The organism is Methylosinus sp. PW1 (assembly GCF_000745215.1).
Lineage (GTDB): Bacteria > Pseudomonadota > Alphaproteobacteria > Rhizobiales > Beijerinckiaceae > Methylosinus.
Genome location: NZ_JQNK01000002.1, coordinates 169,413 through 225,373, shown reverse-complemented (window position 1 = coordinate 225,373; position 55,961 = coordinate 169,413). Strand labels below are relative to the sequence as shown.

The window sequence follows — 55,961 nt, the reverse complement described above, 5'->3', positions numbered from 1 at the left end:
CGACGTCACGCGCAATCACACGCCCGGGACCAATCCGGACCGAGTCGACCTCGAAAGCTTCCGCATCTTCTCCTCGGCCTCCTTCAATCAATATCTGAAGGCCACCTTCAACACGGAAGTCTCCAGCAACAGCACGATCCAAGTGCTCGACGGCTATGGCCAGTTCGAGCCGCTGGACGAGATCAACGTCTGGGGCGGCCGCATGCTGCCGCCGAGCGACCGCGCCAATCTCGACGGTCCCTATTATCTGCTCGGCTGGTCTTATCCAGGCGTCGTCTCCCGCTATCCGGGCAAGGTCTCGGGACGCATGGACGGCGGCACAATCTGGGGCAAGCTGTTCGAGAAGCGCCTCACCTATTCTTTCGGCGTCTATGACGGCCACAATCAAATCATCGGCGCGTCGAACCAATCCGGCAATCCGCTGTTCGCCGGCCGCCTCAATCTCAATCTGCTCGATCCCGATCCCGATCCCGCCTATTACACCAGCAGCACCTATTTCGGCGGCGCAGATGTGCTGGCGATCGGCGTCGCGGCGCAATATCAGCAGGACGGCGTCGGCAATCAGCTGCAGCGCGCCGACTTCACCGCCTGGAACGTCGACGTTCTCTTCGAGAAAAAGCTCGGCGAATTCGGCGCCGTGACCTTCGAGGGCGCCTATTACCGCTACTACACTCATGGCGTGAACGACGTCGCCACCAATTTCAACAACGCCCGCTCGACCGATCTCGTCGGCGGCATACGGCCCGGCGAAGCCTATATGCTCGGCGCCGGCTATCTCATTCCTCACGTGATCGGATGGGGCCGCTTCCAGCCTTACTTCCGCTATCAATCCTTCCGCGACACGCTCGCCGCGACATGGGAGCGCCAATACGACATGGGCGTCTCCTATGTGATCGACGGACATAATCTGCGCATCACGGCAAATTACGCGATCAACCAATTCACCGCGCGCAAGGACATCGACAAGTTCATCCTCGGCGTTCAGATCCAGTTCTGAGCGCGGCGCGACCTATCCGACCTGGGAGAGAGACGAATGAAACGTAGAGTTATGGTGAAGAGCCTCGGCATGCTCGCCGCAGGCGCGTTGCTCGCGTCGACCGCGCTCGTTCCGTCGCGCGCGGAGGACAAGCGCGTGGACGACAAGGGGCCGATCAAGGTCGGCATTCTGCATTCTCTCTCCGGCACCATGGCCATCAGCGAAACCGTGCTGAAGGACACGGCGCTGATGGCGATCGAGGAGATCAACGCCAAGGGCGGCGTGCTCGGCCGCAAGCTCGAGCCCGTCGTCGTCGATCCGGCCTCCAACTGGCCGCTCTTCGCCGAAAAGGCGCGCCAGCTGCTCGCTGCCGACAAGGTCGCCGTCGTCTTCGGCTGCTGGACGTCGGTGTCGCGCAAATCCGTGCTGCCGGTGTTCAAGGAGCTGAACGGTCTCCTCTTTTATCCGGTGCAATATGAGGGTGAGGAGCTCGAGAAGAACGTCTTCTACACGGGCGCCGCGCCGAACCAGCAGGCCATTCCCGCGGTCGAATATCTGATGAGCAAGGCGGGCGGCGGCGCCAAGCGCTTCGTGCTGCTCGGCACCGATTACGTCTATCCGCGCACGACCAATAAGATCCTGCGCGCCTTCCTCCATTCCAAGGGCGTCGCCGACGCGGACATAATGGAGGAATACACGCCCTTCGGGCACAGCGATTATCAGACGATCGTCGCCAACATCAAGAAATTCGCCTCCGGCGGCAAGACGGCGGTGGTCTCCACGATCAATGGCGACTCCAACGTGCCCTTCTACAAGGAGCTGGGCAACGCCGGGCTCAAGGCGACGGAAGTTCCGGTCGTCGCCTTCTCGGTCGGCGAGGAGGAGCTGCGCGGCGTCGACGCCAAGCCGCTCGTCGGCCATCTGGCGGCGTGGAATTATTTCATGTCGCTGAAGAACCCCGCCAATACGGAGTTCAAGAAGAAATGGGCCGCCTACGCCAAAGCGCATGGCGTCGCAAACGCCGACAAGCCGCTGACCAATGATCCGATGGAGGCCACCTACATCGGCGTCAATCTCTGGAAGCAGGCGGTCGAGAAGGCCAAGACCACCGACGTCGACAAAGTGATCGCCGCCGTCGGCGGTCAGAAGCTCGAGGCTCCGTCGGGCTTCACCGCCGAGATGGATGCGAAGAACCACCATCTCCACAAGCCGGTGTTCATCGGCGAAGTGAAGGCGGACGGCCAGTTCAATGTCGTGTGGAAGACGCAAGGCCCGGTGCGCGCGCAGCCCTGGAGCCCATTCATTCCCGGCAATGACAAGAAGAAGGACGAGCCGGACACGCATTGACGAACAAAGGGCGGCCCGGCGATCGGGCCGCCCGATGCGGCTTTGAAAGGGAGCGTTGAACTTGCGTATGCTCAGACTGATCGTCGGCCTGCTGCTGGCGATGTCCGTGGCGCCGGCCATGGCGCTCGACCACGAGACCATCGCCCAGCTGACCGGCGGCGATCCCGACGAGCAGCATAAAGCGCTCGACGCCGCCGCCGCGCGCGGCGATCTCTCCGCCATCCCTTTTCTGCGCGATCTCCTCGCCGACCGCGTGAAGCTCGCCGGCGACAAGGCGTTCATCGTCGATGGCGACAAGGCCGTGGACGCGCTGGAGCGCACGCCCGCCGAGCTTCCCACCGACGCGGAGGACGCCTCGACCAGCAATAGCCTGCGTCTCGCAATAGAGGAGACGATCGCGCTGATCGAGCTCGCCTCGCCCGATCGCGCCGCCCGCCTCGAGGCGGTGAAGCGGCTGCAGAGCGCCGAGCTCGACGAGAGCCGCGTCGCCTTGCTGGCGATAGCCGAGCAGAAGGAGCGCGACGCCAGCGTGCGCGACGCGCTGCGCCAGATGCGCGCGCTCGGCGAGCTGCAGAGCGCCGATCGCACGCAGCGCCTCTCCGCCGCGCAGGCGCTGCGCACCACAATATCCGGCCGCACGCGCGAGGCGCTGAAGACGCGCCTCGCCACCGAGGAAGATGGCGAGGTGCGCGTCGCGCTGACGCGCTCGCTGCGCAATGTCGAATCGAGCCTCGCCATCGGCGAGAATCTCGGCGTCGTCTTTTCCGGCCTCAGCCTCGGCAGCATATTGCTGCTCGCCGCGCTCGGCCTCGCCATCACTTACGGGTTGATGGGCGTCATCAACATGGCGCATGGCGAGATGATGATGATCGGCGCCTATGCGACCTATGTCGTGCAAAATCTCTTCCGCGCGCATCTGCCCGATTATTTCCAATGGTATCTCGCCGCCGCTGCGCCGGTCGCCTTCCTCGTCGCCGCTCTCGTCGGCGTCGCCATAGAGCGCACGGTGGTCCGCTTTCTCTATGGCCGCGCGCTGGAGACATTGCTCGCCACCTGGGGCGTCAGCCTCATATTGATGCAGGCGGTGCGCAGCCTGTTCGGCGCGCAGAATGTGCAGGTCGAAAACCCCGCCTGGATGTCCGGCCGCGTCTTCGTCACCGACAATCTCGAGCTTCCCTATAATCGCATCGTCATACTGATCTTCTCGGTCGGCGTGCTGCTGCTGGTCTCCTTCCTGCTGGCGCGCACGCGCCTCGGCCTCTTCGTGCGCGCCGTCACGCAGAATCGCGGCATGGCGCGCTGCGTCGGCGTCGATTCCGCGCGCATCGACACAATGGCCTTCGCGCTCGGCTCCGGCCTCGCGGGCCTCGCGGGCGTCGCGCTATCGCAGGTCGGCAATGTCGGGCCCGATCTCGGACAGCATTATATCGTCGACAGCTTCATGGTGGTGGTGCTCGGCGGCGTCGGCCAGCTCGCGGGCGCCGTCTACGCCGCGCTCGGATTGGGCGTCGCCGGCAAGATTCTCGAGAATATGGCGGGCGCCGTGCTCGCGGAGATCGCTCTGCTGATCTTCATCGTCGTCTTCATACAAAAACGTCCGCAGGGCCTGTTCGCGCTCGGCGGCCGGCAGGCCGATTGAGTTAAAAGCATGCTCTACATCCCCCCTGCCCCATCGCTCGCCACGCGGCTCTTCGGCCTCAGCGGATGGCTCGGCTTCGCAGCCGCCGCGCTCGCGATCTTCGTCGCCGCGCCGCTCGCCAATCTCGTCGCGCCGGAGGGCTCCTTCCTCCATCTCTCCGACGCCTCGGTCGCGCTCATCGGCAAGCTCTTCTGCTACGCCATGCTGGCGCTGGCCATGGATCTCGTCTGGGGCTACGCCGGAATCCTCAGCCTCGGCCATGGCATATTCTTCGCGCTCGGCGGCTACGCCTTCGGCATGTATCTGATGCGCCAGATCGGCCAGGACGGCAGCTATCATTCCGATCTGCCCGACTTCATGGTCTTTCTCGATTGGAAGGCCTATCCCTGGTTCTGGAGCTTCACCGATCATTTCGCCTATTCCGCCGCGCTCGCCATTCTCGCGCCGGCGACGCTCGCCTTCGTCTTCGGCTATTTCGCCTTTCGCTCGCGCATCAAGGGCGTCTATTTCTCCATCATCACCCAGGCGCTCACCTATGCGATGATGCTGCTGTTCTTCCGCAACGAGACCGGCTTCGGCGGCAATAACGGCTTCACCGATTTCAAGCGCATATTGGATTATCCGCTGGCGACGCCGACGACGCGCATGATCCTCTTCACGCTGACCGGGGCCTTTCTTCTCGCGCTCATCCTCGTCTCGCGATTTCTCGTCTCCAGCAAATTCGGCCGCGTGCTCACGGCCATCCGCGACGCCGAGAGCCGCGTGATGTTCTGCGGCTATGACACGCTCTCCTACAAGCTCGCGATCTGGACCTTCTCGGCCGCGATCTGCGGACTGGCTGGCGCGCTCTATGTGCCGCAGGTCGGCATCATTAATCCGAGCGAAATGTCGCCGGCCGCCTCGATCGAGATCGCCATATGGGCGGCGGTCGGCGGGCGCGGCACACTGATCGGCCCGCTCATCGGCGCCTTTATCGTCAATGGCGCGAAGAGCTTCTTCACCGCCGCCATTCCCGAATATTGGCTGTTCTTCTTAGGGCTCCTCTTTGTGCTCGTCACTCTGCTGCTGCCCAAGGGCGTCATCGGCCTCCTCGACACGCTGGCCTCCTTCCGCAAGGAGCGCGCGCGATGATCGGCGAGCCCGATATCTCCAGCGGCGTCGCGCTCTATCTCGACGATGTGCAGGTCACTTTCGACGGCTATCGCGCGCTGCGCGGACTCTCTCTGTCGATCGACACGGGCGAGCTGCGCTGCATCATCGGCCCCAATGGCGCCGGCAAGACGACGATGATGGACGTCATCACCGGCAAGACGCGGCCGGATGTGGGAACCGTCTATTTCGGCCGCACGCTCGATCTGACCAAAATGAACGAGCCGCAGATCGCCGCCGCCGGCATCGGCCGCAAGTTCCAGAAGCCGACGGTGTTCGAGCATTTGACCGTGTTCGAAAATCTCGAGCTCGCGATAAAAGCGGACAAGAGCGTGCGCGCCTCGCTGTTCCGGCGTCTCACCAGCGAGCAGATCGACCGCATCGGCGAATTGCTGGAGACGGTCGAGCTCGCCGACAAGGCCAAGGAGCGCGCCGGCCTGCTCTCGCATGGGCAGAAGCAATGGCTGGAGATCGGCATGCTGCTCGCGCAGCGCCCGCTGCTGCTGCTGCTCGACGAGCCGGTCGCCGGCATGACCGATCACGAGACGAAGCGCACGGCCGAGCTGCTGCTGACGCTCGCGGGAAAGCATTCGATCATGGTGGTGGAGCACGATATGGAGTTCGTCGGCGCCATAGCGCGCAAGGTGACGGTGCTGCACGAAGGCGCCGTGCTCGCCGAAGGCCCGCTCAGCGAGGTGCAGAGCGATGAGCGCGTCATCGAAGTCTATCTGGGGCGCTAGGAACATGCTCGAAGTCAGCGGCCTGCATCAATATTACGGCAGCAGCCATATTCTGCGCGATGTCTCCTTCACCGCGCCCAAAGGCGCCTGCACCGTGCTGCTCGGACGCAATGGCGTCGGCAAGACGACGCTGCTGCGCAGCATAATGGGCGTCACGCCGATCCGCGGCGGCGCCGTGAGATTCAATGGCGAGGATATCTCCAAGCTCTCGCCCGATCGGCGCGCCGCGCGCGGCGTCGCCTATGTTCCGCAAGGCCGCGAGATTTTCTCCCGTCTCACAGTGGAGGAAAATCTGCTGATGGGCATGGCGGTGAAGCCCGCGCGCAAAGCCGCCAGAGTGCCGAGCGAAATCTATGAGATGTTTCCGGTGCTGAAGGAGATGCTGCGGCGGCGCGGCGGCGATCTCTCGGGCGGGCAGCAGCAGCAGCTCGCCATCGCCCGCGCGCTCGTCTCCGATCCCAAGCTCATCATTCTCGACGAGCCGACCGAGGGAATTCAGCCCTCCATCATCAAGCTCATCGGCGAGGTGATAAAGGGCTTGAGCAAGCGCGGCGATCTCGCCATTCTGCTCGTCGAGCAATATTATGACTTCGGCCGCGAGCTAGCGGACCATTACATGGTCATGTCGCGCGGGCAGATCGTCAAGCAAGGTCTCGGAGCCGATATGGACAAGGACAACATCAGGGATTTCGTGGCGTTGTGAACGGTCCTCAACGCGCGAGGGGCCGAATAGAATTGCGCTATGCGCAAATTCAGGGAGCGAGCCGGTTGCGACATCTGGCGCAGGAGGCGCCGCTGAGGGCGCTGTTTCCCGCCGTCGAGCCTCATGAGGCGCCCGAGGCGACGATCGTCAACACCGGCGGCGGAGTCGTCGGCGGCGATCGCTATGCGCTAGACATAGAAGTCGAGGCCGGCGCCGCCTTGACGGTCACGACACCCGCCGCCGAGAAAATCTATCGCTCCGCCGGCGAGGACGCCGAGATCGTCACGCATCTGCGCTGCGGCGCGGATGCGCGGCTGGAATGGCTGCCGCAGGAGACGATCCTCTTCGACGGCGCGCGGCTTCGCCGACGCATCGACATAGAGCTCGCGCCGAGCGCGCGCTTTCTCGGCGTCGAGACCATTTTTTTCGGCCGCCGCGCGAGCGGCGAATGGCTGAGCCATGGCGCGCTGCGCGACGCCTGGATGCTGCGGATCGACGGCAAGCCGGTGTGGGCCGACGCCATCGGCCTCGAGGGCGATATCGCCGCGCATCGCACCGCGCCTTTCGGAATCGGAGACGCCGCCGGCTATGCGACGATCGTCGTCGCCGGGCCGACCGTCGCAGAATTGCTGCCGCTGGCGCGCGATTGCGCGGCCGGCGCCGCGAGCCTCGTCAATGGAATCCTGCTGCTGCGCTTCCTCGAAGATGATGCGTCGCGGCTGCGTCTCATGCTCGTCGAGGCGCTGACGGCGCTGCGGCCTCTCGCGACGGGCGGGCGCGGCGGCGCGCCGCGCCTGTGGATGAATTGAAAAGCCGCGCCGGGGATGCGAGCCTGAAGGCTCGCGGTCCAAGGACCCGCGGCCAGGACCGCGAGCCTTCAGGCTCGCTCTTTAGATAGGCTGATGGGAGAAGGCGGAATGCATCTGACGCCGCGCGAAAAAGACAAGCTGCTCGTCGCCGTGGCGGCGATGGTGGCGCGCCGGCGCCTCGAGCGCGGCGCCAAGCTCAACTATCCAGAGGCGGTCGCGCTCATCACCGATTTCGTCGTCGAAGGCGCGCGCGACGGACGTTCGGTGGCGGAGCTGCGCACGCAGGGCGCCAGCGTGCTGACGCGCGAGCAGGTGATGGAGGGAGTGGCCGAGATGATCGAGGCGGTGCAGGTGGAGGCGACCTTCCCGGATGGCGTCAAGCTCGTCACCGTTCACGAGCCGATCCGATGATACCGGGCGAGATCATTCCCGCCGAGGGCGAGATCACCCTCAACGAAGGCCGCGCGACCCTCTCGCTCGCCGTCGCCAACACGGGCGATCGGCCGATTCAGGTCGGCTCGCATTATCATTTCGGCGAGACCAATAGCGCGCTGCAATTCGATCGCGCCAAGGCGCGCGGCATGCGGCTCGACATTCCCGCCGGCTCGGCGGTGCGCTTCGAGCCGGGACAGACGCGCATCGTCACGCTCGTTCCTTATGCCGGAGAGCGCGCGGTCTATGGATTCAATGGCGCGGTGATGGGACCACTGGAGGGGCGCGATGGCGAATAAGATTTCCCGGCGCGCCTATGCCGGAATGTTCGGACCGACGGTGGGCGACCGCATTCGCCTCGCCGATACGGAGCTGCTGATCGAGATCGAGCGCGACTGCACGATTTACGGCGAGGAGGTGAAGTTCGGCGGCGGCAAGGTCATCCGCGACGGCATGGGCCAGAGCCAGCGCTCCAATGCGGAAGGCGCGGTCGACACCGTCATCACCAACGCCGTGATCCTCGATCATTGGGGAATCGTCAAAGCCGATATCGGAATCGTCAATGGCCGCATCGCGCGCATCGGCAAGGCCGGCAATCCCGATGTGCAGCCGGGCGTCGACATCATCATCGGACCGGGCACGGAGATCATCGCCGGCGAAGGCCGCATCGTCACCGCCGGCGGCATTGACACGCACATCCATTTCATCTGCCCGCAGCAGGCGGAAGAAGCGCTGGCGAGCGGCGTCACCACAATGCTCGGCGGCGGCACAGGCCCGGCCGAAGGGACGAAGGCGACAACCTGCACGCCCGGCCCCTGGCATATGAAGCGCATGATGCAAGCGGCGGAGGGCTTGCCGGTCAATCTCGGCTTTTTCGGCAAGGGCAACGCCAGCCGGCCGCGCGCGCTCGTCGAAATGATCGAGGCCGGCGCCATCGGCCTCAAGCTGCATGAGGATTGGGGCTCCAGCCCGGCGGCGATCGATTGCGCGCTCTCGGTGGCGGATGAATATGACGTGCAGGTCACGCTGCATAGCGACACGCTGAATGAGAGCGGCTTCGTCGAGGCGACGATCGCCGCCTTCAAGGGCCGCACCATTCACGCTTTTCATACGGAAGGCGCCGGCGGCGGCCATGCGCCGGACATCATCAAAGTGGCGGGCGAGCCCAATGTGCTGCCCTCCTCCACCAATCCGACGCGGCCTTACACGATCAACACGCTCGACGAGCATCTCGACATGCTGCTCGTCTGCCATCATCTCGATCCGAAGATTCCCGAGGACATCGCCTTCGCCGAGAGCCGCATTCGCAAGGAGACGATCGCAGCGGAGGATATTCTCCACGATCTCGGCGCGCTCTCCATGTATTCCTCCGACAGCCAGGCGATGGGCCGCGTCGGCGAGGTCATCATCCGCTGCTGGCAGACGGCCGACAAGATGCGCCGCCAGCGCGGCAAGCTCGCCGGCGACGGCGCCGGCAATGATAATTTCCGCGCGCGCCGCTATGTGGCGAAATATACGATCAACCCCGCCATAGCGCACGGAATCGCCGATCTCGTCGGCTCGATCGAGCCGGGCAAGCTCGCCGATCTCGTGCTGTGGTCGCCGGCCTTCTTCGGCGTGAAGCCCGATCTCATATTGAAGGGCGGCAGCATTGCGATGGCGGCGATGGGCGATCCCAACGCCTCCATTCCGACGCCGCAGCCCGTGCATTATCGGCCTATGTTCGCCGGCTTCGGCCGCAGCCTCACGCAGAGCTGCGTCACTTTCGTCAGCCGCGCCGCGCGGGAGGCGTCCATCGCGCAGAAATACGGACTCGAGCGGCCGCTGCATGTCGTGACCAACACGCGCGGCGGCATTTCCAAGCGCAGCATGATCCTCAATGACGCGACGCCCAAGATAGAAGTCGACGCGCAGACTTACGAGGTGCGCGCCGACGGCGAGCTGCTGACCTGCGAGCCCGCGACCGTGCTGCCGATGGCGCAGCGCTATTTCCTGTTTTGAGGAGGCGAAGATGCGTGCAGCGAGCAGGCTCCCTGCCGGAAGCTGGGACAAGGGGCGAGAACGCGGGACCGCGACGCTGGATTGGGACGAGCGTCATCGCCGGCGCCGCAGCCTGACCAGCGATCAGGGCGAGGCGTTCCTGCTCGATCTCGCCGAGGCTGCGCGGCTCGGCGAGGGCGACGGGCTCGCGCTCGAGGACGGCTCGGTGATCCGCGTCGTCGCCAAGCCGGAGCCGGTTCTGGTGATAGAAGCGGGAACGGCGGGCCTCGCGCGGCTCGCCTATCATCTCGGCAATCGCCATCTCGCCATTCAGATTTTCGCGGATCGGCTCATCATTCGAGAGGATTCCGTCATCGCCGACATGGTCGAAGGCTTGGGCGGAGTCGTCACGCGGATCGACCTGCCCTTCGATGCGGAGAATGGCGCCTATGGCGGGCATTCCGCGCATGGCCACAATCATCATAATCACGATCATCATCGCCATGACCATCACGCGCACGACCATGGACATGGCTGAGCCGCGCGACTGGCTGCTGTCGCTGCTGACGTTCCTGTCGCCGGCCTATCCTGTCGGCGGCTTCGCCTTTAGCCATGGATTGGAATGGGCCGTGGAAACAGGCGACGTCGGCGACCGCGGTAGCCTCGAAGCCTATATTGGCGCAACTCTGGAAATAGGTGGCGGCTGGTGCGATCTCGTCTTTCTCGCCGCCGCTTGGCGCGCGGCCCGCGCCGATAACGCGGACGCGCTGGACGAGATCGCGGATCTTGCCGCCGCCTGGCGCTCGAGCGCGGAGACGGCTCTGGAGTCGCGCCATCAAGGCGCGGCCTTCGCGCGCGCGACATGCGCCGCTTTTCCCGGCTCGCCGCTCGATGCGCTCGCCGCGCGGCGCGACGGCGAGATCGCCTTTCCCGTCGCCGTCGGCGCGGCGGTCGTGGATGCGCCGCTGGACGCCGCTCTGCGCGCCTATGCTCACGCTTTCGCCGCCAATCTCGTCTCGGCCGGCGTGCGGCTCATTCCGCTCGGCCAGACCGATGGGCTGCTGGCGCTCGCCACGCTCGCGCCTGTCGTCATGCGCGCCGCGCGCGCCGCCGAGACGACGCCGCTCGATAGGCTCGCCACCACCGCCCTGCGCATAGACATCGCGTCCATGCGCCATGAAACGCAATATACGAGGCTGTTCCGCTCATGACCGCCCCCCATTCTCCCCACGGCCCATTGCGCGTCGGCGTCGGCGGTCCGGTCGGCTCCGGCAAGACGGCGCTGATGGATCGGCTCTGCAAGCTCCTGCGCGATAAATATCGCCTCGCCGCCATCACCAATGACATCTATACGAAGGAGGACGCCGAATTCCTCACCCGCTCCGGCGCGCTCGCGCCAGAGCGCATCGTCGGCGTCGAGACCGGCGGCTGCCCGCATACGGCGATCCGCGAGGACGCTTCCGCCAATTTGGCCGCCGTCGCCGAGATGAACCGCAAATTCCCCGATCTCGATCTCATTCTCATCGAGAGCGGCGGCGATAATCTCGCCGCGACCTTCAGCCCCGAGCTCGCCGATATCACCATCTACGTGATCGACGTCTCCGCCGGCGACAAGATTCCGCGCAAGGGCGGCCCCGGCATCACGCGCTCGGACCTTCTCGTCATCAATAAAATCGATCTCGCGCCTCTGGTCGGCGCCTCGCTCGAGGTGATGGATCGCGACGCGCGCCGAATGCGCGGCGAGCGGCCCTTCGTCTTCGCCAATCTGAAGGAGAATATCGGGCTCGACACGATCGCCGGCTTTATCGAGCGCATGGGCGGCCTGATCCGCGCCGAGGCGCGGTGAGCCGCGGCCTCACGCCTGCGCCACGAAGACCTGATTGCGGCCGCCGGATTTCGCGGCGTAGAGCGCCTTGTCTGCGGCCTCTTTCAGCTCGGAGAGATCGCTCGTCTCCTGGCCGGACAGCGCGATGCCGACGCTGACGGATGACAATCCGTCGCCGAGCGCCGCCGCCGCGGAGCCATAGGCGGAACGAATGCGCTCGGCCACGGCGACGGCGCGCACGCTATCGACCCGCGTCAGCAGCAGCGCGAACTCATCGCCGCCGATGCGCGCGAGAAAATCCTCGTTGCGAATGCTCTTGGCCGCCACCTCGCCGAAAGTGGTCAGCGCGCGATCGCCCATCGAATGGCCGAAGCTGTCATTGATCGCCTTCAGCCGATCGAGATCGAAAATCAGCAGCGCCGAATCGCCCTGGCCGCGCGAGCTGCGAATCACCGCATCGGCGTTATGATCGAAGCTGCGCCGATTGGAGAGGCCGGTCAGCGGATCGGTCGCCGCCATGAATTTTTGCCGCGCGACCGCCCGCTCCTTGGTCACTGCCAGCAGAGCGAAGCCCATCAGCAGCCCATAGCTCACGGATTCCAGCGCGACGGAGATGAAGAAGGGCTTTGGATCGAAAGGAGCGCCGCGCGCCATCAGCATGACGACGATGACCGCCACCACGGCCCCGAAGCACGCATGCGCAGCGGCGAGCGCGATCGTCGCCTGCTGCGTGCGCGTCCTGTGCCGACGCACTGACGAGAATTCGTCGGCGAGCAGAAACGCATAGACGGCCGAAATTGCGCAGCGGTCGACGATGCGAACCGAATCGACGCTCAGCGAGAAGAAGAGCAGCCAGATCGCGCCGCCGGCCAGCACGAGCCGCATGTCCACGGGACGGCCGTTGAAAACCCGCGACCCACCCCAGACGAGGCCGATGCCCCACAAAGTGAGCGCATTGCCGAGGCCGATCGCGAGCAGCGGAGAGGATTCGCGCAAGGATAGCAGAGCGACGCCCAGGCTGATCATGAGCTGCGCCGCGCACCACCAGCGATATTCCGCGGCCTCGGGATCCTCGCGCCAGACGAGATAGAGAAAGGCGCCGAGAACCGCGAACACGGCAGAATTCATCAGCAGCAAGGTCGGGAGACAATCCGCCATGGTCACACGATCCGCATGAGTCTTTCCGACCGGCTCCGCCATGCGAATGGAAAACGCATATGAGCGAGGCGGCCGAAAAGCGAGCGCTGTTGAAACAGACTGCGCGAATTGGAGCGGGCGATGGGAATCGAACCCACGACATACAGCTTGGGAAGCTGTCGTTCTACCACTGAACTACGCCCGCGTACCGCCTGAAGACAGCTATTCCTATAGGGTTTTTCCGCTCTGTGGGCAAGGTGGGACAATTTTTCCGGCGGGGGAAAACACAGCGCCGTCCGAGCGCGCTTTCGGCGGGAAATCCGCGAGAATCCGCACCGCCGCCGCAGCAGCGCCGGCCTGCGCCGCGGCCGAAAGGGGCGCGCCCGGCGCGAAGCTCACCCCCTCGATCGTGAACAGAACGCAAACAGGCGGAAGCGCGCCGAGCGCGTGTGCGAGGCCGATCGCCTCGGCGAGGCCGAAGCCATGGCTCGACCAGCCGAGATCGAGCGACAGCGGCGCGCCCTCGGCGGCGAGATCGAAACGCCTGACCGTCCCGGCCGGCGCGCCGGAGAAGGATGCGTCGACGATGATCGCCTCCCCGGCCCCCTCCAGCGCCGTGAGGATGGAGCCCGCCTCGCCGCGGCATTCCACGACGTCCTGCACGGCCGATTCGCGCAACAGCGCGGCGACGCGGGGGCCGGCCCCGTCATCGCCGCGATCGGGATTGCCGACGCACAGGAGGATGCGGCGCCCCAAGATCAGCCCCGATCGATATCGAGCCGCAGAAAATGCGTCGAGCAGGAGATGCAGGGATCGTGATTGCGGACCGTCTGCTCGCAGCGATGGCGAAGCTCGTCCTCCGGCAGATGCAGAAAGGCGCCGGTGAGGCGCTTCAGATCCTCCTCGATCATCGCTTGATTCTGCGAGGTCGGCGGGGTGATGACGGCGTCCGCGATGGTTCCGTCCGCCTCCAGCCGATAGCGGTGATAGAGCATGCCCCGCGGCGCCTCTGTGGCCGCATGGCCATGGCCGGCGCGCGGCTCGATCGCGATGCAGGAGACATCGGGCTCCTCATAGCGCGCGATGATGCGCAGCGCCTCGTCCAGAGCATAGACCGTTTCGATCGCACGCACGATGATGCTGCGATAGGGATTGACGCAGACGGCCTCGAGGCCGGCCTCCCTCGCGGCCTGCTTCGCCAGCGGAGACAGCACATCCGCATTGAGCGCATAGCGCGCGAGCGGGCCGACCAGATAGGGCGCGTCGCAATGGCGCATGCGCGCATGCAGCGCGGTCGAGCGCTGGACGTGGAACTCCTCGAAATGCGCCTCGAAATCGCGCGCGGCGATGTCGAGCCCGCGACTCGACACGATGCGGCCCTCGTTGAAAGGATATTCGTCCCCATGGCGCAGCGACACGAAGACGTAGTCGCGCGCGCAATCGGGAAAATCCAATCCGGCGACGAAGCGCGCGACCTCCAGCGCCTGTTCCAGCGCGCGCTCCAACCGCTCCGCCAGCGCGCGCAGCTCGCGCTTGCGCGGCGTGCGATAAAAGCCGCCGACGCGCACATTGATCGGATGAATCTCGCGCCCGCCGACCAGCGTCATGATCTCATTGCCGACCTTTTTGATCGCGAGCCCGCGCCGCACGATATCGCCATGATCGCGCGCCATGTCGACGCCGCCGGCATAGCCGAGAAAATCCGGCATATGCAGCATATGCACATGCAGCATGTGACTCTCGATCCATTCGCCGCAATAGAGCAGGCGCCGCAGATCGCGCAGCGGCCCCGTCACAGCGACGCCGAGCGCATCCTCCATCGCATGCACGGCGCTCATCTGATAGGCGACGGGACAAATGCCGCAGATGCGCGCGGCTATGTCCGGCGCCTCGGTGAAGGCGCGCCCGCGCATCAGCGCCTCGAAAAAGCGCGGCGGCTCGAAAATAGTCAGCGCCGCGCTCTGCACGACGCCATCGCGCAGCACGATCTCGAGCCCGCCCTCGCCTTCCACGCGCGCCAGCGCGCCGACCGAGATGGTTCTACTCGTCATGGCGCTCGCTCTCCTCGCGAAAGGCCTCCGCCTGCGCGTTGAATGTGCGATAGACGCGCCGCAACGCGTCCTCATCCATGCCGAGCGCGGAGAGACGCGCGCTCAGCGATGGCGCATTGGGCGTTTCGGCGGGACCGAAGCAGCCATAGCAGCCGCGATCATACGATGGACACAGGGCGCCGCAGCCCGCATGGGTGACGGGGCCGAGACAGGGCGTCCCCTGCGCGACCATGACGCAGACATTGCCTTTCAGCTTGCATTGCAGGCAGACGCTATGCGACGGGGTCGCCGGCTTGCGGCCGGCGAGAAAGCTCGAGATCACCTCGATCAGCTGGCCCTTGTCGATCGGACAGCCACGCAGCTCGAAATCGACCTTCACATGATCGCTGATCGGCGTCGATGTCGCCAGCGTATGGATATAATCCGGCCGCGCATAGACGATCGACGCATAGTCGCGCACATCGGCGAAATTGCGCAGCGCCTGTATGCCGCCGGACGTCGCGCAAGCGCCTATGGTGACGAGCGCGCGCGAGCGACGCCGCACATCCTGTATGCGCTCGGCGTCATGCGGCGTCGTTATCGAGCCCTCGACGAGCGAGAGATCGTAATTGCCGCGGATCGGAGCGCGCGTCGCCTCTGGAAAATAGGCGATGTCGAGCGCCTCTGCGACGGCGAGCAGCTCGTCCTCGCAATCGAGCAGGCTGAGCTGACAGCCATCGCAGGAAGCGAATTTCCATACGGCGAGCCGCGGCGGCGTCCGATGCCCGGTCATACTCAGATTTCCTTCTTCCCGATGAGACCGCGCAATTGCGAATAGGGAAACACCGGCCCGTCGCGACAGATGAAGACCGGCCCGAATTGGCAATGGCCGCACCAGCCGATCGCGCATTTCATATTGCGCTCCATGGAGAGATAGATACGCTCTTGCGCGACGCCCCTCTCGAGCAGCGCATTGGCGACGAAGCGCATCATGATCTCCGGTCCGCAGAGCATGGCGAGCGCATTGGCGGCGTCGAATTGCGCACGCGACAGCAGAGTCGTCACCACGCCGACATTGCCGCACCACTCGCCGCGCGCATGATCGACCGTCGCCTCCACCTCTATGTCGAGCCGCCCGCGCCAGGCTTCCAGCTCGTCGCGAAAGAGAATATCCGCCGGGCTACGCGCGCCGAACAAAAGAAGGATGCGGCCGTATTTCTCGCGCTCGGCGAAGAGCCGATAGAGCGCCGGCCGCAGCGGCGCGAGGCCGAGCCCGCCGGCGACGACGATCACATCGCGACCCTCCGCTTCGCGCATCGGCCAGCCGCGCCCGAAGGGTCCGCGCAGGCCGATCGGCTCGCCCACATGCAGCTCTTTGAGCGCGCGAGAGACGGCGCCGACGGCGCGGATCGTATGAATGAGCCGCGTGCGATTCGCAGGATCGCCGCTGACGCTTATCGCCGCCTCGCCGACGCCGAAAGCAGTGAGCATGTTGAATTGCCCCGGCGCGAAATCGAAAGCGCCGCCCTCTATCTCGAGGGTCACGACATCCGCGATCTCGCGCTTTCGCCTCACGACTCGCGCGACACGCGGAATCATGGGATCGGCGACGCTCGCCGCGGAAAATGCATCAGTCATGGGCGCCATAAATGTCGATCATCTGCATTCGCGCGGCCTGCAATCGCTCGACCAGCGGCGGCATGAAGCGCTTCATCATGTCATAGCCGAGCCGTGGATCGGCCTCGCTCTTGCGGCGCAGGCAGGCGGCGTCGACGGCGATGGCGCGCACCTGCTCGATCGCGCGCGCGTCATAGGTCCAGCGATAGGGCGGAACGAGCCAGGAGAGGCCGCAGAGCTCGCCCTCATGCAGCGTCTGCACGGTGACGGCGCCGCGGGCCGGATCGCGCAGCTCTATGGCGACGCTTCCATTGCGCAGCAGAAAGAACCAATCGGCGCTGTCGCCTTCGTGAAAGAGATATTGCCCCGGATCGAAGCGCGCATTTTTCGCGCAGCCGGAGACGAGCGCGACGAAGCCCGCATCCATGCCGGCGAAAAAACGATGCTCTTGGACGATGCGCTCGATGCTCTCGATCATGTCGCGCCTTTCTGCGCGTCGCTCTCGCGAATGGCGCGCGCTTCCTCCGTTATATCAATGCCGACGGGACACCAGACGATGCAGCGTCCGCAGCCGACGCAGCCGGAGCTTCCGAATTGGTCATGCCAAGTCGAGAGCTTATGCGTCATCCATTGGCGATAGCGCGATTTGACGCTTTGGCGCACGCTGCCGCCGTGAATATAGGAAAAATCCAGCGTGAAGCAGGAATCCCAGCGCCGCGAGCGCTCGCTCTCGAGGCCTGTGAGATCGCTCGCATCCTCGACGCTGGTGCAAAAGCAGGTCGGGCAAACCATTGTGCAATTGGTGCAGGCGAGGCAGCGCGCCGCGACATCGTCCCAGCGCGGATGCTCGAGATTGCGCGCGAGCAATTCCCGCACATCGCCGGCCTCGAGACTGCGGCCCATATTCTCGGCCGTATGCGCGAGAATAGCCTCCGCCTCCTCGGTCTCGCTCGTGCTCGCGGCGCGATGCGGCAGAGAGTCGAGAAGCGCCCTCCCCGCCTCTGTGCCAATCTCGACGAGAAAGGAGCTTCCGGCGACGATCTCTGTGAGCGCTATATCGAAGCCAATGGTCGCCTTCGGCCCCGTATTCATCGAGACGCAAAAGCAGGCGCCGCCGGCGACGCCGCAATTTACCGCGACGATGAAGACGTCCTCGCGCCGCGCGCGATAATGCGAATCGGCGTAATCGCCGCCGAGGAACACGCGGTCTTGAATGGCGATGGCGTGCAGCTCGCAGGAGCGCGCGCCGATGAAGGCGAATTTCTCGGCGCGCTCGGGCTCGGCCTCGACGCGCAGCTCGTCGCCCTCGCGTTGCGCGCGCCACAGGCGGAGCACGGGCGGGTGCAGCAGCTTTTTCCAGGATTGCGGGCCGACGACATAGCCGAACAAAGCTTCGTCATTGCGGCGCGTCAGCCGATAATGGCCGCCATCCTGCTCATCGCCGACTCCGCGCGGCAGATCATCCAGCGTGGCGATCTCGTCATAGACGATCGCCTCGTCGCGCACGGTCGGGCCGATGAGCGCATAGCCGCGCGCGCGAAGCGCCTCGAGCAGAGCCTCGAGGCCGGCGGCGTCGACGATGGAACGGGCTTCGGCCATGCCTTTGTCCATTGTCTCGAATCTAGCGTTCGAAATGCGCGCGTCTTCATTGCGGGCGAAGCCGAGCGCTGCGCCACGGCTCGCATGACGCTCCGCCGACGCGGCGGAGCGCTCTTTGATCTCATCGAATTATTGCAGTTTCCCGACAAAAAGCGAGGCGGCGCGCTGTCGCGCTCACGGCGCCTTGAAATGCTTGGAGAGCTTCAGCTCCTGCCCCTGGTAATTAGAGACGCCGCCCTGGCCGTAGAGAATCTTCGGCTCGGCGGCCATTTGCTCATAGACGAGCCGGCCGATGACCTGCCCATCCTCCAAGATAAAGGGCACGTCATGGCTGCGCACTTCCAGCACGGCGCGGCTGCCCGGCAGGCCTTGCGCGCCATAGCCGAAGCCGGGATCGAAAAAGCCGGCGTAATGCACGCGGAACTCACCCATTGCAGGGTCGATCGCCATCATCTCGGCCGAAAGATGGGAGGGAATGCGGATGCGCTCGCGCGAGGCGAGAATGTAGAACTCGTTCGGATCGAGGATGAGCTTGCCGCGACGCGGCGCGAGACGCTCCCAATAATCCTCTATGGCGTAATGATCGATGCGATCGACATCGATCACATCCGTATGCTTTTGCGCGCGATAGCCCACGACATCGCCGAGCCCGTCCAGCGCGACGCGCAAGATCACGCCGTCGCGCAGCGTCAGCTCGCCATCTGCGAGCGGCACGCGGGCGTGCTCGGCCGCGAGCGCGGCGTCGGAGAGCGTCGTCTCGCCGGCGGCGGCGCGGCGGCGCAGGCGCAGCTGATCGAGCCGCGAGCCCTGCCGTGCGCGCACGCTGAAGCTGCGCGGCGAGACCTCCGCATAGAGCCGCCCGCGATAGCCGGCCGCGACATGGTCGAAAATCTCCGTGTCGTCGGTGATGAGGCGGGTGAAGATGTCGAGCCGCCCGGTCGAGCTCTTGGGATTGGCGACGCCGGAAACATCCTCGGGCAGATTCAGGCTCTCGAGCAGAGGAATCACATAGACGCAGCCGCGCTCCAGCACCGCGCCGGCGCCGCGCAGATCGATCTCGTCATAGGTCAGCTCGGCGAGCAGCGCCTCGACGCTGCGGCGCTTGCCGGGCAGAAAGCTGGCGCGGACGCGAAAGGCCGTCGGACCGAGGCGCAGATCGAGGCTCGCCGGCTGATGCTGGCCCTCCTCGATCGGCAGCGTCGCGACGATCGCGCCGGAAGCCGCCAATTCACGAATCTGCTCGCAGGAGAGCACGCCATGGGCGGCGGACGCCATCGAAACTCCTATCACAACGGTTCTGTCGTCGCGGGACCTTACACGCCCGACGCCATCGTGTTCTAGTGGCGACCAAATCAGCGAGCCGCAAGGATGCGCCGCGGACGCCGGCCAGTGTTGACTTGGCCGCGTCCTTCGGTTCATTCTGTTAAACGAACGCGTGGTTCTTTGAGCCGGCCGGCTTGCCGCCACGTAAAACAAGGCGCTAAAAGGCCGGGTTTCCTCGTGAAATCCGCTTTTTGTCGCCGTGGCGCGCTCCCGCGCGCTGCAGGGGAGACCAAAGTTGAGCGACGACGAGAAGAAACTGCGCCCCGCGACACGGCTCGTGCATGGCGGGGGGCTGCGCTCGCAATTCGGCGAGCTGTCCGAGGCGATGTTCCTCACGCAGAGCTTTGCCTACCCCACAATGGAGGCCGCCGAGGCGCGCTTCAAGGGCGAGGACCCGGGCTTCATCTATTCGCGCTTCTCCAATCCGACCGTCGCAATGTTCGAGCAGCGCATGTGCCTGCTCGAGGGGGCCGAGGCGGCGCGGGCCACGGCGAGCGGAATGGCCGCCGTCACCGCCGCGCTGCTGGCGCAGCTGCGCGCCGGCGATCATATCGTCGCGGCGCGGGCGCTGTTCGGCTCCTGCCTCTATGTGGTGGAGGATCTGCTGCCGCGATTCGGCGTCGCCTCGACCTTGGTCGATGGGGCCGATCTCGCGCAATGGAAGGCCGCGGTCCGCAAGGAGACCAAGCTCTTCTTCCTCGAGAGCCCGACCAATCCCGGTCTCGAGGTCTATGACATTCGCGCCATCGCCGATATCGCCCATGAGGCGGGCGCGCGGCTCGTGGTCGACAATGTCTTCGCCACGCCTCTGCTGCAAAAGCCCTTCGAATTGGGCGCCGATGTCGTCGTCTATTCGGCGACCAAGCACATAGACGGCCAGGGCCGCTGCCTCGGCGGCGTCATTTTGGCGTCGCAGGCGCTGATCGAGGAGAATATCCATAATTTCCTGCGCCAGACCGGGCCGGCTCTGTCGCCCTTCAACGCCTGGACCATGCTGAAGGCGCTGGAGACATTGCCTCTCCGCATCGCGCAGCAGACGGCGAGCGCGGCGCGGATCGCCGATTTCCTCGCCGAGCAGAAGGAGATCGCCCGCGTTCTCTATCCTTTCCGCGCCGATCATCCGCAGGCGGAGCTGGCGCGGCGGCAGATGACGGGCGGCGGCACGCTGGTTACCTTCGACGTGGCGGGCGGCAAGGCGGCGGCCTTCCGCCTCGCCAACGCGCTGAAAATCGTCAAGATTTCCAATAATCTCGGCGACGCCAAGAGCCTTGTCACCCATCCGGCGACGACGACGCATCAGCGGCTGACGCCAGAGGCGCGGGCGCTCATCGGCGTCGGCGATGGGCTGCTGCGTCTCTCGGTCGGGCTCGAGGATACGGATGATCTCCTCGACGATCTGGCGCGCGGCCTTTCCGCCGCGCGCGGCTGAACGGTCAGAACTGGCCGAATTTCGCGCGGCGCTCGAGGTCGATGAGGCGGCCGCTGCGCCGCGCGGCGATCACGGGCGCCGGCGATGGCGCAGGCTCCGGCTCGGCTTGCGGGATCGCGACCGGGACGATCGCCCCGCGCGTCTCGAACACGCCGAAGGCGCGGCGCTCGCCAGCGAGCGTGCGCAAAAACTCGCGAAAGAATGCGCCGACCCCGGCGCGATCGCTCATTGAAAGTCGAAACACTGTTTCCCCTCCCCGCGCCGTTTTGGCGACGCATCGTCTTTTCGAAGCGATGATCGACGCCCGCTCCCGCGGACGGTCGAATTCGGTTGGAAAATCAGATGGAGAGAGGCGGCGCCCGCGCGCGCCGCGCATGATCCGGGGCGAAAACAACGGCGCGCGCGACCGGCGTCGGCCATTGCGCCGCCGCCCAGTCGGACGAGACGACGCCGGAGACTTCCGGCCGCGCCGCCAATGGTCCCCCGCCGCCGCAACAAAGGGCGCAGAGATCGCAAAGTCCGGGGCCGACATCGGCATGGCCGATCGGAGCGGCCGAGGCCGCGCCGGAGGCGTCGGCGACGGTCGCGCAAATCTGCCCCGGGACGAAGGCGGAATGGGCGAGCCCTGCCGTCGCGGGCGCGAGGGCCTGAACGGCCAGCGCCAACGAAAACAGCAATATGCTCGTCAAATTCCGACGCATGAAAGCTCCTGCCCGCGATGAGGGGCGAGTCTGTCGCAATTCGCCCCGCGGGGCAAGAGAGCGAGCGGCGGGGAATGTGATGCGCCGCAGCATCCCCTCCCCCGCCGTCCTCGCGCATTCGGCTATTTCGCGCCGAGCTTCACATCGGAGAACATGCCCGAAGCCGGACCGCCGAAGTCGTATTTCAGACCGAGGAAATAGGTCCGCTGCGGATAGGGGTTCGGATTGACGTAATACTTCCAGCGGCCGATGTTGTCGATACCGGCGTTGAGCGTCCACTCCTTGCTGATCTTATAGGTCGCCTTGGCGTCGAAGACGAGATATTCGCTGTCCACGCTGCCGTAATTATTATGGTTGTAGTCAGAGTTGTTGAGGCTGACGAATGCCGCGGAGCCGTAACGCATGCCGGCGGCGATCGAAAACTCTTCGGTCGGCGCATAGGAGGCGACGGCGCGGATGCGGATGCGCGGAATGCGCGGATATTGCATCCCCTGCACCCAGGGCTGCTGATAGTCGGACACGATCTTGGCGTCGGTGAAGGTCACGCTGCCGTTGAAGTCGAGACCCTTCCAAACAATGTCCTTCAGCACGACGGCGCCTTCCACGCCGCGGAAGATCGCCTTGCCGACATTGGAGTTCTGCGACACGGAGACGCCGGTGGTGAAGTCGGTCTGCGAGAGGATCGCGTTCCAGCGATGGTCCATGAACAGCGAGATGCGCGGACGCGCCTCGCCGATGAGGCCGCCGAACACGTCCTGCGTCACATATTCGCCGGTCAGATCATAGGAGGTGCCGCTCTCCGGCTGCAGCGTCGGATTGCTGATCGAGACGGAGTTGGGACCCGAGATGTTCTGGAACAGCTCGAGCACGGTGGGGAAGCGATAATAGCGCCCGACCGAGCCGCGCAGCGTGAGATCGGGGAAGACCTGATATTCGATCGCCGCCTTGGGCGAGAAGGTCGGCTTGAAAACCGCCGGCAAAGTCGGCGGCGTGACCAGCATGGGCGGCCAGCCGGCGATGCCCGGCGCATAATTCTGGCCGAGCGTGTTGTTGACGCCGCCGAAGGCGCTCCAGAATTCCTGGCGCCCGCCCAATGTCACTTTCCATTTGGGCGCGAGCCACCAGACGTCTTGCAGATAGAGCGCCTTGGTCTCGGTCTTGCCGAGGTTTATCGCCTGGATGGAATTGTAATAATTGTCGGTGAAGACATTGGTGTTGGTCTGCGTCTGGGCCAGCGAGTAAATGTCCCAATGCGCGCCGACCGAGACTTCGTGCCGGCCGAAGTCCGTCCATTCGGGACGCCAGATTCCGCGAATGTCGAGCGTGTGCCAGAAGCTGCCCGTCAAATTGACGTTCGAGCCCCGCGGATTGATCGAATAGGAGGTTCCGGCGGCGTTGGGCAGCAGGCCATAGGCGCGCGCCGTATTATTGTAGTCGCGCAGATAATTGTAAGAGGTTCCAGAGATATCGAAGTCGAAGACGCCCTTGGTGTCCGACTTCAAGGACAGCGCCTGCATCAGATGCGAGGCGTTGCCATGGCTCGGATTGACGGTGAAGGGAAAGACGGCGTTGCCGACCTGCACATTGCCGTTCTGCGTGTTGTAGATCGGCACGCCATTGGCGTCGCGAATATAGGTTGTCGGAGTCGTATCGTCGATCAGCGACCAGAAGCCGAGCTGATAAGCAGCGTGGATTTTGGGCGCGAGCTCGTAGTCGAGCTTGATCTTGCCCATATGCTGCTGGGAATGGTCGGCCTGATTGGCGCCGCCGACGAAGCGCGGATTGCCCGCCTGATCGATATCGGCGTAACCGCCGAAAATCGGCGTTCCGCTCACCTTTCCCGTCCTGACGTTGCCGCCGGGGAAAGTCTGCGACTGGCCTTGCGCGTCGAGCCGATCATAGCTGACCCAAAAGGAGAGATCGTTGATCTTGTGGCCGACGAGAAGATTCATGTCGCCAGCGAGATTGGTCTCCTTAGAGCCATAGAGCGAATAGGGCTGCAGGCCGGCGTTGCCGGAGAAGTGAAACTCGAAATTCTCCGGCATGCGCGTCGTGATCGTCATCACGCCGCCCATGGAGTTGCCGGGATAGAGCGCCGAGAAAGGCCCATAGATGAGATCGATGCGATCGATCTCGGTGGGCGACACCATGCCCCAGCGCGGCGCGGTGCTGAATGTGTTGCCGAACAGATTCGAGAGCAGAACGTTGTCGGCGTAGACGAGGTTCTGCGCTCCGGCGATCGGCGTGTTGACGCGCGTCTGCAATATGCCGTTGCGATCGCCGATGAAGCGCTCGCGCACCAGCACGCTCGGCAGATATTTCATCGTCTCGGCCGTGGTCATCACATTGACCGTGCGGTCGATGTCGGCGCGGGTGACGCTCTCCACCACGGCGGGGATGTTCTCGGGTATGGCGCGACGGACCGGGGCCGCCGCCGGAGCCGGCCCCTGTCCCTCGGCGCCGTTCTGGACGCCAGCGATATCGATGCCGGGAAGCGCCTCCTGCGCCCGCGCCGTCGCGGCGGCGAGCGAGAAGGCCAGCGCGCAGGCGGAGGCGCCGCGCAGCAGATGACGATGATTCATTTTTTTCCTCCTGCGCCTTCGGACGGGCGCTTTCGGACCTGTCGCGGCCACGGCTCTCTCGAGGGCCGGCGCGCGCAGTCTCGACGATGACGGGAATGCTGATGGCGCGCGTTCCAGCAAAAGCGCCATGCGCTTTGGCGAAACGCCTCACGGGCTCACGCCGCCGGCCAAAGGGCCGCAGCGTTATCGCTTCAGGAGATGCCGGGGGGCGCGCGGGCGCGTTGCGCCTGGGGGAGACTGAAGCCGAGCCCAATGCGCGCGCCGAATGTCCAATCCGCCTCGGCGACGCTGCGCCGGTCCAGCGCATGGCCCGAGACGGAGAAAAGAAGGAAAGGTGAGAAGCCGGCGAGGCAGCTCTGACAGGAGATGCAGGCGCCGGCGTCCCTGTGGCCGCCGACCGGCCCGCGGCGATCGGCGGTTCCGTCGATCGCCGCGCAGTAGGCGGCGTCCCCACGTCCATGCGCGGTCGCCGGCGAAGCGCCGAGCGCATAGGCCGCGCTCAGCGCCTGAAGCGCCAGAGCGACAGCCGCCAATAAGCCGCGGAGAGAAAATCGACGCATCGCCACCTAGCCGTCGGGAAAGGCTCTTTCCTGCGGCAGAAGCTACGCGCAGCCGAAAGCGTGGGCAATCGAGCCGATACGCCGCCGAGGAGCTTTTCCTTGACCCGTGTCAATTATGTCACAGATTTTGCTACGCGGAGAGGGCTCGGCGCCGGCTTTCACCAGTGGGCGGCGACGCATTCCACATTTCCCTTCGGCGCGATGCGTCCTAGAGTAGGCCCCATGTATATAGCCATCACAAGAGACATTCAGGTCACTGCTCTGCCGGACTTTCTCCATGAGCAGTCGGACCCCGCCAACGATCGCTTCGTCTGGTCCTACACGATCGAGATCGCCAATCTCGGCAAGGAGCGCGTCCAACTCCTGTCACGTCACTGGATCATCATCGACGCGTACGGGCGCAAGGAAGAGGTGAAGGGACCGGGAGTGGTCGGCGAGCAGCCGGTTCTCGAGCCCGGCGAGACGTTCCGCTACGCCTCGGGCTGTCCGCTCACGACGCCCTCCGGACTGATGAAGGGAAGCTACACGATGATCACCCCCCACGGCGAGACCTTCGACATAGAGGTGCCGGCCTTCTCGCTGGACAGCCCGCTCTCCAAGCCGACGCTGAACTGAGCCAGGCGCATGTCGGGCGACATTTCGACGATCGAGCGCGCGATCGAGCTGACCGGACGGCTCGTCGCTTTCGACACGGAGAGCTCCAAATCCAATCTGGCGCTCATCGATTTCGTCGAATCCTATTTGCGCGCGCAGGATGTGCCCTGCATTCGCGCGCCCAACGCGACGGGCGACAAGGCGGCGATCTTCGCGACGATCGGCCCGCCGATCGCCGGGGGCGTGGTGCTTTCGGGCCATACGGATGTGGTGCCGGTGACGGGCCAGAGCTGGACCGCCGATCCCTTCACCCTGCGTCGCGAGGGCGACCGGCTGCTCGGCCGCGGCGCCGTCGATATGAAGGGCTTCGGCGCCGTCTGCCTCGCCATGATTCCCGAGTTCAAGGCGGCGGGGCTCACGCGGCCGATCCACATCTTCCTCAGCTATGACGAGGAGACGACCTGCCTCGGCCCGCTCGATCTCCTGGGGCGCCTCGGCTACGACCTGCCGCGTCCGGCCGCCGCCGTCATCGGCGAGCCGACTTCCATGCAGGTGGCCGACGCCCATAAGAGCGTGACGACCTTCGTCACCAGGGTCCGCGGCTATGAGATTCATTCCGCCAATCTGCATCGCGGCGTCAGCGCCGTGCATGTCGCTCTGCTGCTCGGCGCGGAGCTGCTGCGAATCGGCGAGGAGCTGGCCGCGGCGGGCGACCCCACCGGGCGCTTCGACCCGCCCTACTCCACTCTGCATATCGGCGCGATAGAGGGCGGCACGGCGCGCAACATCGTCGCCAAGGACTGCGTGTTCCATTGGGAGGTGCGCGGCGTGCCGGGAACCGACGCGGCCCGAATCGTCGAGGAGAGGCTTTCCGCCTATTCGGCGGAGCTTATGCAGCGTTACTTCGCGCCCTTCCCCGGAACCGGCATCGAGACGCGAATGGAGGTGGCGGTTCCGGGCCTCGCGCCGCAGCCGGGGTCGCCGGCGGAGACTCTGGCTCTACGGCTCGCCCGCGCCAATCGCACCATCGCCGTGCCCTACGCCTCGGAGGCCGGGCACTTCCAGCTGACCGGCATTCCCAGCGTGATCTGCGGCCCCGGCCGCATAGACGAGGCGCATCAGCCGGACGAATATATAGAAGTGGGCGAGCTCTCGGCCTGCATCGACTTCATGCGCGGCCTCGCCCGCGAGCTCGGCGCCTGAGAGCGCCGAGCCGGGCGCGAGCTTTAGTAGCAGGCCCAGACCCAATAGCCGGCCCAGCGCCAGCACGGCCCGACGCCATAATTATACCAGCGCCCATGCCAATAGCGGCCTCGTCCGCCGCCGTGCCCATAGGCGGGTCCTCCGCGCCAGCCGGGGCCGCCATGCCAGCCGCCGCCGTGGCCGCCGCCATGCCAGCCGCCGCCGCCGCCGCCATGGCCGCCCCCGTGCCAGCCGCCGCCGCCATGGCCGCCCCCGTGCCAACCGCCGCCGCCGCCGTGACCGCCCCCGTGCCAGCCGCCACCGCCGCCGCCATGGCCGCCGCCATGACCGCCGCCACCGCCGCCGTAATGCTGAGCAAACGCTTCCGACGGCAGCGCGAGCGCGGCGCCCAGCGCGACGACCAGCGATAATTTCTTGAACATCGGAATTCTCCTCACTTCGCTGCGAAGCGCGCGGAGCCCCTCCGCCCCGATGCTTCCAAGAGCGACATAATCCCCCGCCGAGGCCGCCGACTGTGAGTTGTCGCACAGACCTCGCCGAATTCCTACCGCCGAAGGCGCCGCAGCGCGGCGCCGGCCGCCATTGATTTCGGGATAGGGCCGGCTATAGTCCGCGCCCGTTGCAAGGCGGCTTCCTGCCGGCACGAAGGCGCGCGCGCCGCTTCTAAGAGATCGAACATGAAATTGATCCAGACCGCCCAAGCTCAGACCGACGCTCCCGCGGCGCCTCCCGCTCCGCCCGCCCCGGCCGCCCCCCCGTTCCGGCGGCTCCCTCGGCGCCGCCCGTCCCGCCCAGCACGACCGTGCAGACGGCGCCGGATGTGGGCGCTCCTCCGGCGGCTCCGGCTCCCGACATGATCACGCAGCTCGTTCCGCTGCTGCTCGTCACGCTGATCGTCTATTTCATCGTGCTGCGTCCGCAGGCGCGCCGCACGAAGGAGCAGAAGGAATCGCTCAAGAATGTGCGCCGTGGCGACACGGTCGTCACCAGCGGCGGGCTGATCGGCAAGGTCACCAAGACCGTCGACGACGCCGAGGTCGAGGTCGAGATCGCCCAGAACATCCGCGTGCGCGTGCTGCGCTCGGCCATCGCCGAGGTGCGCGCCAAGGGCGAGCCGGTGAAGGATCAGGCGGCCTCGCGCTAGCCTTCTTTCAGAACGCGACGCATCCATCCCGGCCGCCTCGCCCGGCGCCGGGACCTTTCTTTTAGGACCGCCTCACAGGACCGACGATCCATGCTGCGCTTCGCCACCTGGAAGATCATCGCCATTCTGGCGCTGACGCTCGCCGCCGTTCTCGTCGTCGTCCCCAGCATGCTCGCGCCGGCGAGCGTCAAGGCGCTCGAAAACGCCCTGCCCTCCTGGGCGCAGCCGCGCACGATCGTGCTCGGCCTCGATCTGCAAGGGGGCTCCTATGTGATGCTGGAGGTCGACAAGGCCTCGGTGCTGCACACGCAGGTGACCAATCTGCGCGACGATGCGCGCCGCATCCTGCGCGAGGAGAAGGTCGCCATCACCGGCGGCATAGGCGCGCAGGCGCGCGGCGTGCAGCTGCGCATTCCCGACGCCGCCGAGCGCGCCAAGGTGCTGCCGAAGTTCCGCAATCTGGCGCAGGGCTTCGGAGCGAAAATTGGCGGCGCGCCGCCGCTGGAGGTGCGCGATTCGGGCGACGGACTAATTCAGATCGTCGTCACCGATTCCGGCGTGACCGACAAGGTCCGCCACGCCGTCGATCAGTCGATCGAGGTCATCCGCCGCCGCGTCGACGCCCTCGGCACGCGCGAGCCCAGCATTCAGCGCGAGGGCGACGACCGCATCATCGTCCAAGTGCCCGGCCTGCAGGACCCGGAGCAGCTCAAGACCATTCTCGGACAGACCGCAAAGCTGGAGTTCCGCCTCGTCGCCGAGCCGGGCCAGAGCCCGTCCGAGCTGGAGGAGCTCGACCAGGCCGATCAGTCCGGCAAGATCGCCATCGAGAAGCAGGTGATGGTGCAAGGCGAGGATCTGACCGACGCCCAGCCCGGCTTCGACCAGCAGCGCGGCGGCGAGCCGGTGGTCAATTTCCGCTTCAATATTCGCGGCGCGCAGAAATTCGGCGAAGTGACCTCCAAGAATGTCGGCCGGCTCTTTGCCATCGTGCTCGACAATAAGGTGATCTCGGCGCCGCGCATCCTGCAGCCGATCACCGGCGGCTCCGGCCAAATCTCGGGCCATTTCACGGTGGAGCAGGCCAACAACCTGTCGATCCTGCTGCGCGCCGGCGCCCTGCCCGCCAAGCTCGACATCATCGAGGAGCGCACGGTCGGCCCCGGCCTCGGCCAGGATTCGATCGACGCCGGCAAGCGCGCGGCCTATGTCGGCGCCGGCCTCGTCGTCGTCTATATGCTCATCACCTATGGCGTGTTCGGAATCTTCGCCAATCTGGCGCTCTTCGTCCACATCGCCTTCATCTTCGCCGGCCTCGTGCTGCTCGGCTCGACGCTGACATTGCCGGGCATCGCCGGAATCGTGCTGACGATCGGCATGGCGGTCGACTCCAACGTGCTGATCTATGAGCGTATTCGCGAGGAGCAGCATGGCGGGCGCTCGATCCTCGCCTCACTGGACGCGGGCTTCAACCGCGCCTTCGCGACCATCGTCGACTCCAATGTGACGATGTTTGTCGCCGCGGCGATCCTCTACTTCCTCGGCTCCGGCCCCGTGCGCGGCTTCGCCGTGTCGCTCGCGCTCGGCATTCTGACGACCATCGTCACCGCCGTCACCATGACGCGGATGATGATCGCGGTCTGGTATCATTACGCGCGCCCGACGCGCCTGCCGATCTGAGGGTGAAACAGATGAAGCTGCTGCGTCTCGCCCCCGAGAACACCAAGTTCCCCTTCATGCGGTTCCGCCGCGTGAGCTACCCGTTTTCGGCCGTGCTCTCGATCTGCTCTATTCTGCTGTTCATCTTCAGCGGCATGAATTTCGGCATCGATTTCGCCGGCGGCACGGTCATAGAGCTGCGCGCCAAGACCGGCCACGCCGAGATCGCCACTCTGCGCACCAATGTCGAGAAGCTCGAGCTCGGCGACGTCGAGGTGCAATCCTTCGGCAACGAGTCGGACGCCACACTGCGCTTCGGCCCGCAGAAGGGCGGCGATTCCGCCCAGCAGGCGGCGGTGGAGAAGATCCGCAGCTCGGTCGGCTCCGAGTATGAGCTGCGCCGCGTCGAGGTCGTCGGCCCGCGCGTCTCCGGCGAGCTGGTGCAATCAGGAACGCTCGGCGTCGTGCTGTCGATCATCGCCGTGCTGACCTATTTGTGGTTCCGTTTCGAATGGCAGTTCGCCGTCGGCGCGGTGATCGCGACCATGCACGATCTTCTGCTCACCGTCGGCTTCTTCTCGCTCACCCATCTCGAATTCAACACGACGTCGATCGCCGCGATTCTGACCATCGTCGGCTACTCGCTGAACGAGACCGTCGTCGTGCTCGACCGTATTCGCGAGATGATGCGCAAATATAAGAAGATGCCGACAGATCAGATGATCGATCTCTCGATCAACGCGGTGCTGCCGCGCACCATCATGACGGCGACGACGGTGTTTCTGGCGCTCCTCTCGCTGGCGATCTTCGGCGGCCATGTGATCCGCAGCTTCTCGCTGGCGATGATCTGGGGCATTTTCGTCGCCACCTATTCATCGGTCTTCATCTGCTCGCCCATGCTGATCTATCTCGGCCTGCGCAATGAGGATGTCGGCCCGGCGCCCGAGGCCGCTGCCGCGCCGAGCAAGGGCTCCGCCAAGGCGACGACGCGCGCCAAGCCCAAAGCGGCCTGATGGCCGAGCAGGGTCGAGGCTTCGTTCCGGGCCGCCACAGGATCGAGTCCTATGGCGGCGGCGGCTTTCGCTTCGCGGAAATGTCGCATCGCGGCTCGCTGCTCGCCCTGCCCTCCGGGATTCATGCTCTGGAGGCCGTCGCCGCGGCGGCGATCGACGAGGTCACGCTCGCGCCGCTCTTCGACGAGAGCGCCGGCGCGGTCGAGCTGCTGATCTTCGGCTCCGGCGCGAATTTGCGCCCGCCCTCGCCCTCCCTGCGCGCGCGGCTGAAGCAGGCGGGAATCATGGTCGAGGCCATGGCCACCGGCGCCGCCGTGCGAACCTATAATATGCTGCTCGACGAGGACCGCCGCGTCGCCGCCGTGCTGATCGTGGTGTGAGCCGAGGTTTTTCGCCCATGGACGAGGCCGCGACGACCGCGCGCGAGACCGAGCTCGCCGACCATTACCGCCATTGCGAGGCGGCGCTGCGCGAGCAGGATCTCGACCTCTGGCTCGCCTGCCTGTTCGCGCCGGCGCAGGCGCGGCCGCATCTCCATGCGATCGGCGCTTTCTGCGCAGAGATTTCCAGCGTGCGGGCGCGCGTCTCGCAGCCGATTCTCGGCGAGATGCGGCTTCGCTGGTGGTACGATTCGCTCGAGGCCCCGGCCGATAGCGAGGGCGCCCACGCCCATCCCATCGCCGACGCTCTTTTCGACACGCTAGAGCGTTGCGCCATCCCGCGTGAGGAGGTCGTCGAACTGCTCGAGGCCCAAAGCTTCGATCTCTATGACGAGCAGATGGAGAGTCTCGCGGCGCTGGAAACCTATTGCGACCGCGTGTTCGGCGCGCCTTTGCGCTGGCGCGCGCGCGTCATCGACGTCGAGGACGCCGCACGGCAGGAGGAGGCGCTTCGCCTCGCCGGGCGCGCCTATGGCTCGACGGCGATTCTGCGCGCCCTGCCCCGCCATTTGGCGCAAGGGCAGCGATTCTTGCCCCTCGATCTTCTCGCGCGCCACCGCGCCGAGAGCGACTTCGTCGAGGCGAAGCTCACGCCTGCGCTCGCCGCCGCTCTGGCGGAGCTGCGCGGCAAGGCGCGCGATTATTTCGAAAAGGCGCGCAAAGCCGTGCGCGGCGATGGCGCGGCGCGCGCGGCTCTGCTGCCCGCAGCATTGATTCCACTCTATCTCGGCGCGATGGAGCGCAAAGGCTTCGATCCGCTCCATATGATCGCCGAGCCGCCGCAATGGCGGCGGCAGTGGCGGCTGTGGCGCGCGGCAAGGGGGCGCGGCATATAGTCCTGCGGAAAATCGCTGCGGAGCACAGGCGAAACGCGCTACAAATCGCAGAGCCGCGCGTCTCGCGCTGCTGCAATTTTCGAGACAACGCCGCCTCATGACCAATACAGCCGACGCCGATTTCGGCCATCAGGCCCGCCAGCTTCGCGTCGACACGCTCATCATCCTGCGCTGGCTGGCGATCGCCGGCCAGACCTTCGCGACGCTCGTCACCTTCTTCTATTTTCAGTTCGATTTCCCGATCGGGCTGAGCTTCATCGCCATCGCGACCTCGGCCTGCCTCAACGCTGCGCTGCGCCTCGCCACGACGCGCACCTTCCGCCTCGACGACGGCGAGGCGGCGCTGCTCTTGTCCTATGACATATTGCAGCTCTCGGCCCTGCTCTATCTCACCGGCGGCGTCGCCAATCCTTTCGCCATGCTGTTTCTGGCGCCGGTGATGATCTCGGCCGTGTCGCTGCCGCGCAAGCTGACCATTCTGCTCGGCGTGCTGATGATCGCCTCGGCGACGATACTGACCGTCGAGTTTCAGCCTTTGCCCTGGTACGAGGGCGTCGAGCTGCATTTCCCGCTGCTCTATCGCACCGGCGTATGGACCGCGCTGGTTCTGAGCGCGGCCTTCGTCGGCCTCTACGCGGCGCGCGTCTCCGACGAGGCGCGGCAATTGTCGACGGCGCTGGCGGCGACGGAGCTGGTGCTGGAGCGCGAGCAGCATCTCTCGCAGCTGGACGGCCTCGCGGCCGCCGCCGCGCATGAGCTCGGCACGCCGCTCGCCACGATCGCGGTCGTCACCAAGGAGTTGCAAAACTCGGCGCAGGCCTCGGCGCCGGCGCTCGCCGACGATCTCGCTCTGCTCGCCCAGGAGGCGCGGCGCTGCCGAGACATTCTGCGCAAGCTCGTCTCGCTCGGCCAGGCGGAGACGGGCGGCATGCTCGACATGCAGACGCTGGAGACCATGCTCGAGGAGGTGATCGAGCCGCATCGCGCCTTCGGCGTCGACGTAGAGCTGACACGGCGCGGCCCGCCCCCCGAGCCGAGCTTCTCGCGCAATCCCGGCATCGTCTACGGCCTCGGCAATCTCGTCGAGAACGCCGTCGATTTCGCCCAATCGCGCGTGCGCATAGAGGCCTTGTGGTCCAAGGAGCTCGTCGTCATCGTCATAGAAGATGACGGCCCCGGCTTCTCGCAGGCGATTCTCAATCGCCTTGGCGATCCTTATGTCAGCGGACGTCCGACCGATCGGCGCACCAAGAACGAGCCGGGCTCCGGCCTCGGCCTGGGCCTCTTCATCGCCAAGACGCTGCTCGAGCGCTCCGGCGCGACCGTGACGACGGCCAATGTGCAATCCCCGCAGACAGGCGCCAAGGTGACGATCTCCTGGCCCCGCACGGCGCTGGAGCGCTCCGCCGGCAACGCCGAAGGCGGCGGACGCGAGCGGGGCTCAGACCAACAAACGCCTTCGTCCGACGCGGCGTGATGCTATATTGAATAATCCCAAACCAGGACGACGACGCATGATCGACGACGCTGGCGCAGCCGAACACACCGAATTCGATGCGGCCGTGGAGGCCGCGCTCGGGGAGCTCCCGCAGGAGCGCTCGCTGCTGATCGTGGAGGACGACAAGCCCTTCCTCAGCCGGCTCACGCGCGCGATGGAGGCGCGCGGCTTTCTCGTCACCGCGGTGGAGAGCGTCGCCGACGGCCTCGCCGCCGTCGAGGCCGCCTCGCCCGCCTTCGCCATCATCGACATGCGGCTCGGCGACGGCAATGGCATAGACGTCATCTCCTCGCTCAAGGTGAAGCGGCCGGACGCGCGCGGCATCATCCTCACCGGCTATGGCAATATCGCCACGGCGGTGACGGCGGTGAAGCTCGGCGCCTTCGACTATCTGGCCAAGCCCGCCGACGCCGATGAAATCTATCATGCGCTGATGGCGACGAAGATCGACAAGCCCGACGCGGTCGACAATCCCATGTCGGCGGATCGCGTGCGCTGGGAGCATATTCAGCGCGTCTATGAGAGCTGCGACCGCAATGTGTCGGAGACGGCGCGCCGGCTCAACATGCATCGCCGCACGCTGCAGCGCATATTGGCCAAGCGTGCGCCGAGATGACGCACGGCGGCGCGGGTCAGTATTCGTCGCGATGCACAGCGTAGTGAAGCCGCTCCGCCGCCGCGCCGGCGAAGCGCAGCAGCATGGCCTTGCGGCTGGCCGGCGCGAGCTTATGGACCGGCGCCTCGCGCGTCAGCATGGCTCCATGCGCGTCGGCGACGATGAGGCCGGCGTCCGCGGGAAAGGCCTCCTCGGAGAGATCGCAGGGAATGGCGAAATAGAAGCGATCGCAATGGAGGCGATAGTCCATCCATTTGCGATCGGCGCGGAAATCGGCGAGCGAGCTCTTCACCTCGACGATGCGCAGCGCTCCATCCGACGCGAGAGCGACGAGATCGGCCCGCCGCCCGCCCGGCAGCGGCAGCTCCGCGAGCACCGAAAATCCCGCCGCCCGCAAATAGCGCCGCGCGCCGCGCGTCACGAGACGGGCGTTTTGCTCGCGCAGACTTTCCAGCGGAGAGGCAGGCTCCATCGCATAATCTCGGAATGGCGGGAGAGCGAGAGGTCGGCCATTGTGCCCATGAGGCGACGCGCCGCGCAAGCGGCGAAGCAAATCGCCGGGCGTTGAGGGAGAGCGGATCGAATGAGAATCCTCGCCGCATGTCTGTTCGCGCTGGGGGGCGCCATGGGCGCGCAGGGCGCCGAGCGGGTCGTCAACATCTTCAATTGGAGCGATTATATCGACCCGCGCGTGCTCGAGGACTTCACCCGCGAAACGGGCGTCAAGGTCGTCTACGACACCTATGATTCCAACGAGATATTGGAGACGCGCCTGCTCGCCGGCGCCGCCGGCTATGATGTCGTCGTCCCCTCCGCGACCTTTCTGCAGCGGCAGATCAAGGCCGGCGTCTATCGCCCGCTCGACAAGAGCAAGCTGAAGAATATCGACAATGTGTGGCCGGAGATCGCGCAGCGTCTCTCGCGCTACGATCCGGGCAACGCCCATGCGGTGACCTATATGTGGTTCACCACCGGCGTCGCTTATAATGTCGCGAAGATCAAAGAGCGCATCGGCGACAAGCAGATCGCCTCCTGGGACCAGGTGCTGAAGCCGGAAAATCTGCGCAAATTCGCCGATTGTGGCGTCTATGTGCTCGATAGTCCCGAAGATCTCTTCTCGATCACGCTCAATTACCTGAAGCTCGATCCCAATTCCAAGGAGCCGGGCGACATTCGGCGCGCCGCCGATCTGCTCTCCGGCCTGCGGCGGCACATAAAGAAGTTCCACTCCTCGGAATATATCAACGCGCTGGCCAATGGCGACATTTGCCTCGCCATCGGCTGGGCCGGCGACAGCTTCCAGGCGCGCAATCGCGCCCGCGAGGCCGCCAATGGCGTCGAGATCGCTTATGTGATCCCGCAGGAGGGGACGCTGATGTCGCTCGACAGCCTCGCCATCCCCAAGGACGCGCCGCATCCGGACGAGGCGCATCTCTTCATCGATTATCTGCTGCGGCCGGAGGTCGCCGCCCGCAACACCAAGATCACCAATTTCGCCAATGGCGTCGGCGCCTCGCGGCCGCTGGTGGACAAGGAGATCGCCGAGAATCCGGCGATCTATCCCGATGCGGCGACGATGAAGCGGCTCTTCACCGTCACAGCGCCGGATCAGCCGATCCAGAAGATCGTCACCCGCGAATGGACAAGGGTGAAGACCGGCCGCTGAGAAAAACGGTTCGCCTCTTGCTCCGAGTGGGATGGCGGCGCCGCCGCCGTCTCATTCTGAAACAGGACGGAGCCATCGATGATCCGCGCGACCGAACGCAAGAAGACGCTGTTCCTGGTCTCGACGGCCACGCAGCCTTGCGGCGTCGAATCCTTCGCCCGCCATGTGGCGGCGCGCTGGGGCGAGCTCGGCCTCGAGGCGCAGCGGCTCGCCGTCTCCGGCAGACTCTCCGATTGGGCGGCGATCTGGCGCGCGCTCGGCGAGGTGGACGCCATCGCGATCAATCTGCCGGTCGTCGCCTGGAAAAAGGTCGTGCTGACGCCGCTCGTCGCGCTCATCCTCGCGCTGCTGCGCGGGCGCGGCCGCGTCCTCGTCCTGCATGAATGGGCCGATCTCGACTGGCGTCGCCGCCTCATCGTCTCCGTCTATGCGCTCTTCGCGCAACGTTTCGTCTTCTCCTCGCCCTTCGTGCGCGAGGGCTTCGCCGAAGGCGTCGTCACGCGCTTTCTGGCCGCCCGCAGCGCCATCGCACCCATCCCTTCCAATATTCCGCCGACCGCGCCGGACGGCCCCTCCCCGCTCGCCGCGCGCATAGAGGCGGCGCGCGCCGAGGGACGCATCGTCATCGGCCATTTCGGCTCGATCTATCCCAAGAAGCAATCCGACTTCGTGCTCGACGTGGCTGCAAAGCTGCGCGACTCCGGCCGGCCGGTCCTCTGCCTCTTCATCGGCGGCTTCGTCAAAGGCGTCGATCGCGTCGAGGAGGATTTTCGCGCCAAGGCTCGGGCGCTCGGCCTCGCCGAGGATTGCCTCGTGACCGGCTATGTCGACGGCCCGCGCGATCTGCATGCGCTCTTCGCCGAGGTCGACTGCTTCCTCTATCGCTTTCCCGAAGGGCTCACCTCGCGCCGCGGCAGCGTGCTCGCCTGCCTGCAATCCGGCAAGCCGGTGATCGTCAATGCGCCGCGCGAGGCCGGCGAGTTCGACCATCATCGCGCCTATCGCCGCGCCATCGCCGACGGCTCGCTGATGCTTCTCGCCAATGACGCCGATGCGCGCGCCTATGCCGACCGCCTCGCGCGTTCGGAGAGCCTGCCGTCGCGCTCGCTGTCGCCGCTCTATGATCAGTGCTGGCGCGACGCAGCCGCCGCTGTCGCGGCCGCGATCGATACAGAGCCCATGAACGCCGCGCCGCTTCTGGCCGAGTAAGAGACGATCGCGTCAGGCGGTCTTGCGCGTCTCCGCACGGCGGCGCGCATCGCGGCGCGGCAGCCAGGGATCGCTATGATCGACTCGCAAAATCACCGCGATCTTGGCGCGCAGCGCCGCGGGAAGCTCGGCGATCGCGGTCTCCTCGTCCTGATCGCGGCCGAGCACCGGCGCCACAAAGTCGAGCCGCTCGAACATGCTCTCGTCCGAGCCGACGCCGTCACAGAGCACAATATCGACTTCGGCCGGATTGCCGTCGCGGAAACCATCGACGATGCGCTCCACGGCGCCGGCCGCGCCCGAGCGACGATCGATCGCCGGCAGCGCCAGCAGCACGCTGTCGTCGGTGCGCACAAAAGGATCGTCGGCGTCGCCGAACGCCTCGAGCCCGTCCTCGATGAGAACGGTGAGCGCCGCATGATCGCGGTCCGCGTCGACGAGCGCCACCTCGAGATGCTGCAGCCGCAGCGCCAGAGCGATATTGACGGCCATCACTGTGCGAATGGAGCCGGGCGCGTCGCCGACCAGCCCGATGACGAGCGGCCGATGCGCGCTCTCGGCGACCAGCGCGCCGAAGCGCGACACCACCGCCTCGAGCTCGCGGCGATCGGCGAAAGGCCGCACGAAAGGAATGCCGAGCCGCGTCAGCTCGAGGCGCTCCGGCCCTGCCGTCGGCCCGCGCACGGTGAATTTCGTCGCATCGGTCACAGCGACGCGCACCGGCTCGGTCTCGACATCGCGACGCGGACCGGACTCGGGCGCGCCGCCGAAGCCGCGTTCCCGCAGAAAAGCGAGGCCGAGGCCCAGAGTGAGGCCGGCGACGAAGCCGGCGCCCGTCATCAGCCCGGCGCCCGGCGGAAAGCTGCGCGCGATCGGCGGCGTCGCCATTGTAATGATATGCGTGCTGGCGGCGTCGAGCTGCCGCGCCTCGCCGGTCTGACGCGAGCGCGTGAGGAAGGATTCGTAGATCGTGCGGCTGACCTCGACCTCGCGCTCGAGATCGCGAAGCTTGACCGAAGCTTGCGCCGAGACGACGGCCCTGCCCTCGAGCTTCTGCATCTCGCGGTTCAGCGCCTCCTCGGTGCTGCGAGCGCGCTCATAATCCTTGCGCAAGGAAACGGCGACGCGCGCCAGCTCGGTATTGACGAGGCGCTTGGTCTCGGCGAGTCGCGCCGTCGCATTCTTGACGACCGGATGCTGCGGCCCGAGCTCGGCGGAGAGATCGGCCAGCTTTTGCGCCGCCTCCGCCTGCTGTCCACGCAGCGCATTCAATGTCATCAAATTCATATTGGCGGCGATGGCGGCGAGCTCCGTGTCCGAATGCGCCGCGCGCTGCACCTGCTCGAAGCGCGAGCGCGTGTCTTCGAGCCGCGTGCGGGCGAAGGTGAGCTGCTGATTGAGCTCCTTCAGCCTCTGCTCGTCTATGTAGGAATCGCGCGTGCCGACGAAGCCGTTCTCCGCCTTATAGGCCTCGACGGCTTTTTCCGCGGCGAGCAGGCGTTCCCGCAGCCCGTCGAGGCGCCCGGTGAAGGAGCTCGCCGCCTGCTGCGCGGCGTCCTTATGCATCGTCGAGCGCACATCGATATAGGCCTGCGCCACCGCATTGGCGATGCGCGCCGATTTCTGCGCATTGTCGCTCGAGGCGGCGATGTCGATGATGAAGGTGCGCTCGGGGCGGCGCACCATGATTTTGGTGCCGAGCGCGCGCACGGCGCCGTCGACGATCTCCTCCTTCGTCGGCGCGCGGCCGAAGCGGCCGAACAGCTTGCCGAAAAAGGACGTCGATGCGCCGAACTCGGGATCCTCGGTGAGCTTCTCCGCCTCCACGACGCGCTCGAGCACGACCTGCGAGGTCAGGATGCGCGTCTGCGTCTCGACGAAATTGATGAAGCCAGTCGAATCCTGGCCCTGATTGGCGTCGCCCTCGAGACCGGGCAGCCCGCGCGGATCGAGATAGATCTGCGCGGCCGCGACATAGCGCGGCGTCAGCAGCTTGGTGAGCGCATAGCCGCCGACCGCGCAGGCGAGCGCGACGGACAGGATGAAAAGCTTGTTGCGAAGAGCGAGCGAGATCAAGCGTCCCGGCGTCAGCGAGGAGCGCGCGCGGGGCGTCTCCGCCGCGATAGGGCGCTGACGTTCTGCGAGACTTTTCGACCCGGATTCATAATCCAACATCACGCGAGTTCCGTTCCGACGTCGAACAAGCGAGCACAGTCCCGCATTCGCGTTGAGCGCGAATGTTCCATTTCATGGTTAACGTTTCTTAAACTCCTCTCTCTCATTCATCCTCTTCATGTCGAAAATAGGGTTTGCAGGGACGATTCGCCACGTTTCACGATCGTGACAGAATTCGAGACGCCTCGAGTGTCTCAGCCATGTCCAGAGCATCATAGCCGCGTTTCATTTTCACGCAAATGGCCGCGAAATTCTTGCCTGAACGGGTCAAATTTTATGGAACGAATTTGGCAACGGTCAAATCCGCAAACTGTTCACCAACGAGCGGCAATTTAGCTGAAATTGCTGCGCGAGCGCGTATGGTGACGATGAACCTCGAGCTTGGTCGATGGAGATAATGATGCTCGATACGATTAGACGACTCGTCGACGAACAAGGCCGCTTGGCCGTGGCCGCGGAGGCGATCGGCGACGACGCCGATCTCTACGCCACGGGACTCACATCCTTCGCCGCCGTCCAGCTGATGCTGGCGCTCGAAGAGACTTTCGACGTCGAATTCCCCGACCGCATGCTCAACCGTCGCAGCTTCTCCTCGATCGCCTCGATCGCCGGCTGCCTGCACGAGCTCAAGGAAGCCGCCTGATGAATGCGCCACTCGATCGCGGAGCGAATGTCGTTGCGACGGCCGCCCGCCACGCCGACGATGTCGACCGCAACGGCCGTTTCCCGATCGAGGCGTTTCAGGCGCTCAAGGACGCGCGCCTGCTATCGCTGCTGATCCCGATCGAATTCAGCGGCGGCGGAGCCTCGCTCGCCGATGTCGCCGAGATCTGCACCTCGCTCGGCCAGCAATGCGCCTCGACGGCGATGATCTTCGCCATGCATCAGATCAAAGTGTCGAGCCTCATCGCGCATGGCCGCGGCAGCGCCTGGCACGAGAGCTTCATGCGCCGCGTCAGCGACAAGCAGCTGCTGCTCGGCTCCGCGACGACCGAAGGCGGCGTCGGCGGCAATATGCGCAACAGCATTTGCGCGTTCGAGCGCGACGGCGCGACATTCCGCATCGCCAAGGAAGGCGCGCTCATCTCCTATGGCGCCTATTCGGACGCGATCCTCGTCACCGCGCGCCGCGCGGTCGACGCTCCGCCCTCCGATCAGCTGATGGCCGTGCTGGAGAAGAGCCAATATCGTCTCGATCGCACCGGCGGCTGGGACGCGCTCGGCATGCGCGGCACCTGCAGCGAAGGCTTCACCTTCAGCGGCGAGGCGCCGATCGAGCAGATATTCACCCATGACTTCGCCGAGATCGCCTCCGAGTCCATGCTCGCAACCGCGCATCTCCTGTGGAGCGCGGTGTGGTACGGCGTCGCCTCGGACGCGCTTTCGCGCGCGCAATCCTTCGTGCGCAAGGATGCGCGCCGCCATCCCAATGGCCCGGCTCCCGGCGCGCTGCGTCTCGCAGAAGCGACCGCCAAGTTGCAGCTCATGCGCTCCAACATCGTCGAAGGGCTGAAGCGCTTCGCCAAGGCGCAGCAGAACACGGACGATCTCAATTCGATGAGCTTCGCCGTCGCGATGAACAACATCAAGATCGGCTCGTCGCAGCTCTCGATCGAGATCATCAATCATGCGCTGCTGATCGCGGGCATCGCCGGCTACAAGAACGACACGCCCTTCAGCGTCGGCCGCCACATGCGCGACGCGCTCTCGGCGCAGGTGATGATCTCCAACGACCGCATCTTCACCAATCTGTCCAATCTGCTGCTCGCGCAGCGCATCGACCAGCGGCTGGGAGACTGACCCATGTGCCAGGCCTGCGACAGCTTTCTCGATCGCCTCTTCGCCAAGGGCGTTCTGCATGAGACCGGCGTCGACGGACTCTATGGCCGCGGTCAGGCCTTCGAGGCGGTCATAGAGGGAATGGATCGGCTGATCACGCGCCTCGCGGCGAATGATCGCGCCGAGATCATCCGCTTTCCCCCCGGCATGAATCGCGCGCTCTTCGAGAAGAGCGGCTATATGAAGAACTTCCCGCAGCTCGCCGGCACGGTGCACAGCTTCGCCGGAAGCGAGAAGGACCATCTCGCCCTTCTCGACAATCTTCACAACGGCGGCGACTGGACCGGCGGACAAGGCGCGACCGACATCGTGCTGACGCCCGCCGCCTGCTATCCGCTCTATCCGATCGTCGCACGCCGCGGCCCGCTCGCGGCCGAAGGCGGCCTCTTCGACATTCAATCCTATTGCTTCCGTCACGAGCCGTCGAAGGACCCGGCGCGCATGCAGATGTTCCGCATGCGCGAGTTCGTTCGCATCGGCTTGCCGGAGCAGGCCGCGAGCTTCCGCGAATCCTGGCTGGAGCGCGCCCGCGGCTTCGCCGAGACGCTCGAGCTGCCGCATCATATCGATGTGGCGAATGATCCGTTCTTCGGCCGGGCCGGACGGATGATGGCCTCGAGCCAGCGCGAGCAGGCGCTGAAATTCGAGCTGCTCGTGCCGATCGAGAGCACGGAAAATCCGACCGCGTGCCAGAGCTTCAACTATCATCAGGATCACTTCGGCGCGCTGTGGGACATCAAGACCGCCGCCGGCGAGACGGCGCATACCGCTTGCGTCGGCTTCGGCATGGAGCGCCTCGCGCTCGCCTTGTTCAAACATCACGGGATCGACACCAATGGCTGGCCGACCTCAGTCCGCGCTGCTCTCTCTCTCTGACACGGAGCTTTCGCCGCCGAAGCCGGCGAAGCCGCATTTCCGTCACGCTCTGCATCATGCAGAGCGCGATTGGCCGCAGACCAATTGCTATGTCGATCTCTTGATCGAGCTCGTCGCCATGCGCGGCTTCGAGCCGGAGGCCATGCTCGGCTTCACGCTGGCGCAGGATTTCGAAGAAGATCAGCTCACCTTCTTCAAGCCACGCCTCGCCGATCTCGAGCGTCTCTACGGCCTGCGCGTCGAGGAGCTGGCGCTCTACGATCGGCTGGACGATCACATCGCTCGTCAGACCGCGCGCGGCCGTGTGGTGATGGTGGAGGTGGACGGCTATCATCTGCCGGACACGCGCGGCGTCACCTATCGTATCGATCACTCCAAGACGACGATCGGCGTCACGGAAATCGATCTCTCCGCGCGGCGGATCGACTATTTCCACAATGACGGCTATTTCGCGCTCGATGGCGAGGATTTCGACGCGATCTTCGGCCGCGCCGGCGAGGCGCGCGATCTCGCCGCTCTGTTTCCTTACGCCGAATTCGTGCGCTTCGACCGCGAGCGCACGCATGCGGATTTGCGCGGAACAGCGGAAGAGCTGGCGCGCGAGCATTTCGCGCGCCGCCCGAGCGACAATCCGATCCGCGCCTTCGCCGCGCGTTTCCCTGCGCTGTGGAATGTGCTGGAAGCGCGCCCGCCGTGCTTCTTCCACAGCCTCGCCTTCAACACGTTCCGCCAGCTCGGCGCCAATTTCGAGCTGCTCGGCAGCCATCTCGACTGGCTGCGGCCGGATGGCGATCTCGCCGCCGAGGCGGAGGCCTGCCGACGCATTTCGGCCGGCGCCAAGGCGATGCAGTTCCAGGCGGCGCGCGCCTCTGCGCGCAAGCGCGTCTATGATCCGCGCGAGACGCTCGACGAGCTCGCCGGCGTCTATGACGGCTTGTTCGGAGGTCTCTCGGCGAAGCTGCGCCGAGACCGATGATGCGCGCGCGCGTCGAAGGAGAAAAGCGCCAGCGCCTCGACGCCGGTTGGACTTTCACGATCGACGAGGCCGGCGAATGGACGGAGCCATCCGCCATTCCCAGCGCCGCCTCCTGGCGCGCGGCGCGCGTTCCCGGCACGCTGGCGCAGGCGCTGATCACGGAAGGCGCGCGCTTCGACGAGTTGCCGCCGCTCGACGCCATCGACGTCTGGTACAAGACCTCCTTCGTCAATTCCGCGCCGGCGGAGCTGCGCCTGCACGGCCTCGCCACGCTCGCGGACGTCTATCTCGACGGAAGGCTCGCGCTGCGCTCGGACAACATGTTCCACGCGCATGCAATAGAGGTCGCGACGCAAGGCGCGCATGATCTTCATATTCGCTTCCGCTCCGTCGAGCGCGAGATCGCGACGAAGAGCGGCCGCGCGCGCTGGCGGCCGCGCATGATAACGCCGGCCGGCCTGCGCCATATACGCACGACAGCGCTCGGCCGCCTTCCCGGCTTCGCGCCGCCGACGCCGCCCGTCGGTCCCTGGCGCGAGATCGAGCTGATCGAGCATGGCGCGCTGCGCCTGCGCAATGTGGATATGCGCGCCAGCGTCCACGATGGACGCGCCAATCTGCGCGTGGCCCTCGAAATTTCCGGCCTCATCGATGCTCCCGCGCGGCTCGTCTGCGGCGGAGCGGAAGCGCCCTTCACGCGCGTCGCCGACGATCACATCATCGCAGAGCTGTCGCCGCCCGACGCGCGGCTGTGGACGCCGCATACGCATGGCGAGCCGCATCTCTATGATGTCGCGGCGACGATCGGCGCGCGTCGCATCGATCTCGGCCGCGCCGGCTTTCGCGAGATTCGCGTCGATCGCGGCGCGGATGGCGCCGGCTTCGCGCTGCGCGTGAACGACATGCCGCTGTTCTGCCGCGGCGCCTGCTGGACGACGGCGAACGCCGTTTCGCTCGCCGGCGGCCGAGAGGATCGCGCGCCGCTGCTGCGCTCGATGCGCGACGCCGGCATGAATATGGTGCGCGTCCCCGGCGTCACGCTCTATGAGAGCGATGATTTCTACGCGCTCTGCGACGAGCTCGGACTCTTGGTGTGGCAGGATTTCGCCTTCGCCAATTTCGACTATCCGTTTCAGGACGCCGCCTTCCGCGCCAGCGTCGAGCGCGAGGCGACGGAATTTCTGGCGCGCACGCGATCCTCGCCTTCGCTCGCCGTGCTCTGCGGCGGCAGCGAGGTCTATCAGCAAGCGTCCATGCTCGGCCTCGCCGAGGCCAAATGGCGCTCGCCTTTCTTCGACGAGACTCTGCCACAGCTCATCGAGGCGCAGCGTCCCGACGCCATCTACGTCGAGAATTCGCCCTCGGGCGGCCCCCTTCCCTTTCATGCCGATGTCGGCGTCTCGCATTACTATGGCGTCGGCGCCTATCGCCGCGGCCTGGACGATGCGCGCCGCGCCAATGTGCGTTTCGCGTCCGAATGTCTCGGCTTCGCCAATATCGCGGATGACGCCGCGCTGCGCCGCGACTTCGGCGACGACCCGCTCGCGTCGCCTCTCTTCGCCGAACGCATCGCGCGCGACATGGGCGCGACGCAAACTTTCGGCGACGTCACCGAACATTACATGCGCCTGCTCTATGGCTGCGACCCGGCGACGTTGCGCGAGAGCGATCCGCAGCTCTATCTCGAGATAGCGCGCGCCGCAGTTGCCGAGACGATGGAAGCGACGATCGGCGAATGGCGACGCGGCGGCTCCACGACTCATGGCGCCATCGTCTGGTTTCTAAAGGATCTGTGGCCCGGGGCCGGCTGGGGCGTTCTCGATGCGCATGGCGAGCCGAAATCCGCCTATCACGCTTTGGCGCGCGCCTTTCGTCCGCTGTCGCTCATGCTCACCGACGAAGGCGTCAACGGGCTCTTCGCGCATCTGCGCAATGACGGACCGCAACGCATCGAGGGCGAGATTTCGCTGGCCTGCTATCGCGACGGCCATGTGCCGGTGATGAGAGCGAGCCGCAGCGTCGCCGTCGAGCCGCATGGCGTCGCGACATTGCGCGATGCGGAATTCTGGGGCGGGTTTTTCGATACGGCGCTCGCCTATAATTTCGGGCCGCCGTCACATGATTTGACCGTCGCGCGCTTCATCGGCGCGAATGGCCTCGAGCGCGAGGCCTTCCATTTTCCGCTCGGCCGCAGCGCGGCGAAAGCGCAGCTCGGCTTAACCGCGGAGATAGAGGAGGACGACAGCGGATTCGTTCTCGCTCTTTCGACGACGATCGCCGCGCAATCCGTTTCGATCGAGGATGAGCGCTTTCTTCCCGGCGAAAGCTGGCTGCATCTCGCGCCCGGCGCGACGCGGCGCATTCGCCTTGTTCCCCGATCGGCCGACGCCGGGCGCCCCAAGGGAATCGCGCGAGCGCTGAACGGGGAGACGATCGCCTACGGCTAGCCCACATGCTCGGGGAATTCGAGCCGCACCAGCGCGCCTTGCGGCAGACGCTCGAAGAACGCCTCTCCCTTGAGCTGGCGCGCTAGGCCCCGCATCAGCTGAAGCCCGTCGCCACGCACGACATTCGCCACATCGAAGCCGCAGCCATTGTCGGCGATGGTCAGCTCGAGCCTGTCGCCGATGCGACGCAAGCGCGCATGCACCTCGCCATGCGCGCCGCCGGGAAAGGCGTGCTTCATCGCATTGGTGACGGCCTCGACATAGACGAGGCCGACACATTGGGCGCGGCGATAATCGAGAAAAATATCGTCGTCTGCGAGCGTCTCTCCGACGATGCGATCGTCGAAAGCTTTGCGGCGGGCCTCGGAAAGCGCCCAGAGATAGGAGGACATGCAGATCTCGGCGTCATCGTCCTCGTCCAGCGCATTATGCAGCTCGACGGCGCTGCGCAGCCGCATGGCGCAATTGCTGCACCCCTCGGGCTTCTCGAGCCGCCGCGACTGCGCCGAGATCAATGTCGCCAAAGCCTGCAGATCATTGCGGACGCGATGACGAAGCTCGCGATAACGCTCCTTATAGGCATGAAGCTCGGCATGAACGCTCGCGAGCTCGGCCTCGAGCTCGGCGATTTTGTTCTTGCCCCCGACTGCCGAGGATACGCCAGCGACTTCGCTCATTCAGCCCGATCCCTCCGAGCGACGCGCCGGAGACGACAGCCGGTCGCACGGACCTGTTTTCTATTTATCTGAAGCGCGCATTCCCGATTTTCAAGCTACACGTCGGCCGATTGTGCGCCGGCGGCGCCCGCGCGCGCGAGCTTGCTGCGCTTATGGCCGTAGGAGAAATAGAAAATCAGCCCCAGAGCCATCCAAATGGCGAAACGCTCCCAGGCCGCGGCGGGCAGCTTGGAGAGCAGCCAAAGGGAAAAGCCGACGCCGACGAGCGGAACATAAGGCACCAGCGGCGTGCGAAAGCTGCGCGGCGCATCCGGCCGCGTGCGCCGCATGACGATGACGGACAGGCAGATGACGACGAAGGCCGAGAGCGTTCCGATATTGACGAGCTCGGCGACCTCGCGGATCGGATAAAGCCCGGCGACGATCGCCGTCAGCGCGCCGATGACGAGCGTCGGGCGATGCGGCGTATGGAAGCGCGGATGCGCGTGCGAGAACCAGGCCGGCAGCAGACCGTCGCGGCTCATGGCGAAGCAGATGCGCGCGCAGCCGAGCAGAAACGCCAGCATGACGCTGATGATGCCGGCGACCGCGGCGACCGAGACGACGAAGGTCGCCCATGGCAAGCCGACGGCGGTGAAGGCCGCTGCCACCGGCGCCGGATTGTTCAGCGTGTCGTAGCGCACCATTCCGGTGAGCACGAGCGACACCGCCACATAGAGCGTGAGCGCGACGGCGAGCGAGAGCAGCACGGCGCGGGGCAGCTGGCGTTGCGGGTCCTTCGCCTCCTCGGCCGCCGTCGTCAGCGTGTCATAGCCGAAGACGGCGAAGAACACGACCGCCGCGCCCTCGACGACGCCGCCGAAGCCATAGGGCATGAAGGGCGTCCAATTCTCGAGGCGCACATGCGGCAGGCCGGCCGCCACCACGAGCAGAACCGCAGCGGTCTTGACCACCACCATGACGGCGTTGAAGCGCGCGCCCCATTCGATGCGCAGCACCAGCACGCCGGCGACGAAGAGCGCGCCCAATATCGCCGCGAGATCGACGACCCTGCCCTCGCCGGTTCCGGCCGCGCCAGAGGCCCAGACGGGCAGAGCGAGGCCGAGCTGGCCGAGCAGCGCTTGCAGATAGCCGGACCAGCCGATGGAGACCACGGCGACGACGAGCGCATATTCGAGCAGCAGATCCCAGCCGATGATCCAGGCCGCGAGCTCGCCGAGCACGGCATAGGCGTAAGTATAGGCGCTGCCCGCCGCCGGAATCATTCCGGCGAATTCGGCGTAGCAGAGCGCCGCCGCCGCGCTGGCGACGCCGGCGATGAGGAAGGACAGCGAGACCGCAGGCCCGGCCTGCGTCGCCGCCACCACGCCGGTCAGCACGAATATGCCGACGCCGATCAGCCCGCCGAGGCCGATGCTGGTGAGCTGCCACAGGCCCAGCACGCGGCGCAGCTCGCTCGGCCTGCCGGACTCCGCCGCGAGCGTCTCCAGCGGCTTCACGCGTAAGAGGTCATGCAGGGAAAAACGTCTCTCGGTCATGCCGTCCCTTCGGTTGGAGTCTCTGCCGAAGTCTAGCATGTCCGCCGAAGCGGCGGATCGCCGTCAGTGCTTATCCGCCGCGCGAAACTGAACCGGCACCTCGAAGGTGAGCCCCTCATCCGCCACGGCGGGCGGCGGCGGCGGCACCGGATCGGCGCGCTTCATCATGGCGAGGGCGGCGTCGTCGAAAACGCGATCGCCGGCGGAGCGCCTGACGCTGGCGCTCACCACATGGCCGAGCCGATCGAGCGTGAAGGCGACGGCGACCTCGCCGGCGCGCCGCCCCGCCCCGCTCGGATAGCGCTTGGCGCGGTTGATATGCGCCATCAGCGCCTTCTGCCAGGTGAGCTTGGCCGCACGCGCGACCTTATCGGCGCCTTGGACGGGAGCGACGGCGCGCGGCGCCTCGGCGAGCGCATCGGTCTTGGGCGGCGCGGCCGCCTCGGACGCCGCCGACTCCGCGGAGATCACCGGCGTCGCCTGACGCTTGGTCGGATCCTCGACCGGCTTCTCATGCTTTTCGGCGGTCGTGTATTCGGCGTCCTCGGCCTCGACGCGCGAGATTTTGGGATCGTCGTTTTCCTTGGTCTGCGATGCGGCGACGGCCGGCGCTGCGGCGGCGGCTTCATCGGCCTGCGGGCCGGGGGGAGCGTCGGGCGAATCCTCGACATGGGGCGCGGCGGGCGCGAGGCCGATCTCGATCGCCGGGGCGCCGCTGGCGTCGTCGTCCGTCTCGATCTCGAAGACGACGAAAATAGCGGCGAGCGCCAGAAGATGCGCGGCCAGCGCGGCCAGCGCCGCGCCGGTCCAGATGCGATTGTTTCGGCCCGTGTCGAGATCGGCGGCGATGCTCATTTCGCAGCTCCGCCCGTCGCGGCCCCGCCGGCGTCGAGCGCGACGAGAGAGATCTTGGCGTAGCCGCCGGAGCGCAAGCGCTCGAGAATGGCCATCATCTCGCCATAGGGCACGGCCGTGTCGGCGCGCAGGAAGACGCGCTTGTCCTTGTCGCCGCCGGCGAGCGAATCCAGCGAGGCGATGAGATCATTGCGCTTCACCGGCGTCTCGCCCAGAGCGAGCGCCAGATCGGCCTGAATGGTGAGATAGATCGGCTTGTCGGGCTTTGTGTGCGTCGCCGCGCTCGCGGCCGGCAGATCGACGGGAAGATCGACAGTGGCGAGCGGAGCCGCCACCATGAAGATGATCAGCAGCACGAGCATCACGTCGATGAAGGGCGTGACATTGATCTCGTGAGTCTCTTCGAGCGCGCCGCGCGGCGATCCTCCGATATTGCCGGCCATGACGATTACTCCGCAGCGCGCAGAGCGGCGGGCGCCTGCTGGACGCCGCGATCGAGATCGCGCGAGACGATGCGCAGCAGCTCGCCGGAGAGATTGGAGACGAGTTCGAGATAGGCGCTCGTCTGGCGCGCGAGATGATTATAGATCAGCACGGCGGGAATGGCGGCGATGAGGCCGATGGCGGTGGCGAGCAGCGCCTCGGCGATGCCCGGCGCGACGACGGCGAGATTGGTCGTCTGCGCTTTCGATATGCCGATGAAGCTGTTCATAATGCCCCACACCGTGCCGAACAGGCCGATGAACGGGCCGGTGGAGCCGACCGAAGCGAGCAGCCCCGTGCCGCGACGAATGGAAAGGCTCTCGGCGCGCTCGATCTCGGCGAAGCTCGAAGCGACGCGCTCCTTCAATCCGCCGGCGGAGGAGAGATCGGAAGAGAGGCGGAACTCGCGCAGCGCCTCGGCGATCAGAGCGCTCGCCAGAGGATCGTCGCCGCCGAGCGCGAGACGCGCTTCCGCGAGGCCGCGCGCCTCCTGCAGACGCTCGATCGAGCTGCGAATGCGCGCGCGCGCGCGCCGCAATTCGATCGTCTTGGCGATGAGCACAGTCCATGTGCCGATGGAGGCGCTGACGAGGCCCAGCATGACGATCTTCACGACGATGTCGGCATTGAGGAACATGCTCGACACAGAAAGATCATGCGGACGATTGATGATGTCCGCGCGCCCTTCGGCCAGACAGAGAGATGTCGAGAGGAGGAGAGACGAGGCCGCAATCGCTAGCGTCTGATATGACCGTTTCATGCTTCCGCCCATATGCGAATGAGATTGTGATAGACGCCTGTCAGCTTGACGCAGGCCGGATCGCCCGCGCCGAGCCGTTCCGTGAGACCTTGAATCGTCTGGTCCAAATCAAAAAGCAACGAACGTACCACGTTGTCGCGAATCATGCTTTGAAGCCAGAAGAACGATGCGACGCGTTCGCCGCGCGTCACTTCTCGCACGAGATGCAGGCTGGTCGATGGATAGAGCACCAGATGACCGGCGGGCAGCTTCACTTCCTGCGCGCCATAATGGTCCTCGATGACGAGCTCGCCGCCGTCGTATTCATCGGGATCGGCGAGAAAAAGCGTGACGGAGAGATCGGTGCGAATGCGCACCGAAGTGCGCGGCACGCCGCGAATGGCGTTGTCGACATGCAGTCCGAAATCATGCCCCGCGCCATAGCGATTGAACAGCGGCGGGAAAATCCGCAGCGGCAGAGCGGCGGAGACGAACGTCGGACAGGCTGCGAGCGCATCGAGCACGAGATCGCCCAATTCGCGGGCGATGGCGCCGTCTTGCGGCAGCTGCAGATTATTCTTCACCAGGCTCGATTGCGAACCTGCGGTCGTGCGGCCGTCTTCCCACATGGTCTGCGACATCACGTCGCGAAAATAGGCGACCTGCCGCGCATCGAGCACATCGGGTATGCAGATCAGCATGACGCGACCCTCATACCTCGCTCCAATGGCGTATGAGATTGTGATAGACGCCGCCGAGCTTCATCACATCCTCGTCGTCTCCGCCGAGGCGTGGCGCGAGCTGCTGGATCGCCGTGTCGAGATCATAGATCACGTCACGCACGCTCTCCTGGCGGATCATGCTCTGCGCCCAGAAGAATGACGCGACGCGCTCGCCGCGCGTGACTGGCGACACCATATGCAGATCGCTCGCCGGATAGACAGCGAGCGCGCCGGCCGGAAGCTTCACCTGATGAGAGTCGTAGGCGTCGTCGACGACGAGCTCGCCGCCGTCATACTCCTCGGGCTCGGACAGAAAGACAGTGACCGCGAGATCGGCGCGAATGCGCAAGCCGGTCAGCGGATCGCCGCGCACGGCATTGTCCACATGCACGCCGAAGCGATGGCCGACGCGATAGCGATTGAACATGGGCGGATAGATGCGCAGCGGAATCGCCGCGGCGACAAAGCCCGGATGCGAGACGATCGCCTGCAAAAGGCGCTCGCCGAGGCGCCGCGACAATTCGCCATTGGGCGGCAGCTGCTCATTGCTCTTCACCGAGGGCGGCTGGGCGCCGGCGGTGGAAGCGCCGTCCTCCCATTCCGCCGCGTCCATGACGCTGCGGAATTGAGCGACCGTCTCCTTGCTCAGAACGTCCGGCACGCAGATCAGCATTTCCGCACATTCCATTTTTTGCGACGCAATGAAAAGGCGCCGGCTCCTTGTTTGAAACTTTTCCAAGGGAGCCGGCGCCTGCGACGATATGTCTTTTAGAATTTGGCGCGCGCCTCGAACAGCACGGTGCGGCCCGGCGCCACCTGGGTGAAGGGCGTCGCCGTCTGATAGAAGGCGTCGTAATAGGTGCGGTCGAAGAGATTCATGACCGAGACCTTGAGCGTGATATTCTCCGTGACCTTGCCCTCGAGGAAGGCGTCGAAGCGCCAATAAGAGGGCAGCACGGTCGGCACATTCACGAAGGGATTGGCCGCCGTCGGCGCCGGCCAACCCGTCGTGCCGTTCACCGCCGTCGCGCCATTGGCGATGATATTGTTGCCGCCATAGATCTTCGAGCGATAGACCGCCTGCCCGCCGAACTCGAGCCGATCCGCCTCGAGGCCGAAAAAGTCGCCGAACTGATATTTGCTCAGCAGGCTGAAGGATTCATGCGCGATATTGGCGAGCGGCAGGCCGACATTGGTCTTGATCTGCGACTGCTCGACCTTCGACTCCATGATGACGACGCCGCCGGTCACGCTCCATTTGTCGGTGATATTGCCGGCGATCTCTATGTCCGCGCCTTGCACATAATATTCGGCGTTGCCCGTCGTCACCGAACCGTTCACCTCGCGCGCGCCGGTCACATCGGTGCGGAACAGCGCCGCCGTGGCGAGCAGATGGCGATCGAAAAGCTCCCATTTCACGCCGATTTCCTTGGCGTAATTGCGCTGCGGCGGGAAGATCTGCACGGCGGTGGTGAGGCCGCCATAATTCGCCGCGCCGCCGTCGAGCTCGGCGCCGACAGGATTGGCCGAGGTCGCATAGGCCGCATAAAGGCTCACCTCCGGCAGAGGCTTCAGCACGAGGCCGAAATTATAGTTCACCAGCGCCGAGTGATTGGCCGCGAAGGTCGTATAGGCCTCGTTGCGGTTGGTGATCGTGTAATCGTCGAAGCGCACGCCGGCGTTGGCGATGACGATGTCCTCGTAATTCGCCGTCTCGATCAGATATCCCGCCTTGGTGTCCACAGCGACGCGCGTCACATTCTGATTGCGCGTCGGCGTGTTGAGGAACGGCAGAGAATTGCACGGCAGATAGAGATTGCACACGAGCGCGCCGCCGACAGCGCCTCCGTTCAGCTCAGACGAGAGATTGGTGTAATTGGTTCGCGTCAGCCCTTCCCGGCTATATTCGGCGCCGAGCACGACCTCATGCTTCACCGGGCCGGTGGCGAATTTGTAATTTATATCGGTCTGGCTCGCGAGCGTATTGGTCACTTGATAGCGGCTCTGCGCGCCTATGTTCACCGTGCCGGCGGCCCAGTTCGCGCTCTGCGTCAGCGTGCCGATGTAATCGACCGTCGAGCGGCTCTGGCGCAGCCGGCTGGTGATCGTCAGATCGTCGCTGACGCGATATTCGCCGGTGAAGGTGCCGAAGTCCTGGCGATATTTCTGAAAGTCACGATTGAGCAGCCCATACCAGGTGTTGCGCGAAGTGACGCCTTCCGCGTAAGGCCGATTGGTGGTGCGGTTGTAGGGAATGCCGAAGTCCGGCAGGCCGCTCTGGTAGGAATGCGTGTAATTGGCCGTCAGAGTGAAATTCTCGATCGGCTTGAAAACGACAGAGCCCGAAACGCCGTCGCGATCATCGACGACGTAATTGCGTCCCGCGACATTGGCGTCCTGGAACAGGCCGTTCACGCGCACGGCGAGAATCGGGCTGATCGCCTTGTTGACGTCGATCTGCACGCGCTTGGAGTTGTCCGACGGACCGCCGGTGAACTTCATATCGTAGAAGTCCTGCTCCTTGGCCGTCTTGGTGACAATATTCAACGCGCCTCCGGCGGTGCCCCGGCCGGCGAAGCTGGAGCCGGGACCGCGCAGGATTTCCACCTGCTCCGTGTAGAAATTCTCGCGCAAGCTGACGCCCGGATCGCGCACGCCGTCGACGAATATGTCGTTGCGGGCGTCGAAGCCGCGGATGAAGAAGCGATCGCCGAAGGCGTTGCCGCCCTCGCCCGAGCCGAGCGTGACGCCGGCCGTGCTGCGCGCGATTTCCTTCAGCGTGAAGGCGTTCTTGTCTTCGAGCACTTCCTTGGTGAGCACGGTCACGGTGCGCGGCGTGTTCAGCAGCGGCTGGGTGAATTTGTTGGACGATAGGCGATCCGCCTTATAGGGCGCCTTGGGATCGGCATAGGGATTGGCGTCGGCCGGCGCGGAGCCGCCCCCTGCCCCCGCCTGCGCGCTCTGGGCGCCTTGCGCCCCGGCTTGCGGAGCGGCGGGCTGCGTCGAGGGAGCGCGCGTCGCACGGCGCGGCTTGGCGGCCTGATGGGCGGCGGGCGCCGCATGAACAACCGGCTTGGGCTTCTCCTTCGGCGCGTCGACACGGACCGCCGGCAGAGGCTGTGACGCCTCCTGCGCTGTCGCGACTCCGACGCCCGCCGCAAGCAGCGCCGCCGCCCCCAGTACTTTCACGGACGGGCCGTCGATGCGCGCGACCGATGCGGATGAGCCGCGCCGAAGGCTGCGCAGTGAAAACGGCGCTTTGATGTTGTTCATTCTGTCCTGCCCCCGTGGAATCATATCCGGCAAAGCCGGTAAGGTCTTCCACTATGAGTATTTTCAGCTAGGGGCAGGGTCAATCGAAGGATACGCAGACTGGAAATGTTGCAAGAACGCTATTCTTGGAATGCTTACAACAAAGGCGTCTGTCTCCTTTCGAACATTGTCTGAAAGCAGCTGATTGGAATATTTCCATTTTGGAATTGGGTGAGCTTATCTCGCTCGTCTCGCGTCGATTGCGCGCGCGGCGAGCCTATTGTCGCGCGCGCGGGCGGCGACGCTGGCGCCGCCCTTCCCGCTCGGAAAACGCTTATTTTCCTTCGATCGTCTTGCGCGCCTCGTCGCGCAGCAGACGGCGGGAATCGTCGCGGATATAGGACATATGTCCGCCGGGCACGGTCACGAGCCGCACGCGGGTCGGCTCGCCGAAGGCGGGCAGCTGATCGAGGATCAGCTTGCTCGCATAATAAGGCGTCACCAGATCGGCGAGCCCATGGGCGACGAGCACCTTCAGACGCGCGTCGAGAGCGAGCTCGTCGCGCAATGTCGAGACCGCCTCCGCATTGGCGCGGCCGCCGCGGCCGAAGTCCCAGTCGCGCGCGACCTTGTGGTTGAGAATCTCATAACGCGCATCGCCGATCGGCCATTGCAATTTCTCGATCGTGACCCGCGTCATGGCGGCGCCGAGCGGCGCGGCGAGCGCGTCGAGCACAGGATCGGACCAATCGCTCTCGCGCGAGAAAGGCCGCGGATCGAAGCCCGTCACCGCGCCGTCATAGGCGCTGGAGACGAGATGCGAGGCGCGCAGACGATCGCGCAGAAAGGTCTTCAGCGCAACGCGGCCGCCCTCCTCCGTAACGATGCGGGATTCGAGCCCGGTGAAGCGCGCGACATTGGCGTCGAGACGCTCCAGAGCCTCCTTGTCGCGCGGGCCTTTGAGCAGATCGACGAGAAATTCGCCGGAGGCGTAGGCCTCCACATCGGCGAGCTCGGCGCGCTGCTTGGCGTCGCGCGCCACCGCCGCATAGGACGGCAGGCGGCCCGCCAGCGACAGAAGATTGCGCGGGCTGTCCAGCCAGGCGAAATCCAGCGCCGGCGAGATCAGCACCAGACCTTCGACGCCTATGCTCTCGCGCTCGCGCAGCGCATGGGCGAGCTCGACGGCGCGAAAACCGCCATAGCTCTCGCCGACCAGAAACTTCGGCGAAGCGATGCGCCGATGCGTCGCCAGCCATTTGCGCACCACGACCGCGAGCGACTCGGCGTCGCCCTGCGCGGAGAGGAAATGCTTTCGCGTCTCCTCATTGTCGGTGAGGAATTTGCTGTAGCCGGTGCCCGGCGGATCGATGAAGACGAGATCGACGAAAGGCAGCCAGCTCTCCGCATTGTCCACGACGACGGGCGGCGCGGAGGGCGACAGCGGCCCCGCGCCCAGCGACAGGCGCCAGGGCGAGATGCCGCCGAGCCCGAGCCAGGCGGAAGCCGCGCCCGGCCCGCCATTGAAGACGAAGGCGATAGGCCGGGCCAGCGCATCGACGTCGGAGCGTTCATAGGAGACGAAGGCCACATCGACGCGCGGCGCGCCGCTCTGAGCGTCGCGCAGCCGCACCGCGCCAGCGCGGGAGAGGAAGGCCAGCTTCTCTCCGCGAATCGACATGGAATGAGTGGTCGTGACCTCGGTCGGAAGGCCTTGCGATGGGTCAGCCGCCTCCTCGCTCTCCTTTTTCTGCGCCGCGGGCGGCGCGGCGAGGCTCGAGGAGCCGGCGAGACACAGCGCCAGCGCGAGCGCAATCCAGGCTTTGGAAATCATGACACGACCTTTCATTCCACGATGTGAGAACAGATAGCGCCGCGCTCGAGCGCGGCGAAGGGCGATGGAACCATCTCCATCGGCAAGAATTGTCATCCGATCCTGCGGCGCTCGCAAATAGACGCGCCCCAGCAGAGGAGAAAAAAGATGGAGTGGAACCAGATCCAAGGCAATTGGAAGCAGGCCACGGGCAAGATCAAAGAGAAATGGGGCGACTTGACCGATGACGATCTGACCAGAATCCAGGGCAAGCGCGACCAATTCGAAGGCGAATTGCAGAAACGCTACGGGAAAAGCAAGGAAGCCGTTCAAAAAGACGTGGATGAATGGCTGAAGACGCTCCACTGAGCAACACCTCTCCACTGCGCTCCCAGGGGAGAGACAAAGCGGCGGTCGGTTCTCCGGCCGCCGCCCCTTTTCGTCAGCGCGGCAGAACCGCCCAATAGTCGAGGTCGAGCAGCACGTCCGGATGCGGCTTGCCCTCGGCCGTCGTCAGCGGGAAATCCGCCGGCGGGTGGTCCTTGGTGGCGACGAGCCGCAGGCGCAACGCGCCAATATCCGAGCGGCCTGGAATCTCGGCCTTGTCCAGCACTTCCGACCAAGCGAAGACGGTGCCGCCGGCGAACAGCGGATTGACATGGCGCCCGCCATTCACCGCCGCGATGTGAAAGGCGTTCTCGAGACCGTTGAAAGAGAGCGCGCGGGCGAGCGAGATCACATGCCCGCCATAGATGATGCGCTTGCCGAAACGGCCCTGCGCCTCGTAATATTGGTTGAAATGGACCTTGGAATTGTTCTGGTAGAGGCGCGTGGCGATCTGATGCTCGGCCTCCTCCACGGTCATTCCGTCGATATGGTCGATCTTCTCGCCCACTTCATAATCGCCCCAGAAATAGGGCGAGCCGGCCAAATCCTTGTCATAGGCGGCGACGTTTATCGCCGGCACGGCCTTGCCGAGATCGGCGGGGGCGACGGATTTCGGCAGCGTCGGCACGACCTCCGGCCCGACGGGGGCGTCCTTGTCGCGCTTCTTCACCATCACCCAGCGGGCGTAGTCGAGCACCGTCTCGCCGCGCTGATTCTTGCCGGTGG

General features: G+C 65.4%; 56 protein-coding genes, 1 tRNA gene and 1 riboswitch (2 of these 58 cut by a window edge). Of the genes, 31 read left to right on the top strand and 26 right to left on the bottom strand.

Annotated features, from left to right (window positions below):
* The 13 genes from K369_RS01530 to ureG form a co-directional block, all read left to right on the top strand.
* A protein-coding gene (locus K369_RS01530) for a hypothetical protein (protein ID WP_051948706.1) crosses the window boundary here: on the top strand, nt 1-997 show its 3' portion. 197 nt of this gene lie to the left of the window's left edge; the window shows 997 of its 1,194 coding nt (coding positions 198-1,194); the start codon falls outside the window, past its left edge; it ends in the stop codon at nt 995-997.
* Nucleotides 998-1,033: 36 nt separating this feature from the next.
* Nucleotides 1,034-2,323: an urea ABC transporter substrate-binding protein gene (gene urtA, locus K369_RS01525; RefSeq protein WP_036286731.1), complete on the top strand. Its 1,290-nt coding sequence runs from the start codon at nt 1,034-1,036 to the stop codon at nt 2,321-2,323.
* A gap of 67 nt (nt 2,324-2,390) precedes the next feature.
* Nucleotides 2,391-3,962 (top strand): urea ABC transporter permease subunit UrtB, encoded by a 1,572-nt coding sequence (gene urtB, locus K369_RS01520; protein WP_036286727.1) that lies wholly within the window; start codon nt 2,391-2,393, stop codon nt 3,960-3,962.
* A gap of 9 nt (nt 3,963-3,971) precedes the next feature.
* Nucleotides 3,972-5,093, top strand: coding sequence for an urea ABC transporter permease subunit UrtC (gene urtC / locus K369_RS01515; RefSeq protein ID WP_036286724.1), 1,122 nt, complete (start codon nt 3,972-3,974; stop codon nt 5,091-5,093).
* The gene (gene urtD, locus K369_RS01510; protein WP_036286721.1) at nt 5,090-5,851 is read left to right on the top strand and encodes an urea ABC transporter ATP-binding protein UrtD; all 762 of its coding nucleotides are present in this window, start codon (nt 5,090-5,092) and stop codon (nt 5,849-5,851) included. Before urtC ends, urtD begins: the two co-directional genes overlap by 4 nt.
* Before the next feature lie 4 nt (nt 5,852-5,855).
* Complete coding sequence (urtE, locus tag K369_RS01505; RefSeq protein ID WP_036286719.1) at nt 5,856-6,554, top strand: urea ABC transporter ATP-binding subunit UrtE; 699 nt, start codon at nt 5,856-5,858, stop codon at nt 6,552-6,554.
* A 65-nt stretch (nt 6,555-6,619) separates the two neighbouring features.
* Nucleotides 6,620-7,363, top strand: coding sequence for an urease accessory protein UreD (locus K369_RS01500; protein ID WP_051948705.1), 744 nt, complete (start codon nt 6,620-6,622; stop codon nt 7,361-7,363).
* Nucleotides 7,364-7,471: 108 nt separating this feature from the next.
* Entirely contained in the window at nt 7,472-7,774 is a 303-nt protein-coding gene (locus K369_RS01495; protein WP_018265822.1) for an urease subunit gamma, read from the top strand.
* Nucleotides 7,771-8,094 carry an urease subunit beta gene (locus tag K369_RS01490; protein WP_036286713.1) on the top strand — a complete coding sequence of 108 codons (324 nt, stop codon included), beginning with the start codon at nt 7,771-7,773 and terminating at the stop codon, nt 8,092-8,094. Before K369_RS01495 ends, K369_RS01490 begins: the two co-directional genes overlap by 4 nt.
* A complete protein-coding gene (gene ureC, locus K369_RS01485) occupies nt 8,084-9,796 on the top strand; it encodes an urease subunit alpha (RefSeq protein WP_036286710.1) in 1,713 nt (570 codons plus the stop codon). The genes K369_RS01490 and ureC overlap by 11 nt, the downstream gene beginning before the upstream one ends.
* A 10-nt stretch (nt 9,797-9,806) precedes the next feature.
* Entirely contained in the window at nt 9,807-10,313 is a 507-nt protein-coding gene (locus K369_RS01480; protein WP_036286707.1) for an urease accessory protein UreE, read from the top strand.
* Nucleotides 10,243-10,986 carry an urease accessory protein UreF gene (locus K369_RS01475; RefSeq protein ID WP_371033278.1) on the top strand — a complete coding sequence of 248 codons (744 nt, stop codon included), beginning with the start codon at nt 10,243-10,245 and terminating at the stop codon, nt 10,984-10,986. The genes K369_RS01480 and K369_RS01475 overlap by 71 nt, the downstream gene beginning before the upstream one ends.
* A complete protein-coding gene (gene ureG / locus K369_RS01470) occupies nt 10,983-11,621 on the top strand; it encodes an urease accessory protein UreG (protein ID WP_036286704.1) in 639 nt (212 codons plus the stop codon). Before K369_RS01475 ends, ureG begins: the two co-directional genes overlap by 4 nt.
* Before the next feature lie 9 nt (nt 11,622-11,630).
* Here ureG and K369_RS01465 read toward each other — a convergent pair whose 3' ends face one another.
* The 9 genes from K369_RS01465 to K369_RS01425 form a co-directional block, all read right to left on the bottom strand.
* Nucleotides 11,631-12,758 (bottom strand): diguanylate cyclase, encoded by a 1,128-nt coding sequence (locus K369_RS01465; RefSeq protein WP_198032990.1) that lies wholly within the window; start codon nt 12,756-12,758, stop codon nt 11,631-11,633.
* A 109-nt stretch (nt 12,759-12,867) separates the two neighbouring features.
* Nucleotides 12,868-12,942, bottom strand: a tRNA-Gly gene (locus K369_RS01460).
* Between the two features lie 23 nt (nt 12,943-12,965).
* Nucleotides 12,966-13,493: a hydrogenase maturation protease gene (locus K369_RS01455; RefSeq protein ID WP_245278050.1), complete on the bottom strand. Its 528-nt coding sequence runs from the start codon at nt 13,491-13,493 to the stop codon at nt 12,966-12,968.
* 2 nt (nt 13,494-13,495) lie between these two features.
* Nucleotides 13,496-14,788, bottom strand: a complete 1,293-nt coding sequence (locus K369_RS01450; RefSeq protein WP_036286698.1) for a Ni/Fe hydrogenase subunit alpha — start codon at nt 14,786-14,788, stop codon at nt 13,496-13,498.
* Nucleotides 14,778-15,560, bottom strand: a complete 783-nt coding sequence (locus K369_RS01445) for an oxidoreductase (RefSeq protein ID WP_036286695.1) — start codon at nt 15,558-15,560, stop codon at nt 14,778-14,780. Before K369_RS01445 ends, K369_RS01450 begins: the two co-directional genes overlap by 11 nt.
* Before the next feature lie 2 nt (nt 15,561-15,562).
* The gene (locus tag K369_RS01440) at nt 15,563-16,414 is read right to left on the bottom strand and encodes an FAD/NAD(P)-binding protein (RefSeq protein ID WP_051948699.1); all 852 of its coding nucleotides are present in this window, start codon (nt 16,412-16,414) and stop codon (nt 15,563-15,565) included.
* Nucleotides 16,398-16,862, bottom strand: a complete 465-nt coding sequence (locus K369_RS01435; RefSeq protein WP_198032989.1) for a cyclic nucleotide-binding domain-containing protein — start codon at nt 16,860-16,862, stop codon at nt 16,398-16,400. Before K369_RS01435 ends, K369_RS01440 begins: the two co-directional genes overlap by 17 nt.
* Nucleotides 16,859-17,983, bottom strand: coding sequence for a 4Fe-4S dicluster domain-containing protein (locus K369_RS01430; RefSeq protein WP_036287515.1), 1,125 nt, complete (start codon nt 17,981-17,983; stop codon nt 16,859-16,861). Before K369_RS01430 ends, K369_RS01435 begins: the two co-directional genes overlap by 4 nt.
* Nucleotides 17,984-18,157: 174 nt before the next feature.
* Nucleotides 18,158-19,258: a 2'-deoxycytidine 5'-triphosphate deaminase gene (locus K369_RS01425; protein ID WP_036286692.1), complete on the bottom strand. Its 1,101-nt coding sequence runs from the start codon at nt 19,256-19,258 to the stop codon at nt 18,158-18,160.
* 150 nt (nt 19,259-19,408) lie between these two features.
* A riboswitch (SAM riboswitch) is annotated at nt 19,409-19,487 on the top strand.
* Between the two features lie 54 nt (nt 19,488-19,541).
* Here K369_RS01425 and K369_RS01420 point away from each other — a divergent pair.
* A complete protein-coding gene (locus K369_RS01420) occupies nt 19,542-20,735 on the top strand; it encodes an O-succinylhomoserine sulfhydrylase (RefSeq protein WP_036286689.1) in 1,194 nt (397 codons plus the stop codon).
* 4 nt (nt 20,736-20,739) lie between these two features.
* On the opposite strand, the gene K369_RS01415 is transcribed toward K369_RS01420, so the two are convergent.
* From K369_RS01415 to K369_RS01400, 4 genes are all read right to left on the bottom strand, one after another.
* Entirely contained in the window at nt 20,740-20,964 is a 225-nt protein-coding gene (locus K369_RS01415; protein WP_036286686.1) for a hypothetical protein, read from the bottom strand.
* Nucleotides 20,965-21,073: 109 nt separating this feature from the next.
* Nucleotides 21,074-21,436, bottom strand: coding sequence for a hypothetical protein (locus K369_RS01410; protein WP_036286683.1), 363 nt, complete (start codon nt 21,434-21,436; stop codon nt 21,074-21,076).
* Between the two features lie 122 nt (nt 21,437-21,558).
* On the bottom strand, nt 21,559-24,018 hold the full coding sequence (locus K369_RS01405; protein ID WP_051948696.1) for a TonB-dependent receptor: 2,460 nt from the start codon (nt 24,016-24,018) through the stop codon (nt 21,559-21,561).
* A 191-nt stretch (nt 24,019-24,209) separates the two neighbouring features.
* Entirely contained in the window at nt 24,210-24,578 is a 369-nt protein-coding gene (locus K369_RS01400; protein WP_156967634.1) for a hypothetical protein, read from the bottom strand.
* 222 nt (nt 24,579-24,800) lie between these two features.
* Here K369_RS01400 and apaG point away from each other — a divergent pair, with 222 nt between their 5' ends.
* Together apaG and argE are read left to right on the top strand one after the other, a co-directional pair.
* Nucleotides 24,801-25,193: a Co2+/Mg2+ efflux protein ApaG gene (apaG, locus tag K369_RS01395; RefSeq protein WP_036286675.1), complete on the top strand. Its 393-nt coding sequence runs from the start codon at nt 24,801-24,803 to the stop codon at nt 25,191-25,193.
* Between the two features lie 9 nt (nt 25,194-25,202).
* Nucleotides 25,203-26,375 carry an acetylornithine deacetylase gene (argE, locus tag K369_RS01390; protein WP_036286672.1) on the top strand — a complete coding sequence of 391 codons (1,173 nt, stop codon included), beginning with the start codon at nt 25,203-25,205 and terminating at the stop codon, nt 26,373-26,375.
* 23 nt (nt 26,376-26,398) lie between these two features.
* On the opposite strand, the gene K369_RS26925 is transcribed toward argE, so the two are convergent.
* Nucleotides 26,399-26,797 carry a hypothetical protein gene (locus K369_RS26925; protein ID WP_051948694.1) on the bottom strand — a complete coding sequence of 133 codons (399 nt, stop codon included), beginning with the start codon at nt 26,795-26,797 and terminating at the stop codon, nt 26,399-26,401.
* 431 nt (nt 26,798-27,228) lie between these two features.
* On the opposite strand from K369_RS26925, the gene yajC reads away from it, so the two are divergent.
* From yajC to K369_RS01350, 7 genes are all read left to right on the top strand, one after another.
* Nucleotides 27,229-27,519 carry a preprotein translocase subunit YajC gene (gene yajC / locus K369_RS01380; protein ID WP_051948691.1) on the top strand — a complete coding sequence of 97 codons (291 nt, stop codon included), beginning with the start codon at nt 27,229-27,231 and terminating at the stop codon, nt 27,517-27,519.
* Nucleotides 27,520-27,609: 90 nt separating this feature from the next.
* A complete protein-coding gene (secD, locus tag K369_RS01375) occupies nt 27,610-29,199 on the top strand; it encodes a protein translocase subunit SecD (protein WP_036286669.1) in 1,590 nt (529 codons plus the stop codon).
* A gap of 11 nt (nt 29,200-29,210) precedes the next feature.
* Nucleotides 29,211-30,191: a protein translocase subunit SecF gene (secF, locus tag K369_RS01370; protein ID WP_036286666.1), complete on the top strand. Its 981-nt coding sequence runs from the start codon at nt 29,211-29,213 to the stop codon at nt 30,189-30,191.
* The gene (locus tag K369_RS01365; protein ID WP_036286663.1) at nt 30,191-30,571 is read left to right on the top strand and encodes an Mth938-like domain-containing protein; all 381 of its coding nucleotides are present in this window, start codon (nt 30,191-30,193) and stop codon (nt 30,569-30,571) included. The genes secF and K369_RS01365 overlap by 1 nt, the downstream gene beginning before the upstream one ends.
* Before the next feature lie 17 nt (nt 30,572-30,588).
* A complete protein-coding gene (locus K369_RS01360) occupies nt 30,589-31,467 on the top strand; it encodes a phytoene/squalene synthase family protein (protein WP_036286660.1) in 879 nt (292 codons plus the stop codon).
* A 97-nt stretch (nt 31,468-31,564) separates the two neighbouring features.
* Nucleotides 31,565-32,944: an ActS/PrrB/RegB family redox-sensitive histidine kinase gene (locus K369_RS01355; protein ID WP_036286658.1), complete on the top strand. Its 1,380-nt coding sequence runs from the start codon at nt 31,565-31,567 to the stop codon at nt 32,942-32,944.
* 37 nt (nt 32,945-32,981) lie between these two features.
* The gene (locus tag K369_RS01350; protein WP_051948689.1) at nt 32,982-33,581 is read left to right on the top strand and encodes an ActR/PrrA/RegA family redox response regulator transcription factor; all 600 of its coding nucleotides are present in this window, start codon (nt 32,982-32,984) and stop codon (nt 33,579-33,581) included.
* A 16-nt stretch (nt 33,582-33,597) separates the two neighbouring features.
* Here K369_RS01350 and K369_RS01345 read toward each other — a convergent pair whose 3' ends face one another.
* Nucleotides 33,598-34,053 (bottom strand): MmcB family DNA repair protein, encoded by a 456-nt coding sequence (locus K369_RS01345; protein ID WP_036286656.1) that lies wholly within the window; start codon nt 34,051-34,053, stop codon nt 33,598-33,600.
* A 111-nt stretch (nt 34,054-34,164) separates the two neighbouring features.
* Between K369_RS01345 and K369_RS01340 the strand changes: the two genes are divergently transcribed.
* Nucleotides 34,165-35,247, top strand: a complete 1,083-nt coding sequence (locus tag K369_RS01340; protein WP_051948686.1) for a polyamine ABC transporter substrate-binding protein — start codon at nt 34,165-34,167, stop codon at nt 35,245-35,247.
* Nucleotides 35,248-35,325: 78 nt separating this feature from the next.
* Entirely contained in the window at nt 35,326-36,456 is a 1,131-nt protein-coding gene (locus K369_RS01335) for a glycosyltransferase (RefSeq protein ID WP_036286654.1), read from the top strand.
* A gap of 12 nt (nt 36,457-36,468) precedes the next feature.
* Here the strand turns inward: K369_RS01335 and K369_RS01330 are convergent, their stop codons facing one another.
* Nucleotides 36,469-38,631 carry a GumC family protein gene (locus K369_RS01330; protein WP_036286652.1) on the bottom strand — a complete coding sequence of 721 codons (2,163 nt, stop codon included), beginning with the start codon at nt 38,629-38,631 and terminating at the stop codon, nt 36,469-36,471.
* A 400-nt stretch (nt 38,632-39,031) separates the two neighbouring features.
* Here K369_RS01330 and K369_RS01325 point away from each other — a divergent pair, with 400 nt between their 5' ends.
* From K369_RS01325 to K369_RS01305, 5 genes are read left to right on the top strand one after another with little or no spacing between them, the layout of a single operon-like run.
* Nucleotides 39,032-39,274 carry an acyl carrier protein gene (locus tag K369_RS01325; protein WP_026191372.1) on the top strand — a complete coding sequence of 81 codons (243 nt, stop codon included), beginning with the start codon at nt 39,032-39,034 and terminating at the stop codon, nt 39,272-39,274.
* On the top strand, nt 39,274-40,431 hold the full coding sequence (locus K369_RS01320; protein WP_051948684.1) for an acyl-CoA dehydrogenase family protein: 1,158 nt from the start codon (nt 39,274-39,276) through the stop codon (nt 40,429-40,431). Before K369_RS01325 ends, K369_RS01320 begins: the two co-directional genes overlap by 1 nt.
* Before the next feature lie 3 nt (nt 40,432-40,434).
* The gene (locus K369_RS01315) at nt 40,435-41,346 is read left to right on the top strand and encodes an amino acid--[acyl-carrier-protein] ligase (RefSeq protein ID WP_036286647.1); all 912 of its coding nucleotides are present in this window, start codon (nt 40,435-40,437) and stop codon (nt 41,344-41,346) included.
* Nucleotides 41,306-42,322 (top strand): DUF1839 family protein, encoded by a 1,017-nt coding sequence (locus K369_RS01310; protein WP_036286644.1) that lies wholly within the window; start codon nt 41,306-41,308, stop codon nt 42,320-42,322. The genes K369_RS01315 and K369_RS01310 overlap by 41 nt, the downstream gene beginning before the upstream one ends.
* Entirely contained in the window at nt 42,319-44,769 is a 2,451-nt protein-coding gene (locus tag K369_RS01305; RefSeq protein WP_051948681.1) for a glycoside hydrolase family 2 protein, read from the top strand. The genes K369_RS01310 and K369_RS01305 overlap by 4 nt, the downstream gene beginning before the upstream one ends.
* Here K369_RS01305 and K369_RS01300 read toward each other — a convergent pair.
* The 9 genes from K369_RS01300 to K369_RS01260 all read right to left on the bottom strand — a co-directional run bounded on the left by K369_RS01300 (nt 44,766) and on the right by K369_RS01260 (nt 54,869).
* On the bottom strand, nt 44,766-45,446 hold the full coding sequence (locus tag K369_RS01300; RefSeq protein WP_036286638.1) for a sensor histidine kinase: 681 nt from the start codon (nt 45,444-45,446) through the stop codon (nt 44,766-44,768). The two genes, K369_RS01305 and K369_RS01300, sit on opposite strands and share 4 nt — an antisense overlap.
* 95 nt (nt 45,447-45,541) lie before the next feature.
* A complete protein-coding gene (locus K369_RS01295) occupies nt 45,542-46,984 on the bottom strand; it encodes an amino acid permease (RefSeq protein ID WP_036286636.1) in 1,443 nt (480 codons plus the stop codon).
* Between the two features lie 63 nt (nt 46,985-47,047).
* Entirely contained in the window at nt 47,048-47,839 is a 792-nt protein-coding gene (locus K369_RS01290) for an energy transducer TonB (RefSeq protein WP_036286633.1), read from the bottom strand.
* Nucleotides 47,836-48,282: a TonB system transport protein ExbD gene (exbD, locus tag K369_RS01285; RefSeq protein WP_036286631.1), complete on the bottom strand. Its 447-nt coding sequence runs from the start codon at nt 48,280-48,282 to the stop codon at nt 47,836-47,838. Before exbD ends, K369_RS01290 begins: the two co-directional genes overlap by 4 nt.
* A gap of 5 nt (nt 48,283-48,287) precedes the next feature.
* Nucleotides 48,288-49,082, bottom strand: coding sequence for a tonB-system energizer ExbB (gene exbB, locus K369_RS01280; protein ID WP_064032330.1), 795 nt, complete (start codon nt 49,080-49,082; stop codon nt 48,288-48,290).
* Entirely contained in the window at nt 49,079-49,762 is a 684-nt protein-coding gene (locus tag K369_RS01275) for a Fe2+-dependent dioxygenase (protein ID WP_036286629.1), read from the bottom strand. The genes exbB and K369_RS01275 overlap by 4 nt, the downstream gene beginning before the upstream one ends.
* A 10-nt stretch (nt 49,763-49,772) precedes the next feature.
* Nucleotides 49,773-50,456 (bottom strand): Fe2+-dependent dioxygenase, encoded by a 684-nt coding sequence (locus K369_RS01270; RefSeq protein WP_036286627.1) that lies wholly within the window; start codon nt 50,454-50,456, stop codon nt 49,773-49,775.
* Nucleotides 50,457-50,551: 95 nt separating this feature from the next.
* Nucleotides 50,552-53,056 carry a TonB-dependent siderophore receptor gene (locus tag K369_RS01265; protein WP_036286625.1) on the bottom strand — a complete coding sequence of 835 codons (2,505 nt, stop codon included), beginning with the start codon at nt 53,054-53,056 and terminating at the stop codon, nt 50,552-50,554.
* A 313-nt stretch (nt 53,057-53,369) separates the two neighbouring features.
* Nucleotides 53,370-54,869 carry a S10 family peptidase gene (locus tag K369_RS01260; RefSeq protein ID WP_036287494.1) on the bottom strand — a complete coding sequence of 500 codons (1,500 nt, stop codon included), beginning with the start codon at nt 54,867-54,869 and terminating at the stop codon, nt 53,370-53,372.
* Nucleotides 54,870-55,016: 147 nt separating this feature from the next.
* Between K369_RS01260 and K369_RS01255 the strand changes: the two genes are divergently transcribed.
* Entirely contained in the window at nt 55,017-55,217 is a 201-nt protein-coding gene (locus K369_RS01255; RefSeq protein ID WP_024879662.1) for a CsbD family protein, read from the top strand.
* A 73-nt stretch (nt 55,218-55,290) separates the two neighbouring features.
* On the opposite strand, the gene K369_RS01250 is transcribed toward K369_RS01255, so the two are convergent.
* Nucleotides 55,291-55,961, bottom strand: partial view of a MaoC family dehydratase gene (locus K369_RS01250; RefSeq protein WP_036286622.1) — the 3' portion only. The gene runs 382 nt beyond the window's last position; the window shows 671 of its 1,053 coding nt (coding positions 383-1,053); the start codon falls outside the window, past its right edge; it ends in the stop codon at nt 55,291-55,293.

Coding starts and splice junctions, on each gene's coding strand:
- K369_RS01465 (WP_198032990.1), bottom strand. CDS start 12,758: ATGGCGGATTGTCTCCCGACCTTGCTGCTGATGAATTCTGCCGTGTTC.
- K369_RS01405 (WP_051948696.1), bottom strand. CDS start 24,018: ATGAATCATCGTCATCTGCTGCGCGGCGCCTCCGCCTGCGCGCTGGCC.
- K369_RS01495 (WP_018265822.1), top strand. CDS start 7,472: ATGCATCTGACGCCGCGCGAAAAAGACAAGCTGCTCGTCGCCGTGGCG.
- K369_RS01265 (WP_036286625.1), bottom strand. CDS start 53,056: ATGAACAACATCAAAGCGCCGTTTTCACTGCGCAGCCTTCGGCGCGGC.
- urtE (WP_036286719.1), top strand. CDS start 5,856: ATGCTCGAAGTCAGCGGCCTGCATCAATATTACGGCAGCAGCCATATT.
- K369_RS01340 (WP_051948686.1), top strand. CDS start 34,165: ATGAGAATCCTCGCCGCATGTCTGTTCGCGCTGGGGGGCGCCATGGGC.
- exbB (WP_064032330.1), bottom strand. CDS start 49,082: ATGAAACGGTCATATCAGACGCTAGCGATTGCGGCCTCGTCTCTCCTC.
- exbD (WP_036286631.1), bottom strand. CDS start 48,282: ATGGCCGGCAATATCGGAGGATCGCCGCGCGGCGCGCTCGAAGAGACT.
- argE (WP_036286672.1), top strand. CDS start 25,203: ATGTCGGGCGACATTTCGACGATCGAGCGCGCGATCGAGCTGACCGGA.
- K369_RS01295 (WP_036286636.1), bottom strand. CDS start 46,984: ATGACCGAGAGACGTTTTTCCCTGCATGACCTCTTACGCGTGAAGCCG.
- K369_RS01290 (WP_036286633.1), bottom strand. CDS start 47,839: ATGAGCATCGCCGCCGATCTCGACACGGGCCGAAACAATCGCATCTGG.
- K369_RS01415 (WP_036286686.1), bottom strand. CDS start 20,964: ATGAGCGATCGCGCCGGGGTCGGCGCATTCTTTCGCGAGTTTTTGCGC.
- K369_RS01360 (WP_036286660.1), top strand. CDS start 30,589: ATGGACGAGGCCGCGACGACCGCGCGCGAGACCGAGCTCGCCGACCAT.
- K369_RS01440 (WP_051948699.1), bottom strand. CDS start 16,414: ATGGCGCCCATGACTGATGCATTTTCCGCGGCGAGCGTCGCCGATCCC.
- K369_RS01310 (WP_036286644.1), top strand. CDS start 41,306: ATGGCTGGCCGACCTCAGTCCGCGCTGCTCTCTCTCTCTGACACGGAG.
- K369_RS01320 (WP_051948684.1), top strand. CDS start 39,274: ATGAATGCGCCACTCGATCGCGGAGCGAATGTCGTTGCGACGGCCGCC.
- K369_RS01350 (WP_051948689.1), top strand. CDS start 32,982: ATGATCGACGACGCTGGCGCAGCCGAACACACCGAATTCGATGCGGCC.
- K369_RS01345 (WP_036286656.1), bottom strand. CDS start 34,053: ATGGAGCCTGCCTCTCCGCTGGAAAGTCTGCGCGAGCAAAACGCCCGT.
- K369_RS01490 (WP_036286713.1), top strand. CDS start 7,771: ATGATACCGGGCGAGATCATTCCCGCCGAGGGCGAGATCACCCTCAAC.
- K369_RS01355 (WP_036286658.1), top strand. CDS start 31,565: ATGACCAATACAGCCGACGCCGATTTCGGCCATCAGGCCCGCCAGCTT.
- urtA (WP_036286731.1), top strand. CDS start 1,034: ATGAAACGTAGAGTTATGGTGAAGAGCCTCGGCATGCTCGCCGCAGGC.
- K369_RS01450 (WP_036286698.1), bottom strand. CDS start 14,788: ATGACGAGTAGAACCATCTCGGTCGGCGCGCTGGCGCGCGTGGAAGGC.
- K369_RS01260 (WP_036287494.1), bottom strand. CDS start 54,869: ATGATTTCCAAAGCCTGGATTGCGCTCGCGCTGGCGCTGTGTCTCGCC.
- K369_RS01400 (WP_156967634.1), bottom strand. CDS start 24,578: ATGCGTCGATTTTCTCTCCGCGGCTTATTGGCGGCTGTCGCTCTGGCG.
- K369_RS01315 (WP_036286647.1), top strand. CDS start 40,435: ATGTGCCAGGCCTGCGACAGCTTTCTCGATCGCCTCTTCGCCAAGGGC.
- K369_RS01270 (WP_036286627.1), bottom strand. CDS start 50,456: ATGCTGATCTGCGTGCCGGACGTTCTGAGCAAGGAGACGGTCGCTCAA.
- ureG (WP_036286704.1), top strand. CDS start 10,983: ATGACCGCCCCCCATTCTCCCCACGGCCCATTGCGCGTCGGCGTCGGC.
- secF (WP_036286666.1), top strand. CDS start 29,211: ATGAAGCTGCTGCGTCTCGCCCCCGAGAACACCAAGTTCCCCTTCATG.
- K369_RS01435 (WP_198032989.1), bottom strand. CDS start 16,862: ATGATCGAGAGCATCGAGCGCATCGTCCAAGAGCATCGTTTTTTCGCC.
- K369_RS01255 (WP_024879662.1), top strand. CDS start 55,017: ATGGAGTGGAACCAGATCCAAGGCAATTGGAAGCAGGCCACGGGCAAG.
- K369_RS01410 (WP_036286683.1), bottom strand. CDS start 21,436: ATGCGTCGGAATTTGACGAGCATATTGCTGTTTTCGTTGGCGCTGGCC.
- urtB (WP_036286727.1), top strand. CDS start 2,391: ATGCTCAGACTGATCGTCGGCCTGCTGCTGGCGATGTCCGTGGCGCCG.
- K369_RS01325 (WP_026191372.1), top strand. CDS start 39,032: ATGCTCGATACGATTAGACGACTCGTCGACGAACAAGGCCGCTTGGCC.
- K369_RS01300 (WP_036286638.1), bottom strand. CDS start 45,446: ATGAGCGAAGTCGCTGGCGTATCCTCGGCAGTCGGGGGCAAGAACAAA.
- urtD (WP_036286721.1), top strand. CDS start 5,090: ATGATCGGCGAGCCCGATATCTCCAGCGGCGTCGCGCTCTATCTCGAC.
- K369_RS26925 (WP_051948694.1), bottom strand. CDS start 26,797: ATGTTCAAGAAATTATCGCTGGTCGTCGCGCTGGGCGCCGCGCTCGCG.
- K369_RS01425 (WP_036286692.1), bottom strand. CDS start 19,258: ATGGCGTCCGCCGCCCATGGCGTGCTCTCCTGCGAGCAGATTCGTGAA.
- yajC (WP_051948691.1), top strand. CDS start 27,229: ATGATCACGCAGCTCGTTCCGCTGCTGCTCGTCACGCTGATCGTCTAT.
- K369_RS01305 (WP_051948681.1), top strand. CDS start 42,319: ATGATGCGCGCGCGCGTCGAAGGAGAAAAGCGCCAGCGCCTCGACGCC.
- apaG (WP_036286675.1), top strand. CDS start 24,801: ATGTATATAGCCATCACAAGAGACATTCAGGTCACTGCTCTGCCGGAC.
- K369_RS01480 (WP_036286707.1), top strand. CDS start 9,807: ATGCGTGCAGCGAGCAGGCTCCCTGCCGGAAGCTGGGACAAGGGGCGA.
- K369_RS01335 (WP_036286654.1), top strand. CDS start 35,326: ATGATCCGCGCGACCGAACGCAAGAAGACGCTGTTCCTGGTCTCGACG.
- K369_RS01445 (WP_036286695.1), bottom strand. CDS start 15,560: ATGACCGGGCATCGGACGCCGCCGCGGCTCGCCGTATGGAAATTCGCT.
- K369_RS01330 (WP_036286652.1), bottom strand. CDS start 38,631: ATGTTGGATTATGAATCCGGGTCGAAAAGTCTCGCAGAACGTCAGCGC.
- secD (WP_036286669.1), top strand. CDS start 27,610: ATGCTGCGCTTCGCCACCTGGAAGATCATCGCCATTCTGGCGCTGACG.
- K369_RS01430 (WP_036287515.1), bottom strand. CDS start 17,983: ATGGCCGAAGCCCGTTCCATCGTCGACGCCGCCGGCCTCGAGGCTCTG.
- K369_RS01365 (WP_036286663.1), top strand. CDS start 30,191: ATGGCCGAGCAGGGTCGAGGCTTCGTTCCGGGCCGCCACAGGATCGAG.
- urtC (WP_036286724.1), top strand. CDS start 3,972: ATGCTCTACATCCCCCCTGCCCCATCGCTCGCCACGCGGCTCTTCGGC.
- ureC (WP_036286710.1), top strand. CDS start 8,084: ATGGCGAATAAGATTTCCCGGCGCGCCTATGCCGGAATGTTCGGACCG.
- K369_RS01275 (WP_036286629.1), bottom strand. CDS start 49,762: ATGCTGATCTGCATACCCGATGTGCTCGATGCGCGGCAGGTCGCCTAT.
- K369_RS01475 (WP_371033278.1), top strand. CDS start 10,243: ATGGCCACAATCATCATAATCACGATCATCATCGCCATGACCATCACG.